Genomic DNA, 57,671 nt, shown 5'->3' with positions numbered 1-57,671 from the left:
ACGTTATGGGTTACGATGACACTGCCTTCAAAATCAACATGGCCACTTTTAACGTTAACATCAGCAATCGTAAAAATGTCATCTACACGCATGCCATTGGCAATATCAACAGGCACCCCTGCGATCACTGAAATCAGCTCCAGCGGATTGTTTTTTGAAATCTCAGTGCCTTCACCTGCAACTAAGGCATGGCTCTCACCAGCTTTAGCTGGTAGCACATCACCGGTGACAGTAAACCCTTCTTTACCGGGAGTGGCAGGCACTTGTTTTATAAGCAGTACACCCGGCTCTACGCTGGCTAACTTACCAAAGTCACGCATGTCGGCGGTGCCATCTTCACGTAGTTTGGGCTGTTTTAAACGGTCTTTTAATGTTTCTACTTGCGGCACTAGTTTTGAGGGCTGGCCATCAATGGGCAAGCGGCCTTTTGCTAATACGCCTTTGGTTTTAGTGCCTGCGGGTAGCTCAAACTGTTTTTGCAATAACTGTTCTAAAAATGCTTGTTTATAACCCCGTGCTACGCCGGCTTTAATGAGTTCTTTTTTCGCGTTTTCAAGGGTTAGGGCTTTGCCGCCTTCAGCGATAGTCAACTCACCAGTGGCCAGCATTTTGTCATCACTTAACGATACCTCAAGGCTTGCATCATGCTTTGAAGCTACAACGAGCATACGTTCAGTAGATTTATTTTTAAAAAAGTTATTGATCGCATCATGATCCACTCTGCATTCACAGAAGGATGACTTTTCTAATGCTTCGATAATAAACGCAGCACTGGGTGGTGAGTGTTCGTGAACATCTAATAAGACGTTTCCATTGTGAGCCAGCTTAAACACGTGGGGGATCCTTTTGTACTACAATAGTTAAAGGTTTCTAATTATTATTACTACACAGATTGCTAGAGAATGGTTTGTGAGTCAAGAACTTCGGCTGAGGAAAATAGTAACTTTGTCTAAAAAAGTGCCAACAAGGGGGTTGCTGGCACTGTGTGTATTAGTTCGTTGAAGGTAATTCCATAATACCGTCAATTTCAACTTGCACGCCTTTAGGTAGTGCACGCACGCCAATTGCAGCGCGAGCTGGATAAGGTTGTTTAAAGTACTGGCTCATCACTTCATTAACAATTGCAAAGTTTGATAGGTCAGTCAGGAAAATATTGACTTTAACCATGTCTTGAATTTGACCACCCGCGGCTTGGCAAACAGCCGTTAGGTTTTTAAATACTTGATGTGTTTGCTCTGTAAAGTCTTCAGAAATAACGTCCATTGTTTCTGGTACAAGAGGAATTTGACCTGATAAGTAAACAGCGGTACCTACTTTAACAGCCTGGCTGTATGTGCCGATTGCTGCGGGTGCATTGTCAGTAGAAATAAAAGATTTGTTCATGATTATCCTTGTTACTTTTTACGGTAGACTTTTTGTACATCTGGCATCACACGAATGCGACGCATAATATTGGCAACGTGAACACGGTTCTTCACGGTAATGCCTAAGTCTATCATGTATAGATTACTTTCTTTTTCGTCGGTGGCTATCTCGACAATGTTTGCTTGGGTTGAGGCGATGACATTGGTGAGCTTAGCAAGTGCCCCTTGATGATTGATAATTTCAATACGAAGGGCGGCAATGTATTCTTTCTCGGGATTATCGTCCCATTTTACAACCAAGTATTTCGAACGTTCATTCTCCCAGCCGCGAATATTCTTACATTCTTGGCGGTGAACCGTTAAGCCTTTACCTTGGCTGATATGAGCGGTGATGGCATCTCCAGGAACGGGACGGCAGCACTTAGAGTAATTAACGAGCATACCTTCGGTGCCGATAATGGTCGCTTTGGCTTTTCTGGCAAGCGCATTAAGGTCGTCGGCTTCTACTTGCATTAGGCGCTTGGCAATTAAGACGCTCATTAAGTTACCAGAGCCTATTTCGACCAACAGCTCTAATACGGTATTCAGTTCATGTTCTTGAAGCACGCGGCGAATATTTTCATCTGGAATGTCATCCAGTTTTTGCTCACCAAGGGCTGAGTCGAGTAAGCGACGCCCTAGTAACAAGGCTTCTTCGTGCTGTTGGCTTTTAAGGTAGTTACGAATCCCTAAGCGGGCTTTACCTGTTACCACAAAGTTGAGCCACGTGGCATTAGGGTGTGCGCCAGAACTGGTAATAACTTCGACGGTTTGACCCGTATCAAGCGCTTTACTCAGTGGATGCGGTTTGCGGTTTACACGCGCCCCCACGCAGGTATTACCTACATCGGTATGCACTGCATAGGCAAAGTCAACGGCGGTTGCCCCCATGGGCAGTTCAACAATACGACCATCTGGCGTGAAAACATAAATCTCTTCAGGGAATAGCTCGGTTTTAACGTTTTCAACGAACTCAAACGATGACCCAGCACTTTGTTGTAGCTCAAGTAAGCTTTGCATCCATTGGCGTGCACGCTGTTGTGCGGTGTGACCTGCGCTATCACCGGCTTTTTTATACATCCAATGAGCGGCAACCCCTTTGTCGGCCATATGATCCATATCGTGGGTACGAATTTGAATTTCGACCGGAATGCCATGTGGGCCCACCAATGATGTATGCAATGATTGATAACCATTGGTTTTTGGCACCGCAATGTAATCTTTAAAGCGCGTTTCAATTGGCTTATACAAGTTGTGCGCAACACCTAAAACGCGATAACAGGTATCCATGTTATCTACATTGATGCGAAACGCGTAAATATCCATGACTTCGTTAAAAGAGAGCTCTTTGTTCAGCATTTTTTTATAGATGCTGTAGAGGTGTTTCTCACGCCCAGAAATCGTGGCGTCGATACCAGCCTCTTCAAGGCGTGCTTCGATTTCACTTTTAATGTTACTGATGACTTCTTTTCGATTACCGCGGGCTTTGATCACTTCAGATTTCAAAGCACGATGACGCATAGGATAGAGTGCCTGAAAGCCTAAATCTTCCAGCTCATTTTTAATGTCGTGAATACCTAAACGATTTGCAATTGGCGCATAAATTTCGAGTGTTTCGCGGGCAATACGACGACGCTTGTCGGGACGAAGTGCGCCGAGTGTGCGCATATTGTGCGTTCTGTCTGCCAGCTTAATTAAGATCACGCGAATGTCTTGTGTCATTGCCATGATCATTTTACGGTAGTTTTCCGCTTGGAATTCTTTTTTGTCTTTAAAGCTCAGCTTATCGAGTTTACTAACGCCTTCAACTAATTCGGCAACTGTGTCGCCAAAAATCTCAGCTAAATCTTGTTGGCTAAAGTCGGTGTCTTCAATCACGTCATGCATTAATGCTGCCATTAAAGTTTCGTGATCGAGATGCATGCCAGCAAGAATTTGTGTCACTTCGACAGGGTGAGTAATGTAGGGCTCGCCACTTGAACGTGTTTGACCCTCGTGGGCTTCACGAGCAACCACGTAAGCTTTTTGCACCAGCTCGATATCGGCGGGAGACAAATATTCGGATATTTTCTTTTTTAGACCTTCAAAAAGATACAAAGTCACACTCCAATGCGCAAATGAAGTAAATCGGTAACGGTATGAATAGAATATACGATGAAAAGAAGGGCTTGCCAACGGCTAGTGCTGAAATACTAGCCGTTTAGCGAAATCAAAGCGGGGAGCTTGATTATTGGTTGCCACCTACGATAGCAGCCACTGCAGCCATTTCTGCTGCTTCTTGGTGTTGTTGTTCTTCACGATCAATTAAGTCCATTGATGAGCTATTTACTAACCCTTTCTCAATTTCACGTAAAGCAATGACTGTCGGCTTGTCATTTTCTGCGTCAACAAGTGGATCTTTTCCACCTACCGCGATTTGGCGGGCACGACGAGCCGCAACTAAAATTAAGTCAAAACGATTACCAATTGCATCTACTGCATCTTCAACAGTTACGCGAGCCATCTTAGCACTCCAAATAAATTCTTAAGCAAAGGCGTAGTTTACTGCACCAAGTCAGATTCGCCAATAGCTAGTGGTTAATTTTTATCTCTATTCGTTAATTAACGCGTGTCTTACTTTAATAAATTATCTAAAAGCGTTTGATGGCGCTGTGCCTGGCTCTTGAGTGATAAACGTTTTGCCATAACAATTGTTTCGATTTCAGCCAAGGCGGTATCAAAGTCGTCATTTACTACAACGTAATCATATTCATTGTAATGAGAGGTTTCAGACTGGGCTTTGGCCATTCTTCCTGCAATAACCTCACTCGAATCTTGGCCGCGGTTCGTTAAGCGTGACTCAAGCTCTTCTTTTGAGGGGGGCAAAATAAAAATGGTTTCAACATCTTCGACTAATTTACGAATTTGCTGTGCACCTTGCCAGTCAATATCTAAAAATACATCAATGCCTGCTGCAAGCTGAGTCTCAATTGCTTGCTTTGAAGTGCCGTAGTAATTATCGAACACTTGCGCCCATTCAAAGAAATCATTCTTTTCAATCAGTGCTTTAAATTCCTCAACCGACACAAAATGATAATGCACACCGTTTTCTTCGCCTGGGCGAGGTGAACGAGTTGTGTGTGAAACCGATACTTTCATATCGCTGTGTTTGTTTAGTAATGCACTAATTAAGCTTGATTTACCTGCGCCTGAAGGGGCCGATAAGATAAATAAATTTCCGCGAGTTTGCGCCATGATCTGTCTCTATTGAAAATAAATAGGCTTGTAGGAGCGAATACTCCAACAAGCCTTTACTGTATTCTACAGTGTACTTTATTTGACGCGTTGTGCTCAAGTTTCAGTGAGATTACTCGTCTTCATTGTCGGGGACTGCTTGCCCCTCATCTTTGTGCTTTGCGGTATCCGCCAAAGCTTGCTCACTCGGCGTATTGTCTTGATCGGTTGGTTTTGTATTCTCTTGCCCACCACAGGCTCCACAACAACTCATGTGTTTTCCTTTATTTTATTGTACAAGCGGACTGCTGCTGACATTAAAGTCGAAGCCTTCAATATCGGCGTCAGCAATTAATAGTTGGATATATTGCGCGATGGCTTTGCGCTCTACTTTTTTATTCAGGTAGTCCTCAATACGTGACTCCACGGCTTCAAAAGGCAGTTGCAGCCCAGGCTCTTTATGATCAACATAAACAAGGTGATAACCAAAACGGGTTTCAATAGGGTGAGCAATTAAGCCAACATCAGCACTGAATACTTGACGTTCAAACTCGCTGACAGTTTGCCCTTTTGTTATTTGACCAAGTTGGCCTCCTAACTGAGCCGAATCACATTTTGAATATTGCTGTGCAAGCTCACTAAAAGAAGCGCCTTGCGAGAGTGCGTTAAGCAGGTTTTCGGCTTGGTTCAGCGCATGACTACGCGCTTTTTCATCACTACTCGGTGCTGCAAGTAAAATATGTTTTGCTGCAATAAGCGGAGGTGTGGTGAACTTGGGTTTGTTTTGTTGATAATAATGTTCGCACTCAGTCGCGCTGGCACGGGGCAGTTGCACTTCTGCAGCGATAAGTTTTTCGAGCAATTTATTTTGGCGTTGCTCGTCGGTGTCTGAAGCGTGCGTATCTAGATTGATATTTAGCGCTTGTGCGCGTTGTTGTAACAATTCGCCAATGATCAAACTCTGTGCCGCCTCTACCATCGCAGCGCGATGATCGTCGGCTGGGTGATACTGCATTTCATTAAGAATTTGTGTTTCGCTAATAGTGTGTTGATTAACGTTAATCATATCGACCTCGAGGGGGAATGCCCTGTCGAAACAGGGCATGATAGGTTAAGATTTGCTACGAACCACTTGGTAGTTTCGGCCTAAATATTGTACCGGTACGCTGGCAATATGAACTAAGCGACTAAATGGGAATACCACAAATAACGTCATACCTAGTGCAACATGTAGCTTATAAATCCAATGTACTTGTGCAATTGCTGCGGTTGCTTCGGTTAAATCAAAGGTCACAATGTTTTGTGCCCAGCTCATTAGGAGTAGCATTTCTGCACCATCTAAATGACCTGCTGAGACAAAAATTGACAATAAACCTAAAATTAACTGCACGTATAACAGCAGTAAAATTGCAATATCCATATTACTGCTGGTGGCTCTAATGCGCGGTTCATATAAGCGGCGTTTGATTAAAATGGTTAGACCGTAAAAACAAATCAAACCAAACACACCGCCTAACGTCATGGCAATCAGTTGCTTGTGACCCGCTTCAATACCAAACACATGCCATACTTCTGCTGGTGTGAGTAAGCCTACAAAGTGGCCGAGCAATACCATAATGATACCAATATGAAATGCGCGGCTGCCTTGCTTGAGTTTTTTGCTTTCAAGTAGTTGGCTTGAGCCTGTTTTCCATGTGTACTGCTCTCGGTCGTAACGTATTACCGAGCCAATAACAAACACGGCTAAGGCGATATAGGGGTAAATCCCAAAGAAAAAGGTGTTTAAATAACTCATGATGAACTCCTTAACTGGCTTCTTGATTAAAGTCAGTCCAGCTAACTGGAACATATTGATCTTTGCGCTGAGTTTCGTCAGGGCGATTGACTGAACTTGGGCAGTTAGTTGCATCTTGTGCACCAAAAGTAATGGCTTCTTCTTCCCATTCTTTGTCAATTGCTTGTTTCGTATCGTCGCGCTTTTCACCGTTGATTTGCTTGCGTAATACCTCGAGGTCTAGGTCACTCTGTGCAAGCTCTAGCAAGCTTAAAAACAGTAATGAGTAGTTACTCTCTCGTTTTTCGAGTCGGCACAATAGCAGACCAAAAATATGATCAACTTCAACTAACCAAGACTGAGCATTCTCCTCCCCTTGGGTTGCTAAGAACTCTAAAAACAGGGGAATGTAGTCAGGTAGTTCATTTTGACTTAACTCTAAACCTGCCTGTTTATATTGCTCTACTAAGTCGACCATAGCTTGACCACGGTCACGGCTTTCGCCGTGAACATGTTCAAAAAGCCACAGACCAAGCGCGCGTCCACGTTCAAACAATCCGTCATACTCGGCTTGCCAGTCGAGTATGTCTTTTTCGCATTGTGTGGTGATAAAATCACAGACAGCACGTTGATTTTGCTCTGTTAGTGAACTTTGCTTAAGCGTGCTAATTAGCTCATCTTTCGCTTCTACAAGCTCAGCAGTCGGGTAATCAAGTAAATGAGAAAATACACTTAAAACTTGCATAACTTACTCCTTGATTTCAACGGGGATAATTTGTTTCACGGTGGCTTTTTTGGCACCAAATAAATTTACGCCGTTGTTACCATCACTACAGCCATTACCAAAACTGAAACCACAGCCATTTTTCATATCGTAGGCATCTTCAGCATACGATTTATGACTGGTGGGTATCACAAAGCGGTCTTCGTAATTGGCAATCGCCATATAACGATACATTTGCTCAACTTGGTCAGCGCTTAGTCCAACTTGCTGAAGTACTTCGAGATCTTCAACGCCATCGACTTGTTGCGAACGTTTGAAAGCGCGCATAGCAATCATGCGTTCAAGTGCTCGTACAACGGGCTTCTCATCACCTGCGGTAAGTAAGTTAGCAAGGTAGCGCATGGGGATACGTAATGACTTCAAGTCAGGAATAACGCCATTCATGCCAACATGACCAGCCTCTGTCGCTGATTGAATCGGCGACAATGGTGGAATATACCAAACCATTGGCAAGGTTCTGTATTCAGGGTGCAGAGGCAGTGCTACTTTCCAGTCCATTGCCATTTTATAGACAGGAGATTGGCGTGCTGACTCTAACCAATTTTCAGGGATCCCTTCTTTGCGTGCTGCTTCAATGACCTCAGGATCGTTCGGATCTAAGAACATACTAAGCTGTGCAGGGTATAAGTCTTGCTCATTCGGTACACTTGCAACTTCTTCTATGCGGTCTGCATCATAAAGTAAGACGCCTAAGTAACGAATTCGACCTACACAGGTTTCAGCACACACGGTGGGTTGACCTGCTTCGATTCGAGGGAAACAGAAAATACATTTCTCTGATTTACCCGATTTCCAGTTGTAGTAAATTTTCTTATACGGACAACCTGATACACACATCCGCCAGCCACGGCATTTGTCTTGGTCAATTAAGACAATGCCATCTTCTTCACGTTTATAAATCGCACCAGAAGGGCAGCTAGCAACACAGGCTGGGTTGATGCAGTGCTCACACAGGCGTGGCAAATACATCATGAAGGTTTTTTCAAATTGCCCGTAAATGTCTTTTTGTACTACGTCGTCAAAGTTTTTATCTTTTTTACGCTCTGAGAATTCAGTCCCGAGAATCTCTTCCCAGTTAGGTCCCCAGTTGATTTTCTCCATACGCTGACCCGTAATTAACGAGCGAGGGCGAGCAACCGGTTGGTGCTTGCTATCAGGTGCGTTATGCAGATGTTGATAATCAAAATCAAACGGCTCGTAGTAATCATCAATTTCGGGCAAATCTGGATTAGCAAAAATATTAGCTAATAAACGGCGTTTATTACCTTGTTTGGGCTCTAATACGCCTTTACTGTTGCGTTTCCAGCCACCATTCCATTTGCTCTGGTTTTCCCATTCTTTCGGATAACCAATACCCGGTTTGGTCTCTACGTTGTTAAACCAAGCGTATTCAACACCTTCTCGGCTAGTCCATACATTCTTACAAGTGATTGAACAGGTATGGCAACCGATGCATTTATCTAAATTTAGGACCATGCCAATTTGTGCACGTACTTTCATAATTTTATCCTCGGTTACTCGTTATCTAGCCAATCAACCTTGTCCATCTTACGGACAATTACAAACTCATCACGATTACAGCCCACAGTACCGTAGTAGTTAAAGCCGTATGATTGCTGTGCATAACCCCCAATCATATGGGTTGGTTTCATGATGGCGCGGGTAACTGAGTTATGAATACCGCCTCGAGTTCCTGATATCTCAGAGCCTGGTGTGTTTACAATGCGCTCTTGTGCGTGGTACATCATGCTCATACCTTGTGGTACACGCTGTGATACGACGGCACGTGCTGCAATGGCACCATTTACATTGAAGATTTCGATCCAATCGTTATCTTTAATACCCCCTTCTGTGGCATCCGTTTCACTGATCCAAACAATCGGACCACCACGGCTTAATGTCAGCATAAGTAGGTTGTCTGAGTAGGTTGAGTGAATGCCCCATTTTTGGTGTGGTGTAATCCAGTTTAAAACTAACTCTTTATTACCATTAGGTTTTTTATCTAATAATGGTTGAGTTGTTTTTAAGTTTACAGGTGGTTTGTACGACACCATGGTTTCACCGAAATCACGCATCCATTGGTGATCTTGGTAAAATTGTTGACGGCCGGTAACGGTACGCCAAGGGATCAGTTCATGCACATTGGTATAGCCTGCGTTGTAAGACACATGCTCATCTTCAAGCCCTGACCATGTTGGCGAGCTGATGATTTTACGTGGTTGTGCTTGAATATCTCTGAAGCGAATTTTTTCATCTTCTTTAGGGGTTGCTAAGTGTGTATGGTCGCGACCCGTGAACTCACCCAATGCTTGCCACGCTTTAACAGCAACATGACCATTGGTTTCAGGAGCAAGACTTAAAATGACTTCAGCTGCATCAATAGCGGTGTCTATTTTTGGACGACCTTTTTGTGGGCCTTCGCTGGTGTGCGTGTAATTCAACTCACCTAAAAACTTCACTTCTTGGTCTGTATTCCAATTAATACCTTTACCCCCATTACCGAGTTTCTCGAGCAGTGGCCCAAGAGAGGTAAAGCGGTTGTAGGTATTAGGGTAGTCACGCTCAACTTCAATCATATTGGGTGCTGTGACACCAGGGATCAGATCGCATTCGCCTTTCCACCACATACTAATGCCGTCTGGCTGGGCTAACTCGCTTGGCGTGTCGTGCATGAGTGGCGATGTTACTAAGTCTTTCTCAACGCCTAAGTGACCTTCACATAAATCAGAGAATTTTTTCGCAATGCCTTTGAAAATATCCCAATCCGAACGTGATTCCCACACTGGATCAACCGCTTTTGAAAGTGGGTGAATGAATGGGTGCATGTCGGATGTGTTCATATCATCTTTTTCGTACCAAGTTGCGGTTGGTAACACGATATCGGAATACAAACAGGTCGTTGACATACGGAAATCAAGTGTGACCCATAAATCAACTTTGCCCTCAGGTGCATCATCATGCCATACAACGTCTTCAGGTTTTTTATCTCCGCTTTCGCCAAGATCTTTACCTTGCAAGCCATGCTTAGTACCGAGGAAATGACGCAGCATGTATTCGTGACCTTTACCCGATGAACCCAGTAAATTAGAGCGCCAAATAAACATGTTACGCGGGAAGTTTTTAGGGTTATCAGGGTCTTCACATGCAAAGTCTAAATCACCAGATTTAAGTTGCTGCACTGCATAATCTTTAGCTGATAATCCTGCTTTTTCTGCATCTTTACACAGTTGCAGTGGGTTCATGCCTAGTTGAGGGGCAGAAGGTAACCAGCCCATGCGTTCTGCACGTGTATTGTAGTCAATGATTGAGCCAGTCCAGTTCTCTTTATTTGCTAAAGGAGACAGCACTTCGGTCATTTCAAGTTTTTCATAACGCCATTGATCAGAATGGTTATAGAAGAAAGACGTCCCGTTCATTTGACGCGGTGGACGTTGCCAATCCAAACCAAACGCAAGCGGTAACCAGCCACATTGTGGACGTAACTTTTCTTGGCCTACATAGTGAGCCCAGCCACCACCTGATTGACCCACACAGCCACACATCATCAGCATGTTGATTAAGCCACGGTAGTTCATATCCATGTTGTACCAGTGGTTAAGTCCAGCACCCACGATGACCATGCTGCGGCCACGAGTTTTGTCTGCGTTATCGGCAAACTCACGCGCTACTTGGATTACGTGAGCTGCGTTAACACCGGTGATTTTTTCTTGCCATGCCGGTGTATACGGCACATTGTCTTCATATGATTTTGCAACCGCAGGGTCGTCCAAGCCGTTGTCAACGCCGTAATGCGCAATCATTAAGTCAAATACGGTGGCAACGAGTGCTTCGCTACCATCTTTGAGGGTAATTGTTTTAACAGGGACTTTACGAACTTGAATATCGTCATGTTCAGTATGTTGGAAGTAACCAAGTTCATGTGCTTGGCCACCAAAGTAAGGGAATAATACTGATTCAACTTTATCTGAGTGATCTTTTAAGCTGAGCGCTAACTTGATATCGCTGCCGTTTGTTCCTTCACGTTGCTCAATATTCCACTTGCCTTTTTCACCCCAACGATAGCCAATAGCCCCCGTTGGTGAGACAAGTTCATTGCTTGTTTCATCAAGACCAATGGTTTTCCATTTCGGGTTGTTGTCTTGGCCTAAGTTATCAGCCAAGTCTGCTGTACGTAAGAAGGCACCTTGTGTGTAGCCTTGGTCGGTTTTATCCAACACGACAAGCATAGGCATATCGGTGTAGCGGCGAACGTAGTCGGTAAAATAACTACTTGGTTTTTCAATGTGGAATTCTTTTAGAATTACATGTCCAAAGGCCATTGCCAGAGCGGCATCGGTACCTTGTTTTGGCGATAACCAAATATCTGATAATTTAGAGCACTCAGAGTAGTCAGAAGTAATAACAACCGTTTTGGTGCCTTTGTAGCGTACTTCAGTGAAGAAGTGAGCATCAGGAGTACGTGTTTGTGGAACATTTGAGCCCCAAGCAATGATATAATTTGAGTTATACCAATCAGCTGATTCTGGAACGTCTGTTTGTTCCCCCCAAATTTGTGGCGATGCAGGTGGTAAATCACAATACCAGTCATAGAAGCTTAAGCAGTTACCACCAATCAGTGATAAATAACGCGAACCAGCCGCGTAGCTAACCATGCTCATTGCAGGAATAGGTGAGAATCCCATGATACGGTCGGGGCCGTACGTTTTTGCGGTGTAAACATTAGAAGCCGCGATGATCTCGTTCACTTCATCCCATTTAGCACGGATCAAGCCACCTAAACCACGTTTTGACTTGTAGCTTTTCGTTTTAGCAGGGTCAGTAACAATTGATTCCCATGCTTTAACTGGATCACTATGTACTTGCTTAGCTTCGCGCCACAGTTTTAATAATGCTTGACGAACTTTAGGGTATTTTAAGCGGTTGGCACTGTAAATATACCACGAGTAGCTTGCTCCACGAGGACAACCACGAGGTTCATGATTTGGTAAGTCAGGACGTGTACGAGGGTAGTCTGTTTGCTGAGTTTCCCAGGTAACTAGCCCATCTTTTACATAAATTTTCCAACTGCATGAACCTGTACAGTTTACACCATGTGTAGAGCGTACAATTTTGTCATGCTGCCAGCGACGACGATAGCCGTCTTCCCAATCGCGATTTTCATCAGTTGTTACACCGTGACTACCCGCAAAGCTTTGCTTGTTAGTCTTGAAAAAGCGCATTTTATTCAACAAATGGCTCATTTACTTATTCTCCTATCCTGCTCAACTTTAGCGCTCAATCACTAGGCACCTTGAAGCGGCAGAAAGCTACATTGCAAATCAAATATAGTGTTTCACCGCTACAGTAACTTGATGAGGATCAATATCTCAATGGGGGGTAAGGCCATGAATATTATGAGAATACCTACAAAGAGGTAGTGTAAATGTGGGGCTGTTAGGGTGAAAATACTGGTGTTGATAACATACAAGCGTTATGGTTTCGTAACATAGAAAAGGTGGGTAATTATTGTGGGTATTCGGTTAAATGAACTAAAAAATCGATTTAATGGCTCGGTCATGGTGTATATCAAAGGGTCATTGGTCGGGATTATTAGTCTGGCCATTACGACCTTGTTTGCATCGTATTGGATCACAGAATTAGCCGACTTAGATGCTCGCGCAATTAATTTGAGTGGCTCGCTGAGAATGGAGTCGTATCAGCTGGGAATGTACGGCCTTGAAGGAAACAAACAGGAAATAGATAAACGCATTGCAATATTTGAAGAAAAACTAAGAAACCCCATTTTTCAGAAGCTACAAAATGATGAACAGTTAAATGTGTTGTGGCAGCAAACCATTGTTCATTGGCAATCATTCCTAAAGCCCGCACTGCTTAACCTACCGATAGAAGATAAGGCTCAATTTAATCTCTATGTAAAAACACTCGCTCAAAATGCTGATGCATTTGTTTATGCGGTGCAAATAGATGCTGAAAGCAAAATTAGATTACTGCGCACTATTCAAGTTGGCGCGTTGTTTATTACCTTATTGGTGGGCATGTTTACCTTGCATTTAATCAGTTTAAGGGTTGAAAAGCCTTTGGCTGAACTGACTCACGCTGCCTACGCTATCGGGAAAGGAAATTTTACGCATCATGTTGATTTACAGGGCGATGACGAACTGGCGTTAATGGGAGCCACCTTGAACCATACCTGCGAGGCGATAGCATCAATGTATGGCCAACTTGAATTACGCGTAAAGCAGCAAACTGAAAAGCTTGAGTTAAATAATCAGACCCTTGCGTTTTTGTTTAAAACAGCCCGTTTGCTACTGGAAACCAGAGAAAAAAAGCATGACTTACAGCAAACGTTTGATGAGTTGTCGCAACTCATTGGCGTCAATGACATTGAGTTATGCTTAATGACATCGGGTGGCGACCAGCCGTATGTACAAATAAAACCGACACACGATGACAAGGGAGCATGCCGCGCTCAAAGTTGTGATAACTGTATTGGGAGCGCTGCATTTGTATCAATTGATGACAGCACCGTAACACGCTTTCCATTAGTGTATGGGGATAACCATTACGGTGTGATTGTTGTGCGTGGAGGCAAATGCTTTGCCGAAGATTCTTGGCAGTTACAGCTTGTTCAGTCGGTGACCGACCAAGTTGCCTTGTCGCTTAACCTTGACGAGCAGCATAATCAAGACCGTCGTATTGCGTTACTCCATGAGCGTACGGTGATTGCGCGTGAGTTACATGACTCTTTAGCACAAGCATTATCGTATTTGAAGATTCAAGTGACGCGCTTGTCGAAAACGCAGAATAAGCAGCAATATGATATGCAGCAGCCGATTATTGATGAACTTAAAATGGGGTTAGATTCTGCATATCGGCAATTACGTGAACTATTAACCACTTTTCGTTTAAAAATGGTGGAAGAGGGGTTAGAGGCATCGCTGAATAAAACCATTGATCAGTTAGCCTCGCAAAGCAGCATTTCGTTTCATTTAGAGTTTGCTGTTAAGCAAGTGCCTTTATCTCCAATGGAAGAAATTCATATTTTACAAATTGCACGAGAAGCAAGCCAAAACACCGTGCACCATTCACAGGCGAACAATGTGTGGATCACCTTAAAGCAACTTGATGATGGTCAATTAGAGCTTGCTATTAGTGATGATGGCGTAGGGATTAGCCACAATGCAGAGAAATTAAACCATTACGGCATGGCTATTATGCAAGAGCGAGCCAAACACCTTAATGGTGAGTTAGTGGTATTACCTCGAGAAGAGCAGGGAACACAAGTAAAACTGACGTTTTTGCCTGTCGGCGGTAAAGATCTGTATCAGTGATTTAAAGATTTTATAATGTATAAGCGCATGATTGATAATGGGCTTGTTGCTGCAAATTACTTATTTGTGGGTAGTTTGTCTGCCCATTCTTTTGTATGGTGATGCAAATGCAAACTCTCTAAGCTGTATCCAAGATGCTGAAGTACATCGACCTAAACTAGTTTTTAGCATGGTTAATGTACCGTGGGTGACCACCGGGTAAATAAAGAAATTTGTTTGCCTCCCGACTTGGAAAGGCTGTGATGTTGCAAGATAATTTTGATAGAAAATATAATTACTTACGCTTGTCAGTAACGGAAGTCTGTAATTTTAAATGTAATTACTGCTTACCGGATGGCTACGTGTGTGATGCTCGTCCGAAAACCCTCAGTGTTGATAAAATTAGCACCTTGGTAAACGCCTTTGCGATGGCGGGTACTAAAAAAATACGCTTAACTGGCGGCGAACCTACTTTGCGCAAAGATCTTGCAGATATCGTCGCAGCATGCAGTGAAACCCAAGGTATTGATACCGTTGCAATGACAACCAATGGCTATCGCTTACTTGAAAAACTCCCTCGTTTAGTGGCCAGTGGTTTAACAAACCTAAACCTGAGCGCCGATAGCTTGAATCCTTATACATTTTCGCAAATCACCGGCAGTGACTCATTACATGAAGTGCTTAGCTGTGTTGATAAAGCCTTAGAGCTGGGTGTTAAAAAAGTTAAATTAAACGCGGTCTTACTCAAGCAATACAATGCCAACCAATTACAGCAATTTCTTGATTATATTAAAGATAAGCCTGTCACATTTCGTTTCATTGAACTGATGCAAACCGGTGATAACCGGGCTTATTTCAATGCCCAACATGTACAAGGTCAGCAACTTAAACAACAGCTTTTACAGTCGGGTTGGCGAGCAGCCCCCAAAGCGGTGGATGCGGGCCCAGCCGAAGAATTTTTTCACCCTCACTATGCGGGTCAAATTGGCTTGATCATGCCTTACAGCAAGGCATTTTGTGCAAGCTGCAACCGCTTACGCGTCTCTGCTGAAGGCAAATTGCATTTGTGTTTATTTGGTGAAGCAAATGATGACTTAACGCCATGGTTAGATAATCAAGATGTTAGAGGCTTAGCCACTCACCTTTTAAGCAGTGTTCAACATAAATGGCAAGGCCATCAATTACAAATGGGACGAACAGGGCTGACCAAACAACTGGCTATGTTAGGGGGTTAGTATGTTAGTGGGTATTGTTCTGGCTGGAGGGCTTTCTCGCCGCATGGGGCAAGATAAGGCTTTACTTGAAATTAATGGTCAAACGCAATTAACACGCGCGATTGCTTGCCTTAAAGACGCGGGCTGCGATGAGGTCATTGTGAGTCGAAATAGTAGCGGTTTTATCGTTGATAAATTTGTACAGCAAGGACCTGTAGCGGGTATTCATGCCTGTTTGAATCACGCTGAGTATGATGATGCGCTTGTTATTCCTATTGATATGCCGCTGCTATCTAAAACAAGTTTACGCACCCTTATCAACCAAGGGCGCAGACGAGATTGTGCCTGTTACTTTGCACACAGTGTATTGCCTTGTTACCTCAATCGGCTTGAACGCGTGAGTTTAATTGCCCAGCAACGTTTAGAGCATGGGCAGCGCTCTGTCAGTGGTTTACTTGAAGAGCTTGGAGCGGCCGTCATTGAATTGTTTGAGTCAAATGGCGAGGGTCGTGAACTATATAACGTTAATACACCACAACAATGGGCACAGGCTCGTTGTTTGGTTGATAAAAAGGATTACGCATGGCGCGAGTAAAAAGCAACCGCTTTGTACCATTAAACATAGCGATTTTAACAGTGAGTAATAGTCGAGGCCCTGAGCAAGACACTGCGGGTGATTTGTTGCAGCAAAAAGTCATAGACAGTGGGCATCATGTGCTTAATCGACAATTACATAAAGCCAATATTTATAAAGTACGCGCGGAAGTCGCTACATGGATAGCCAGTGACGATATTGACGTGGTACTGATTTCTGGTGGCACTGGACTGACACCAGATGATATTACGCCTTCGGCAATCGATGTGTTATTTGATGTGTCTGTGAGCGGTTTTGGTGAGTTATTCAGGCATTTGTCTTGTTCGCAAATTGGCACCTCATCACTGCAATCCAGAGCGTTAGCAGGGCTTTCGAATAGAACCCTTGTTGTTGCTATGCCGGGTAGCCCAAATGCGTGTGCTACCGCCTGGGATGAGATTTTATGTCAGCAACTCGATTCGCGGTGTGGGCCATGTAATTTTGTAGCAGAGCTTAAATCACATCGTGTTGAACAGTGCCATTCTCGGGAGATGAATTAATGCAGTTAACCCACATAGATAAAAGTGGTCAAGCAAGCATGGTTGATGTTGCAGATAAATCAGCAACAGTGCGAGAAGCGCGTGCATGCGCAACGGTCGTGATGCAGCCAGAAACGCTCGCTCTTATTGAGCAAAATCAGTTAGACAAAGGCGATGTATTAGCTGTCGCACGTATTGCAGGAATTCAAGCAGCAAAAAAAACAGCTGATTTGATCCCCCTTTGCCATCCGTTGGCGTTAAGTAAAGTGGCGGTTGAGTTTTCTATTAACAACCAAGGCTGTGCGGTTGATATTCAAAGTTATTGCAAGTTAGTTGGGCAAACCGGGGTTGAAATGGAAGCGTTAGTTGCGGTATCGATTGCAGCACTCACTATTATCGATATGTGTAAAGCGGTTGACCAAGGCATGACAGTACAGAACATGCGAGTTACCTATAAAAGTGGTGGCAGACGCGGCACCTATATTGGCTAATTAAGGGGAGTATGTATGAATAAGGTACTTTTTTTTGCACAGTTACGTGAACGTTTAGGCTGTGACTCGGTGCAACTAGATGCACAAGGTATGTCGGTTAGGCAGTTACGCCAAACATTGGCTGAACGAGATGAGCGTTGGCACACCTGGTTACTCGATAAAGATGTGTTAGTGGCCGTAAACCAAATTTTGGTTGATGATAATGCTGCGGTCGGCACTGGCGATGAGGTTGCTATGTTTCCACCTGTCACTGGAGGTTAGTGATGATCCGTGTACAAGAACATGATTTCGATATGAACGAAGAGTATCAATCCATGTTAGCTGACGACTCGGTGTCGGGCGCCGTGGTTATGTTTGTAGGCCGTGTTCGCGACATTAATCAAGGCCACCAAGTTGATAGTTTATATCTAGAGCATTATCCGGCGATGACAGAGAAATACCTTACCCAGTTAGAGCAGCAAGCGTTGTCATTATGGCCTTTGGAAAAGGTAACCTTAATTCACCGCGTTGGTAAATTAAGCTTAACAGATCAAATTGTGCTGGTGGCAGTGTCGAGTGTCCACCGCGAAGCTGCATTTGAAGCGGCACAGTATTTAATTGATTTACTTAAAGCGCGTGCGCCATTTTGGAAAAAAGAGCACGTTGAAGGAGAGCAGACTCGTTGGGTGAGTGCCAATCATAAAGATCAAATAGCGGCTGCCCAGTGGCTGTAGGGTTGAAACAATGCAGTGGCTAACAAATAAACTAACCACATACACGATAGCGACTGTGCTGGTTTTATTGTGCTGTGTTTCGCCTGCAAGCGCTAATGATAAAGACACATCCTCTTCGCTAACGATTGCTTGCTCGGCTAACTTTGTCGCTGTAATGGATCAGTTGCTGCCAGTATTTAAAGCACAGGTTAAAACCGATATACAGGTTAAAGTGGTGACTGGCTCGTCAGGCACACTCGCAACACAGCTTCGTTATGGAGCCCCTTATGACGTATTTTTTTCAGCCGATGCAATATTACCTACACAACTAAAAACCGATGGTTTTGGCATTGAAAGCACAGTGTATGCGCTTGGCGAATTGGTGTTTTATTCGTCCGAGGGCTATGACAGTTTGGAAGGCGTTATGACACGTTTGCCCCATATTACTTTAGCTATTGCGAATCCACGTTATGCACCTTATGGACAGGCTGCGGTTGAGGTATTGGCTCACTTACAAACCAAGCCGAAAAAAACAGTAACGGGGGGATCTATTTTGCATGCTTTTCAATATGTTGAAAGCCAAAATGCAGAGTTAGGCTTAATTGCAAAAAGCCTACTGCAACAACCACATAATGGCACGGCTATCGCCATTCCCAGTGAGTGGTATCAGCCAATTGAGCAGCATGTTTTATTAGTAAAAGACTCAGTGTTTGCGCGTCAGTTTTATCATTTTGTTCAAACTGAACAGGCACAACAGTTAATAAAATCAATGGGCTATAGGTAATACTATGAGCGAGGGAGACTTGCAAGCCATCTTTATTACGTTAAAACTTGCTGCGTTAAGTACGCTGGCGTTGTTAGTAATAACGATTCCCTGCGCATATTGGCTTGCGCGAAGTAAACGGGCCATAAAACCCTTCCTCGAAACCTTAATTACCTTGCCTTTAGTTTTGCCTCCTACGGTATTAGGGTATTACTTTTTAGTGTTATTTTCGCCGCAACAAGGTATCGGTTTATGGCTGCAAAATACCTTGGGTATACAGTTAGTCTTTAGCTTTTCGGGGATTTTAGTGGCGTCGATGATCTACAGCTTACCTTTTACTTTTCGGCCCTTACAAAGTGCATTTGAACAATTGCCAGATAACTTATACAGCAGTGCTGCCTTATTGGGCTTTAAGCCATGGAAGCAGTTTTTATGGTTAGTACTCCCCATGATTAAACCGGCTATTTATACCGCTGCGACTTTAAGCTTTGCCCATACGGTGGGGGAGTTTGGTGTTATTTTAATGATTGGCGGTAATATTCCAGGAGAAACTCAAGTTGTGTCACTGGCGTTATTTGATCATGTTGAGAGTTTTAATCTTCAGGCTGCAAATATGCTTGCAGGGCTGATGCTCGTGTTCTCATTTGCCGTTGTGTTTGCATGTCAATGGTGGCAAAGGCAAACGCAGCATGTAAGTACACCAACCAGCTTGCTTTGAATAGGTTTAAACAGATGATGGCATTAAATAGCGACAGCAGCATGGGTATTTCAGACCCACAGTGTACGTCTAAGCCTGTGGTTGCGCATATTGAACTTAATTGTTCAGAGCCTGTTACTCAGCAACTTGATTGTCAGCTTAAGACCTTGCAAATAACGGTGTTATTAGCCCCAAGTGGTACAGGTAAAAGCAGTTTGTTTAATGCAATTGCGGGTGTTGCTCCTGCTTCTGGCGGGTTAAAAGTAACAGGGCAGCAGCAGTTAGGTATGCCAGCACATAAGCGCCGCATCGCTTACGTAACACAGTCTCCTTTGTTATTTGACCACCTAAGCATTGCCGCTTTATTAAAGTTGGTTGCTAAGCAACAAGCGCAGCCATTTGATATAAGTTGGGCAATAGACCCCTTAGGGCTGACCGACAAACTAGTGTATCGGGCTCACCAATTAAGTGGTGGACAGCGCCAGCGCGTTGCGCTTTTGCTTGCGATGATAAAAGGAGCGCCTTTATTATTATTAGATGAAGTGCTTACCGGTCTCGATCAACTTAATAAGCAAGCCTGTATAGGGGTTATAAAAGACTACCTTTGTAAAGTGCAAGGTGCTGCTTTGTTAGCATGCCACCAACTGGATGATGTATTAGCTTTAGCTGATAGCTGCTTATTGCAGCATACGATAAACAATAGTACACAGTGGCAAATGTTCCCTGTGGATGAAGGTGTTGAGCGTTATCAGCAGCAGTTACTAGAGAGCCAATCGAGTGAGAACATACAGGGAAGTCAATTTACCTCTATGTTTTACGGACAGGTTCATGCTCACTTTCCTGCGCTGGGCTTAACGGAGTATCACGTTGGCGGGCAGCGCTGCTTTGCTGCGTATAATTCAGAGCATCAAATAGGGCGTTTGCAGCCATTAATACTGAAAGCAAATCGTCTGGGTTTATCAAAAATAGCACTACCAGAGAGTAGTTTTGTGAACCAATTAAAAGTGCGGATCACGGCGTTTTACCCCGTTAATATGGGAAAAGAGCAAGGTATGTTGGTGAAAGTAAGGCTCGCTAACAGCGAACAAGACGGTGTGCATAAACCCGCATCATTGCATGTGTGGATCACGCGCTTATCATTTAATCAACTACAGCCTAAATTAGATGAAACGTGGTTTTTAATAGGTAAAGCGGACGCATTACACGGTTAACTATCGACTAAGTTATTTCTTACTAAACCGCGTTTTACATTTTTGCAGAGCTTCGCGAATCGAGAAATATCGTCAAAATTAGGGATTGTGCCTATTTGCAGCTGGTGTTCCCAGTAGCATAGTTCGGTATCAACCAACTCCATTAGCTTTTTAGGGCAGCCGATACACGAGTTATCGGTGCCACAAAAAAAGGTATCAGGTTCGTATAAGGGAAGCTCTACTTTTACCTGCTCGATTAATTGCTGCATGGCGGTGACGCGGTCAGGTTTACGTGTTTGCATTTGACTGCTTTGCTTCTAATTTAATGCACAATCAAAAGGAATAAAGGGCACTAAGTCGCCACTTTGCCACTGAGTTTTTTCAGCATCAAGCAATAAATAACCTTGGCTTTTTGCAAAAGTACTGAGCATGCCAGAACCTTGTCCTTTTAAAGGCTCAATATAGGTTCCTGTGTTATCGACAACTAATGAAGCACGAATAAATTCAGCGCGACCTTGTTTTTTACTAATATCACACGCTAAAGGTAACTGAAGGGGAGGCTGTGTACGCACTGTTTCACCAGCCATTTTACGAAGCGCAGGTATCGCGAGTTGATGCAATGTCACAACACTTGAAACCGGGTTGCCTGGTAATCCCATAAATCGCTTGTTGTGGCCGTCTTGTGTTAAATGCTTAAAATGACCGTATGCGAATGGTTTACCTGGCTTTATTGCTACTTTCCAAAACTGCATTTGACCAAGCTCTGTGAGCACTGTTTTTGTGTGATCAGCATCACCGACCGACACACCACCCGAGGTAATAATGACATCGGTATTTGAAAGTGCTTCTTCAAAAGCCAACTTTAGCGCGTCAGGGTCGTCAGCAATGATGCCAAAATCCTGCACCGCAAAGCCTAAATTAGTTAAAATAGCCTGAATCGTGTAACGGTTAGTATCGTAAATTCCACCTTGTGAAAGTGGCGTGCCGGGTTCAAAAAGTTCATCGCCCGTAGAAATAACCCCCACTTTAAGTGGCTTATAAACGCTAACAGAGGCAATACCAAGCGAGGCAAGCATACCGATATCTGTGGCTGTTAAGCGTTGCCCTGATGCAAATAATTGGCTGCCGATACTGATATCTTCACCTTGTTTACGTACATTTTGTGCAAAGCAAGGCTTAGTGTTTAAAGTGATTGTTTGTTCAGTGGAGACCGTGACATGTTCTTGCATTATCACCGTATCAAAACCAGCCGGAATATGTGCGCCTGTCATGATGCGTATGCAGCAACCTGATTGCCATTCGCCGTTGAATGGATGCCCGGCATAGGCAGTGCCAATAATATTTAAATGTGTGTGTTCATTTAAGTCACTAAAACGAAATGCAAAACCATCCATTCCTGAGTTATCTGCGTTAGGCACATTAATGTCGGCGATAATCGGTGCAGCAAGAATACGACGATGAGCAGCCGATAAAGGCAGTGTCTCTGTTTTAACTAATAACGGCGTGTCTGATAAAAGTGCTTCGCTAGCGTGTTGAAAAGAGAGCAGGGGCTGCTCACTCGAAAACTGATTCATTATTAAGCCCCTTTTTGCTGATTGATTATCCACACGGCAGCTTCAACACGTGAGCGCAGGTTTAGCTTTTTCAGCAGGTGTTTTACATGCACTTTAACGGTGCCATCAGAAATATCTAATTCTCGTGCGATTAACTTGTTTGATAACCCTTTCGCAATTAACTTGAGGATTTCAAATTCACGGCTAGTGAGTGAATTGAGGATGTTCGCTTTTTGCGATACATCAGGTTTGCGGATAGCTTGGGCGAGTACCCCTGTGAGCTTTTCACTCAGCACCATTTTACCCAGTGCCGCTTGTTTTATTTTTTCGAGAATTTCTTCAGGATCCATGTCTTTTAGTAAGTAACCATCTGCGCCATAGCTGATTGCAGTGAGCACGTCTTCATCGTTATCAGAAACCGTTAGCATAATAATACGCGATGTAACATCACTGGCACGCATGGCTTTAAGGGTTTCTAAGCCATCCATTCCTTGCATATTAAGGTCAAGAATAATGAGATCGGGATCATGCTCTATAGCTAACTGTAGCCCTTCTTTGCCTGTTGCTGCCTCACCGATGACGACAAGTTCGTCTTCTAAATCGATTAACTGTTGTAGGCCTTTGCGTAGCAATGGGTGGTCATCAACTAATAAAATTGAGCTGGTTAGTGCATTCATACTTTAACTCTTTGTTGGCTTTAGCCTGAAAGACTGGCGGTTTAAAAATATCTTAACGTGGATCAATAAAGTATTCACCAAAAAGCCTCCCTATTACTCCTAATAACCTTAAGCTTTCTTATATTATTTAATGATAAACAATTACTTACGCTTAAATATACCCACTAAGTGGTAGTTGTTTGCTGTTTATGCTGTGTGTGGCTTACCCATCAATGTGAATTGTTGAGTTGATTTTATGTGCGCATAGTAAGTTCAATTAGAACGAAATGGAGCAGCATATGGCTGAACTAGACAAGTGGGAACCGGAAAATGAAGCTTTCTGGAATTCCCAAGGTAAAAAAATTGCGCAAAGGAATTTATGGATTTCGATCCCAAGTTTACTTTGTGGCTTCGCTGTTTGGCTTTACTGGGGAATCTTGACCGTTCAGATGATGAATGCAGGGTTTAGTTTTAGCGCAGATGAGCTATTTACGCTGACGGCGATAGCTGGACTTTCTGGTGCTACATTACGTATTCCCAGTAGTTTCTTCATTCGCTTTTGTGGTGGCAGAAACACGCTGTTCTTCACTACATCGCTACTCATAATTCCGGCTCTATTTACCGGTTTGGCATTACAAGACCCAACGACACCATTGTGGCAATATCAGTTACTTGCTTTGTTGTCGGGTATTGGTGGGGGTAACTTTGCTTCTTCAATGTCAAATATCAGCTTTTTCTTTCCAAAAAAACAACAAGGTTTAGCGCTGGGTCTCAATGCAGGGTTAGGTAACTTTGGTGTGACAACGATGCAGATTTTGATTCCATTGTTTATGACATATGGGGTGTTTGGTGCATTGGGCGGCGACCCAATTACGTTGGTGAGCACGTCGGGAAGTTTGATTGGTAAAATTCCAGCCGGTTCTGAAACTTGGCTGCAAAACGGTGGCTTTTTATGGCTACTGTTCTTAATACCGCTGTTCTTTGCAACATGGTTTGGTATGAATAACATTCGCACGCCAGAAGTGTCACCAAACTTAGGCAGCCCTCTGAGTGCATTTGCAATGATTTCTGTGATGCTAACGATTGGTCTTGCCACTGCGGCGGCTGGTCTGTGGCTGATGCTTCCTGAATCAGCAAATGGTTCTGGCTTTGGGGTACCGAAAGAGTTGGTACTGGTGCTGGTTGTTGCTATTACCGTATTTTTACTGAAGATGATACCGGGGGCGATTGGTAAAAGCCTCACTAAGCAATATCAAATCTTTAATAATAAACATACCTGGGTAATGAGCACGATTTACACCATGACGTTTGGTTCATTTATTGGTTTTGCGGCAGCATTTCCGTTAGCAATCAAAGTTATTTTTGGTTTTCAACACATTATGGTTGATGGTGTGATGACCCATAGTACCTTAAACCCAAATGGCCCAAGTGCGCTCATGTATGCGTGGATGGCACCATTTATTGGGGCATTAATTCGTCCACTAGGTGGGTGGATTGCTGATAAATGGGGTGGTGCGTTAGTAACACAAGTGTGTTCTGTGGTAATGATTACCTCGTCATTAGGTGCGGCCTATTACATGAAAGAGGCTTATCAGTCGCCTACACCTGAAGAGTTCTTTATGCCATTTTTCATCTTATTCTTAGTGCTATTTGGAGCAACAGGGATTGGTAATGGCTCAACCTTTAGAACGATTGCGATGGTGTTTCCTAAAGAACAAGCAGGCCCTGTATTAGGTTGGACTTCGGCAGTGGCTGCATACGGTGCATTTTATATTCCAATGGTATTTGGTCAGCAAATTAAAGCGACAACACCTGAGGTAGCACTGATTGGTTTCGCGGTATTTTATGCGCTATGTTTGATTATTAATTGGTGGTTCTACTTAAGAAAAGACGGCGAATTTTATAATCCATAACGATCTCCACTTGTCCAGAGCCATCAACTTCGGTTTTTGGCTCTTTTTCTATTGTTGCAGGAAAAGAATATGAGTAAGTTTCAAGAATTATTATCCATGGCTCGCCATCAAGCTGAACCCGTTAAGCTACTGTTGTTATTTACAAAAGCAAATGTTGAAAGTTCAGTTAACGATGTCAATAAAGGGGTGATTGAGCCTGTTATGTGTGTTGATAAACTGCCTAGTGAGTTAACTGACTATACGGCGCTTTGTCACGAAGCAGATAACATAAACCAAGCATGGGATTTATTATTTGTCACCAGTATTGGTGCTAATACAGAGGTCAGCCTGATTGAAAGTAGCATGAAGGCGATGATTAAAGACGTACAAAGTGGTAAAAACACGGCGTTGTATGTTGTCCTCGACAGAGAAGATAACCTTGTAGAAATGGTCGGTAGTTAAGTCAGCATAAAAAATTGCACGGCAATAATGGCACAAAGTAAGTGGTCGATATTAAACTGATTAATGGCCGTTAGTGTGCTCTGTGCACAACTCTCCTAAATGTAAACAGAAGGCAGCTACTCGCTGCCTTCTTTTTATTGTAATGACTCTACGTACTCTGTTAACTGATTAAATAACCAGTCTGGCAAGCTTGCTTGTGGGTCTTGCGTATCGAGCCAGTTTTTAACAGTTAGGCACAGTTCTGTGTCGCCTTGGATTGCTAATTTACGTGAGAAAAAAAGTGTATCAGGGTCGTATTTTCCACTCATCAAACTTAAAAATGTATCACTACTCCCCGTTAACTTTCCGTCGTATTTGAGGTGTTCTTTAGGGAGTAACCACGGTTTTATAGAGAAAATAGTTAACCGTTTAGAGGTTGCATTGAGTGAAATAAGCAAGCTGAGTGGCAGGTTATCGACGTCAATGCATAACTGTTTATCAATTAAAAAGTCGAGCTCACCGTCGTTGATCTGTGTTTTAAAAATGAGGTTTATTCGCTGTTCTATCAGCCAACTTATGCCTGCGGTTGGCGTGAGATGAGTAATAGCAGTTAGCCATTTCGGGGTAAAAAATGGCGGAGTTTTATGCTTCATAATATCAGTGAGACTAATCATATTAGTAGATTACCTTATTAGGTTTGCTGGCTTACCATTATTGATAATTTATTTCTTAGTTTAAATAATCAGGAGTGGGTATGGAGTTACTTTGCCCAGCAGGAAACTTACCCTCGTTAAAAAGGTCAATTGCGCAAGGCGCTGATGCGGTTTACGTTGGCTTAAACAATGATACCAATGCGCGTCACTTTGCGGGCCTTAACTTGAATGAGCGGCAACTCGTTGAAGCGGCAGACTATTGTCAGCAGCATAAAAGAAAATTGCATGTTGCTATTAACACCTTTGCTCACCCCAATCATTTTACAAGATGGAAGCATGCCATTGATGAAGCGATTGCAGTGGGGGTAGATGCCCTGATTGTTGCTGATATTGCTGCGCTTGATTTTATTGCGAATAATTATCCGCACCAAGAAATGCATGTCAGTGTGCAGGCATCGGTGACAAATGCACTCGCAATTGATTTTTATAAGCAGTTTGGTGTGAAGCGAGTGGTATTGCCTAGGGTATTAAGTTTGCAACAGGTCAGGCAATTGGCAACCACCACCGACATCGAACTTGAGCTTTTTGCCTTTGGTAGTTTATGTATTATGGCCGAAGGGCGTTGTTATTTATCTTCATATTTAACAGGCGAATCACCTAATACAACAGGTGCCTGTTCACCGGCCAAGTTTGTTCGTTGGCAACAACAGGGCGCTCGAATGCAATCACGCTTGAATGATGTATTGATTGATCAGTTCACTGACGATGAGCAAGCCGGTTATCCAACGTTATGTAAAGGGCGTTTTGTTGTTAATAACGAAACCTACCATGCCTTAGAAGAGCCAACGAGCTTAAATACACTTTCTCTGTTACCTGAGTTATTAGCCATGAATATTGCGGCCGTTAAAATTGAAGGCCGACAGCGTAGCCCTGCCTATGTTGAGCAAGTTACACGCGTTTGGCGACAGGCTATTGACCATGCAAAGCAAAATGCGACTGACTTCAGTGTTGAAACGCATTGGCAAACGACGCTGGACAGTTTATCTGAGGGGCAGCAAACCACCTTAGGTGCGTATCATCGCAAGTGGAAATAGGAGTAACAATGACACAGTTGAAAGTTGCGGTAGGGCCCATGTTGTTTTTGTGGCAAAAGGAGTTGCTCGAACAATTTTATGAGCGGGTAGCGCAGTCGACAGCCGATATTGTTTATTTAGGCGAAACCGTCTGTGGAAAGCGACGTTTAAGTCGCCTAAATGATTACCTTGAGTGGGCTAAAATGCTAGAGCAAGCAGGAAAAGAAGTGGTGCTGTCTAGCTTAGCCTTGTTGGAGTCGGGGGCTCAACTTCAAGAGTTAAAACGTGTGTGTCGTCAAAGCGCGTATTTAATAGAGGCGAATGATCTTGCCGCCGTGCAGCAATTACATAGCTTGGGATTACCATTTGTGATTGGCCCCGCAATTAATGTTTATAACGGTTATACGCTAGCAAAGTTTGCTCAAATGGGAGCTGTGCGCTGGGTTATGCCTGTTGAATTGTCGAGAGATTGGCTGGTGGCTTTAAAACACGAATACGCGGGTTTGACAGATTTACCGATGCAATTTGAAGTGTTTAGTTATGGCTTGTTGCCTTTAGCTTACAGTGCGCGATGCTTCACGGCTCGCCATTATGACTTAGCTAAAGATCAATGTGAGCTCATTTGTCAAAAGCACCCTTCGGGATTAATGACCCACAGCCAAGACGGTAAAAAGGTGTTTACCTTAAATGGCATTCAAACAATGTCTGGGCAAGTGTATAACTTGTGCGAAGACCGCCATGCACTTAATAGCAGTGCGGATATCGCGCGGCTAAGTATGCACGATATGGACGACTTACAATGGATTGAGTCGTTTGCTTTGGGCACCGACTCTAAGCGACCGGATGAACATATTAATGGCTTTTGGCATCACATTGCGGGTATGCATTGCCAGTCTTAGTGCTGGCTAAATAAATACAATATGAGAGCCAGTGTGATAAACCAAAAACCACTTACCATTTTCCAAAATAATAAACTGCTGGCTTCCTTCGGTTCAGGATCCGGTTTTAAAAATTCAGGATTAGGGACGGTTAAGTCATGCATGAGTGCATCCACGGTTTGATAGCGCTCTGTTAAATCAAAACTAACCCCTTTTTGCAGTGCTTTATCAAACCAAATTGGAATAATGGGGTTATGTTTAATGGCACTGTGATAACGTAGTTTGTCGTAGTCTGCCATGCTTGTGCATTGCTCAACTTTTTCGCCATAGGGTAAGTGGTGAGTAAATAATTCATAGCAAATAGTCGCGAGGCTATACACATCACCTTGCACGGCAGCATTTTTGCCCAGCAAATAATTAGGGTCTGAATAGCTGGCCGTGCCAAGTGCCCCTTGATGTTCTATTGGCTGATAAAGCTCCGCAACTCCAGCAACAAACACGGAACCAAAATCAACCAGTTTGATTTCATCATTTTCTAATACCATCACATTGCCGGGTTTGAGATCTTGGTGAATCGCATCATTACTATGAAAAGCATTTAAGGCCGCTGCAATGTGTTTAACGATGGCGATTGCTCGTTTAGGTTTTAGAGGTTGATGCTCTGCTAACCAGTTGTCGAGGCTGGTGCCATCGAGCCATTCCATTAAATAATACAGGGCACTTCTTGGCCGTGAATGTTGATAAATTTTTACCACATAAGGGGAGTCAATTCGGCTGCCAATCCATTGCTCTTTAATAAAGCGGTCGATGTAATGTGTGTCGTCGTCAAAGTTGGCTGAAGGCGTTTTCATTGCGTAACGCTTTTTTGTAAGCTCATCTTCCACTAAATAAAGTTGACTACGTGATGAGGCAAACAGCTCTTCAATGACAAGATAACCATCTAATTTCATACCTGCTTTAAGCGGCGGTGGAAAAGGCAATTTTGTGAGCTCAGCGCTATATTCAGCTTCATTTTGATATGCCAGTTCTTTTATTTTTAAAACGACACAACTGATATTGTCATCACTGCCATGCTTTTTGGATTCTATACACAGTTGCTCTGCTATTTTAGAGGCTGGCTGATAACTCAATAAGTTATCTATTAAGATATCGGTCGGGAGAAAATCATGCACCCCGTCAGAGCTTAATAAGTAAATGTCACCTTGTTGTAATTCATTGCTGCTGTAATCAATGTGTAAGTTGTTATCCATGCCAATGGCACGCGATAAAAACGATTTTCCTTGCCCTAAATTGGTGGTGTGATCGGCTGTGAGTTGCTTTAAGTTTCCATTTCTAAAGCGATAAATTCGACTATCACCCACATGAAAAATATGACCATGATTTCCTTTTAAAATCAGGCAGCTTAAGGTTGATAAGTAGCCTTTATTTTCTTGTGAAAATGCATGGCTTTTGCGAAAAAGACGTAAATTGATTGCCGATAATACTTGTTCGCCACTGCGACTAACAGACCATGTATCGGGGGTTTTAAAGTACTCACTAAGAAAGCGTTCAACGGCTGTTTCGCTCGCTTCTTTACCTGCTTCTGCTGAGCTGACACCGTCGGCAACACAAAATGCGGCACCTTTAATATTGCTGAGGTACTCATCTTTTGGAATAAAAAGACCTGCGCAATCTTCGTTGATTTCTTTTATTCCGCGTGAGGTATGAAATCCTGCATCAACCTGAGTGCTTTGCATAATGTGTAGTTAGCTTTGAAATAATATCAAAATAGTGCAAGAAAACGGGGGGAGTATTCAACCTGTACAGATCAATAAACGGTCAGTTTTTCAGGTCTGTTTATTATCAAATAAGCTTAACTACCTCTTTTGGGGTAATTGCTGTTGTTTTTAATATTTTGATTTTTATGTACTTTTTATTTTGTTCGTCGTTTTTGTCTGTTGATATTTTTAAGTTGTGGCATTGTGGGTAGAGCCTCATAAAAAGCGCGTGCTTTAGGTAGAATGGGTCAATGATTTATAGATGACGTGTTCATCGACCGTTTTTAATTGGAGCATCGCATGTCAGAGTCTCGCGCTAAACGTGCGTTATTATTTGCTACCTTAGCTTTTGCGGCTAACTTTTCCGTATGGACATTGTATGCGGCGATAGTATTGCCTTTATCATCGCAATGGCAATTAACGGTCACTGAGTTAGGTGGCTTACTTGCAGCCCCGATGTTCACAGGTGCATTGTCTCGGATCCCCGCTGGCGAATTGGCTGACCGCTATTCGGCAAAAGTGCTCTTTGTCGTGCAAATGTTAGTGTGTGTGCCCGCCCTTGCATGCTTGTATATAACGACAAGCTATTCTCAACTACTTTTTCTCGGTTTATGGATTGGTCTCAGTGGTAGCTCATTTACCCTTGGTATCCGTTATGTGTGTGATTTTTATCAACGCAGTCAACAAGGAACCGCGATGGGGATTTTTGGTGTGGGTAATGCCGGTGCCGCTATTACACTCGTGTTAGCGCCTTGGTTAATGGAGCGCTATGGTTGGCAGTGGGTTGGGCCTGTGTATGCGTTTGGCTTGTTATTTGTTGCTGTACTGTATGGTGTGTTTGCCCCCAGCCAGCCAGATAACGCTCATGTTATTAATAGTAAACCGCAAACTTGGACACTGTTACTGAAAAATACGCAAGTTTGGCGATTAGGACTCTATTATTATTTTGTGTTTGGTTCTTTTTTGGCCTTACTGCTTTGGCTGCCATATTACTATATGCAGGCCTATCAATTATCAATTAAACAAGCGATGGCCTTTACATTGTTTTTTGTTGCAACGTCGTCGGTGATACGGGCTCTTGGTGGGTGGTTTGCCGATAAGTATGGCGGTCGTAGTGTTAACTGGAGCGTATTTTGGGTGTGTTTAGTGTGTTTGTTTTTCTTAAGCTACCCGCCCACAACAATGACCATTCATGGTATTAAGCAAGATGTGAATTTATCTGTGTCGGTGAATGTGTGGGTGTTTACCGGCTTATTATTTGTGATTGGCTTAGCGCAAGGTTTTGGGCGTGCCAGTGTGTTTAAAGTTATCCATGAAAACTACCCGTTAGAAATGGGCAAGGTAGGCGGTTTTATTGCTGCCATTGGGGCCTTGGGAGGATTCACATTACCGATAATGTTTGGTGCGGTGGTTGATTTATTTGGCTTTTACAGTGCCTCTTTTATGTTGCTTTACGCGGTGTTAGCTGTCTGTATGATGCTGATGTATTTCGCGGTGCGTGCTGAGCGCTATCAACGAAGATTGAATGAAGCTGCGAGTTATAATTTTTTAGAAGATGATAGTTTATGATGCAAATATCCGATGAACAACAAACCAAAAGTGACGTTGCCTTATTTCAGCTCGCATTTCGTCCGCTGTTTTTGTGTGGGGGCTTATTTAGCTGTATTGCTTTGGTTGTGTGGGGATTAGTACTCAATGGTCACTGGTCTTTTTCTCCTTATGGAGGGGCTTTGTTTTGGCATAGCCATGAAATGCTGTTTGGTTTTGTGTGCGCTATTGTTATCGGCTTTTTATTAACCGCGGTACAAAACTGGACAGGTTTACGCTCTATTCATGGTCGAAAGCTGCTGCTGTTAACTCTTGCATGGTTAATCGCGCGAGTTGCCATGGTGGTGCCCGCTTTGCCGCACTGGTTAGTATTTGGTATTGATATGGTGTTTTTGCCCTTAGCGGGTTATTGGTTAGCAAAACCAATCATTGTCAAAGGGCAAATGCGAAACCTCTTTTTTGTGCCGATTATTTTATTGCTCAGTGCTGCCAATTTATTAATGCACTTAGGCGTGACACTGGGGATGCCTGAGTTGTATCAGCATGGTTATATGTCTGCTATTTGGCTAATTACGTTATTAATGAGTGTATTAGGCGGGCGTGTAATTCCCTTTTTCACTGCAAATGCAACTGCGACAAAGAAGGTCGACGGTAAACCTTGGTTAGAGATTGCAGCGCTTGGCAGTACCTGGTTTATTTTTGTGTTGTTTTTTACTGGTGCAGTTTATTACCTGAGCAATGAGCTCATTGGCGGCATGCTAATTATATGTGCTGTATTTCATTGTCTTCGTGCGGCGCGATGGCCGTTCTTTAAAACCTTAGCGGTTCCACTGCTGTGGAGTTTGCATTTGGCTTATTGGTTTATTCCTGTGGGAATTATATTAATGGGGATGTCTTATTTCACTGATTTATTGTCAATTTCGACCGCTTTCCATGCACTGACTGTGGGGGCTATGGGCAATATGATTTTAAGCATGATGGCGCGTGTTAGCTTAGGCCACACTGGAAGAAAATTAGTGGTTAAGCACGCCATTATTTTTGCATTTGGTGCGGTATTAATTGCGGCCTTATTACGCGTATTTGGTGTGTTGATAAATTCACAATTGAGCCTGTATTTTATTTCTTTATCTGTGATTACATGGTGTATGGCTTATGGTTTATTCTGCTTGGTGTATTTTCCGGTGTTAACACAACCAAGAGCAGATGGCCGCGCAGGCTAACGTTTCTATACGTCAATATGGTTGTTTAGGTAAAGTAGCTACCTCTTTTGAATTAGTGTGGACTTCATTCCTCTTGATGTAGATCAAGCTGAATTTTTGTACGCTTACTAAGCTGATATTTACGTATCAGTAAAAAGAGTGGAAAGCATGAAGGAGCAATCTTTACCAATATTGTTAACGTGCTCTGGCTGTAGTTATGGTGCAGAGCTGGCTGAAGACTTATCACAAAGTTTAATTATGCAGGGGAAAGTTGAAAAAGTCTCCATTGCGGCATTAACAGCAGGTTCTGCTATGCATTGGCAAAAGTTAGCATCTTCTCCTGCGATTATTGTTTTTGATGGCTGTGGGCTTAACTGTGCGAAGTTAAGCCTCGAAAAGTTATCTATTCATACATTTTATCATTTTGATATGACCAAGCAGCTTCAGAAAATAAACAATGGCGTGGGCAAACCTTCGCTAGCGGCCTGTTTGCAAGTGACAAAAACGGTGCAGTATCAACTCGCGTCTGTCCTACCAAAGCAACATAGAGTGAATCAAAAGGAAGCCGCAGGAAGCAAAGTGATCGCGATGTTTCCGTGTGCAGAGCGTTAAGGTTAGCAATGTAACTTTAACGCTCTGCACACACCTCGCAGTGGGGTTGTTTTGGAATAATAAACTCTTTAAATGTCAGGTGCTCTGCATCATATAACAGCATTGACACTGTTTTAGGGGGCATAGATAGCAGGCTTTTAAGCGCCTCTGTGGCTTGCAATGAACCTAAAGTGCCAACTACTGGGGCAAGGACCCCAGCTTCCATACAGCTTAATGAGGGTTCTTTAAATAGCCGAGCAACGCAGGCATAACAGGGATCGCCGTCACGCATTGGAAAGTGAATGAGTTGCCCTTCCATACGAATTGCAGAACCTGAAATTAGGGGCGTTTTATGTGTCCAACACAGGCGATTAAGCAGTAAGCGTGTTGCGAGATTATCACTGCAGTCAACGACAGCATCAGCGCTGATTAACTCTGGCTCATGGTGTGTCGTAAACTCAGAAGCATAGGTTGTCATCTCTACTTGGCTATTGAGTGCTGTTAATTGCTGTTTAGCTGATTCAACTTTTAACTGACCCACACTGTTTTCGGTGTGTAATATTTGTCGTTGTAGGTTAGTTATATCCACTGTGTCATGATCAAATAAAGTAATTTTTCCGACACCTGCCGCAACAAGGTAAGGGAGTACTGCACTACCCAGTCCTCCAGCTCCGACAACGAGTACGTGGCTTGCCATAATGGCTTCTTGCCCTTCTTCTTGAACCTGAGGAAGCAGAATATGACGGCAATAACGCAGGGTGTTGGCACTCTCTAATAACATGCAATTTTCCTTCTTTAGAACGCGTCTATAAGCCTACATTAAATAGGGCAGTGTTGTTATACCTCTTTGGAGGTGCAGTGAGTCATATTAGGTAACGCTATGAAAAAATTGATTTAAATCAATTTTCATAGTTATGCATAGCCGTAATCTGTGCATAACTTAAAAACATAGCAAGGTAGTGATATGAAAACACAGCTCTCAGTTCTAACAGCGTTAGTTACATTTGCTTTGAGTACGCAAGTGAGTGCAACTGAAGATAATGGCATTCATAACATGTTGGCGAATGGTGAAGTGCATGGCATGTTGCGTTATCGATATGAAAATGTCGATCAATCGGGGATCGCTGAACAAGCACATGCATCAACATTACTCACGCGTATTAATTATACAACGGCGACACTCAAAGGCGTTTCAGCACTTCTCGAGTTTGATAATGTTACCGAGATTGGTAATGACAATTATAACAGTACCGTTAATGGTCATACGGATCACCCCGTTGTTGCTGACCCTAAAGGTACTGAGGTTAATCAAGCAAGCTTACAATTCAAGAATAAAGAGTTGCACGTTGTTGCGGGTAGACAACGTATCAACCTTGATGACCAACGATTTGTAGGGGGTGTCGCATGGCGCCAGAATGAACAAACTTTTGATGGTTACAGAGTCGTTTATAAACCATCAGAGTCATTAAAGTTCGACTACAGCTATGTGTTTAATGTGAATCGTATTTTTGGTGAAGACAGCAATAAAAGCGATTTGCACGGTAAATTACACTTTGCCAATGCTGCATACCAAGTTAATAAGCAATTTAATGTCAGTGTGTTTGCCTATCTTTATGACTTTGATGCTGCTTTAGCCAGCTCAACACAAACAATGGGTGTACGCGCAACAGGCCAATTATCCGATTCATTGAGTTATACGGTTAGTTATGCAACTCAGCAAGATTATGCCGATAACCCCAATTCGTTTGATGCTGACTATATATTAGCGGAGCTAAAGGGCAAAGTGAGTAAGCTTGGCTGGAAAGTTGGCTATGAGCTGTTAGGCTCAGATAACAACATAGGTTTTAGTACACCACTGGCAACAGGGCATAAGTTCCAAGGTTTTGCAGATAAGTTTTTAGCGACCCCAGGTAATGGACTTGCTGATTTATACTTTGGCGTTAATGGGCAGTTGGCAGATATAAAGCTGAGCGCGACTTATCACTTTTTTGATAGTGATGCACACAGCATCGATTATGGCCAAGAGCTTGATTTAACGGCTGCATATGCACTTTCAAGCAACTGTAATGTGCTGTTTAAATATGCCATGTACAACGCTGATGATTATGCCACGGATACCGATAAGGTATGGTTGATGCTCACTCATAAGTTTTAACCGCTTAGCATGCTTTTTAGCAGCTAGATTAGTTTCAGTTCCCTGCAATTATGAGCCTCTTCGGAGGCTTTTTTCTGTGTGATATCCCAAAACCTCATTGTTATTCCTCCAATATCTCCTTTTATCTCCCTCATAGAGTGATAGGGGGTGTTAATACACCTTAGTAGGTAGTAAGCGCAGTTAACAAAGGCATTGCTTTACAGTGCGCCTATTCATAGGGGGTAGACGTGTTTTTGGCTGCACGGCGGTTACCTTTATTCCTTGATTTACATCAATTCTTTTTCAGTAAGTCGGCTCAGAATCAAATTAATAAAACCGTTTGGAGACGACAATGGCGAGTGAAAAATTTAACCTTTTTTCCTTTCAAGGAAAAATGAAAATCTTACATCTTAGTTGGCTTGCATTCTTTATCACCTTTTTTGTGTGGTTTAATTTTGCACCGTTACTACAGGCTGTAAAAACCACCTTGGGATTAAGTACAGAGCAAGTAAAAACACTACTGATCTTGAACGTGGCTTTGACCATTCCTGCCCGCGTGATTATTGGCATGCTAACCGATAAATACGGGCCAAGGTTAGTCTATTCATGTTTGCTGATTGTCAGCGCAGTACCTTGTTTAATGTTTGCTTTTGCTGATAGCTTTTTGCAAGCTGCCATTGCTCGTTTTTTACTTGGGTTTATCGGCGCAGGCTTTGTTATTGGTATCCGCATGGTGTCTGAATGGTTCCCTCATCACGAGTTAGGCACCGCAGAAGGTGTGTATGGTGGCTGGGGTAACTTTGGTTCCGCTGCTGCGGCTTTTTCACTGCCTACGTTGGCATTAATTTTTGGCGGCGATGATGGTTGGCGTTATGCAATTGGTATTACGGGTGTAATGAGCTTTGTGTATGGTTTTATTTATTATTTTAATGTAACCAATACACCTAAAGGCTCGACGTACTTTCGTCCTAAAAATTTAGGGGCGATGGAAGTCACTTCTAAAGGTGATTTTTTCTTACTCCTAATCATGAAAATCCCTATGTATGCAGCAATGGCATTACTGGCTTGGAAACTCTCACCCAATGGTGTTGGGATGATTGAAGCAAATGTGGTACACCTTATTTATGGTGGGTTAGTGCTGCTGTACTTGTTTGAAGTTAAAAAAGTGTGGAACGTAAATAAAACGGTATTTGAGCAAGAAGTACCTGAGTTACATCGCTATAGCTTTAAGCAAGTAGCTGTGCTGGATATTTTGTATTTTACAAATTTTGGTTCTGAGCTTGCTGTGGTGTCAATGCTGCCGCTGTTTTTTGCTGAGACCTTCTCGCTTGACCCTGTTATGGCAGGGATGGTGGCCGGTGCGTATGCATTTATGAACTTAATGTCACGCCCAGCAGGTGGGTTTATTTCAGATAAGTTTGGTCGCCGTACAACGTTACTTATTTTAACCGCCGGTTTAGCCGCAGGTTATCTGTTAATGGGCATGGTTAATTCGCAGTGGCCATTATGGTTAGCAGTTGCAACAGCCATGGCGTGTTCTTTCTTTGTTCAATCAGGTGAGGGTGCTGTGTTTGCCGTCGTGCCATTAATTAAACGTCGCTTAACAGGGCAAATTGCAGGGATGACAGGGGCATATGGTAACGTTGGGGCAGTTACATTTTTAACTGTGTTATCGTTCGTCGATTATGCAACTTTCTTTTATGTTATCGCCGGTACGGCAATGATTGGCTTTGTTACTTTGTTCTTTATGGATGAACCGCGAGGTCAAATTGCTGAAGTACGCGAAGACGGGACTGTTGAACTGATTGATGTATCACACAAATAAATCTTAATACGATAGAAAAGCCAGCTTAAGCTTAATGCAGATCAGTTAAGCATATTTTTATGATCACTTGACTGATCTTTTCATAGCTTCACAATCCGATATTAGAAATAGTATCGGATTTTTTTATGTCTCTAATTCAACACTTCGATGATATGTCCTCCTTTTTAGATGATGTACATACACTCGACAAACTTAAGCAGGTTCTTGACCCTGATATTCTTGAACAAGCATTTGAACATGCGGGAGTTGCCACTGTTCGTAAAAGGCGGTTACCGCTAGAAGCTATTATGTGGTCTGTAATTGGTATGAGTTTATTCCGAAACGAAACTGTGTGGGATATTGCTAACAGACTCGACATATCCTTGCCTGGAAAAAACAAATTAGTAGCGCCGAGTGCGCTCGTGCAAGGTCGCCAAAGGTTGGGTTACGAAGCAGTCCAACAAACATTTCAATTACTTTCACATAAAGTGTTTGCCACCCAGCCTTTTGAGCAGTGGTGTGGACTTAATTTACTTGCAGTGGATGGCGTTAGCTTCCGAACTCATGATAATCAAGAAAACCGAGAAAAGTTTGGCAGTGACAGTAATCAGCATGGAGAAGTCAGCTATCCACAAATTCGAATGTGTAGCTTAATGGAAGTATCTAGCCACTTATTGTTAGACAGTAGTTTTGATGCCCGTTGTGTAGGCGAAATGAGCTTAGCTCAACGTCTATTACCAGCCGTACCGGATAACTCTCTGACCTTGTTTGACCGTGGTTATTACTCATTAGGGCTACTTTATCAATGGCAAAGCCAAGGAAAAAACTCTCACTGGATGTTGCCAGCAAGGAAGGATTTACAGTATCAAGTTGAACACAGTATCAGTGACAATGATAAGATTGTTACCTTGTCTACAAGCCTTCAGGCGAGAAAGAAGTTTGAGTCATTACCAGATACCATAACGGCAAGATTAACCACTTATAAAGCTGATGGAAAAAGCTATCGTGTTCTGAGTTCTCTTATTGACCCTTTACGATTTCCGTATGACGAATTAATAGAGGTTTATACACAACGCTGGGAAATTGAGCTGGCGTTTAGAGAAATAAAGCAGGGATTGAATCACAGCAAACATACATTACGTAGTAAGAAGCCAGACATGGTACGCCAAGAGTTATGGGGATTACTACTCGCTTACAACTTAATACGCATAATCATGCTTGATGCAACTAAAGAAGAAGATATCTTGCCTACTCAATTAAGCTTTAGCCAATCTATGCGGCAGGTAATCGCTTTCTTCATGTTTACGCCAATACATAGTGCAAGTAAGTTACCTGTTCATTATGATGAGTTACTGACAACACTTAGGTTGTTTATCTTACCCGATAGGCTACCAGACAGGCATTATCCAAGGGTGATAAGAAGGAAACCAAATAAGTATCCTTACAAAAGAAAATGCCAGTCAGCTCTTAACTGACTGGCATTAAGCTTAAGCTGGCTTTTTTCGTTATTAACTAAGGGGATGTTTTAACGTTATGACGAACCTTATTTATGACTTAGGTCTAAATACTTGAACCACAGATTCATCACATTCTAAGTAAGGCCCTTCAAGTAAATCAATACAATAAGGCACCGCAGGAAATACGGCATCAAGACATTGACGAATCGCTTTGGGTTTGCCCGGTAAGTTAATAATTAATGAGCGGTCTCTTATCCCCGCTGTTTGTCGAGAGAGTATAGCCGTTGGCACGTATTTTAAGCTTTCAGTACGCATTAACTCACCAAATCCTGGCATCATTTTGTCACACACCGCTTCTGTGGCTTCGGGGGTTATGTCTCGTTTGGCGGGACCCGTTCCACCTGTGGTAATGATTAAAGCGCATTGTTCTTGATCGGCAAGCTCGCATAATGCCGCTTCAATTAAATGTTGCTCGTCTTCGACTAATCGATAGCATGCCTGCCATGGCGAACTTAAATAGTCATTTAATGTATCGGTGATAGCGGGTCCCGATAAGTCATCGTACTGGCCTCGGCTTGCGCGATCACTAACAGTCAAAATTCCAATTTTCGCAGTCATTTTCATCTCTTTACAATTCATTTATTCGCACTCTAGCAAAGTGATGGGTAAAGGTAACTCCTCCAAAGTAGGTAGAGGTGTCTGGGTGGCGCTCCGTTTTATTTTTGACAGGAGGGGGTTTTGATTGGCTACCCATTTTGTTCTTTTGGCAGAACTAAGCTGCTTTGATCTAGATCAAGTTTTAAACTGGCTTAAAACGGCGTTGATACTATATATTGATTATATTGAAATTTAAAACACAGCATGTAGTGGTTTATGTTTAATGTATTAGAACCCCAAGTGTGCTTTCAAGAAGTCCCCGGACACATTGCGTTAGGCTTTGTGTGCACGGGGTGCCCCTTGCGCTGTCCTGGGTGTCATAGCGTTGATACATGGGATCCAAAGCATGGTGAGCGGTTAACATCGCAACGCTTTCTAGGGTTACTTGAGCGCTATAAGCACTTGATAACTTGTGTGGTGTTTTTTGGCGGAGAATGGCAGGAAGGTGATTTAGTTTATTTTTTAAAGTTAGCAACGCAGCAAGGCTTAGCAACGTGTTTGTATACCGGGCTTGAGGATGTGTCGGAGCAATTAAAAGCACAGCTGACTTATGTAAAAACGGGCCGTTATGTCGCTGAATTAGGTGGCCTGGCGAGCCATTTAACTAATCAACGATTTATTGAAATTGCTTCGGGTAAGGTACTTAACTCATTATTTTTAAAAGGATAACAAAAATGTCTATGCTGAATTGTGAACAATTAAAAGAAAAAATGCGTTTCATCGAAAACTATACACAGGCCAAGAATGCGGCCGATGGTTCTAAAGTGGATGCGAATGCAAATGTGACATTAAAAAATATAGCGACGCTAGAATCAGAAATAATGAAAGACTTTTTCATTCACGTTAATCGCACTCAGGTGAGTAATAAAATAACCGCGCTTTTCGGCGAGTCATTGGGCAAAGAGTACCTTCGACAAATTGAGAACCATGAAATTTATGTGCATGATGAAACGAGCTTAAAGCCTTACTGTACTTCTATCACCATGTATCCATTTTTATTGGATGGGCTAACCAAATTAGGGGGAGAGTCTAAGGCACCTAAGCATTTAGAATCGTTCTGCGGCAGTTTTGTGAATCTTGTTTTTGCAATTAGCGCGCAGTTTGCAGGGGCTGTCGCGACGGTCGAATTTTTAATGTATTTTGATTACTTTGCGCGTAAGGATTACGGCGATGATTATTTAGTTACTCACTATAAACAGATAGAAAATCACTTACAGCACGTCGTGTACGCTTTAAATCAACCCGCTGCTGCACGAGGTTATCAAAGCGTATTTTGGAATATCTCGTTGTACGATAGTGCATACTTTGAGGCTATGTTTGGTCATTTTGTGTTTCCTGATATGACGGCTCCCGATTGGTCGTCTTTAAAGGCACTGCAAAACATGTTTTTAAATTGGTTTAACCAAGAGCGAAACAAAGCTGTTTTAACATTCCCTGTTGTCACCGCTGCCATGCTAGTAGAAGACAATGAACCTAAAGATAAAGAATTTGCATTGATGTGTGCCGAAAACTTAAGTCAAGGCGGCTCATTTTTTGTTTATCAATCAACCGATGCTGATTCATTAGCCTCATGCTGTCGACTTCGTAATGAAATTAGCGATCATAGTTTTTCGTATAGTTTAGGCGCGGGGGGCGTTTCGACGGGCTCTATCAATGTTATTACACTCAATATGAATCGATTGGTGCAAGATGGCAGAGACCTAGCAACAGAAATAAGAAAAATACATGCTTATCAAATCGCGTATCGCACCTTAATGGAAGAGTACCAGCAAGCGGGCATGCTACCGGTGTACGACGCAGGGTTTATTTCCTTTAACAAGCAATTTTTAACCATTGGTATTAATGGCATGGTTGAAGCCGCAGAGTATTTAGGTATTCAAGTGGGGGTTAATGATGCGTATAAAGAATGGGTGAAAAGTCAGTTAGAAGTGATTTATAAAGAGAATCGCTTAGCAACAAAAGAGACCGGCTTTTTATTTAACACTGAGTTTGTTCCTGCTGAAAATTTAGGGATAAAAAATGCCAAATGGGATAGCGAAGATGGCTACTTCACGCCAAGAGAATGCTACAACAGTTATTTCTATTTAGTAGAAGACACAACACTAAATCACCTTGATAAGTTTATATTGCATGGTAAATCGATGACAGAGTTTTTAGATGGTGGCTCAGCACTTCATTTGAACTTAGAAGAGCATTTAGACACTGAGCAATATATGCAGTTATTTAATGTGGCAGCGCGAACGGGGTGCAATTATTTTTGCATTAATGTGAGGATCACGATTTGTAATCACTGTGAGTATATCGACAAACGCTCAAGGCAATCATGCTCACAGTGTGGTTCAACAGATATTGATTATGGCACACGCGTGATTGGCTACTTAAAAAGAGTGTCGTCATTTAGTCATGGCCGACGCAAAGAGCACAAATTGCGACATTACCAATGCACAAAAGTACAACAATCAGCGTTAGCCTAACAATGTAAAGGGGCGTCTACTGCCCCTTTTGCCTTAACCTTGCATAAAAAGAATATTATTTTCTAAATGAATGTGCTCGTTTAAATCGTTGTAGAGCTCATGTATTTTGGCATAAAGACGCTGCCAGTCTTCATCAGCATCGTGCGGAGGAGTAAACTTATTGGTGAGTGTGGTTAATTTGTCGAGTGCCTTCTCGTGCTCTAAGTGCTCTGCTTCCATTACACTAATAGGACCCGATGGATAATAACCTTTCATGATCATTGGGAATAAAATGGCCTCTTCTTTCATCATATGTTCTTCAAGTTCATATTTCATTTGCGATAAATGAGATTCCAGATGATGAGGGTAGTCAGCATGATCAGTATTTTTTAATTTCACTGCTTTGGTTAATTGGATCAATTGTTGAAATTGCATTCTGTGCTTTTCATGAAAATTATCGATGATATGCGCAATGAGCTTAATGGGCGATTGCGCCTCCCAGTTTATGTTACTGCCAGAAATAGCTTGTCCAATATGAGTGTGTTGCTTGGTGGTTGAGTTATCTTCATTGACAAGGTCAATAGCATTAGCGCTTTCGCTCGCTATATCATTTGATGTTTCTGTACGAGCAGACATTCTCAATCCTTACTTTTAAATGACGAATGGTTTAATCAATCTAGTTGAAACATAGGACGAAAGATATTCCTCAAAGGGGATAGAAAACGTTTAACCTTTACTGGGTAGTGCCCGTAAAAATTCATTTAATACCTTACCTAATAGGGGATTTCCCTCATGCCATGTAGGGATTGATCCTGATAGCTGCCAACTTCATTCGGCTATTTAATTAGAAATGTAAATAAAACATTAACCATTTTAGGCGTCAATTCACGCAAGGTAGGTGTCAGATGAAACTATTAATGAAAAATATGGCGGTTGGTTTAACGCTTGCAGGATTCAGTTTAAACGCAGCGGCAGCCGCAGTGATAGGCTCTCAATTAGAGCAACAGCTTAAAACTATGTCGCTCACAGACAAAGCGATGGTGGTTGTAAGTTACGAGCAAATGGAAGCACTTAAAGCCACACAAATAAGTAAGTTAATTAATCTAGGTATCACACAAAGTGTGCAATTTAAGTCATTACCAATGATTGGTGTTGTTGCATCACCTACACAAATTAAAAAGTTAGCAGCAATGGAAGGGGTTCGCTCTATTTTTGCAAATAGACCTTTAACTTATTACAACCTAGAAGCGCGAGAAATTACGGGGGTCGAAAAGCTTCAATCAGACGAATTCACGGCTAATAATGGGATGACGTTCACAGGTAAAGGCGTCACCGTTCTTGTCAATGATTCTGGTATTGATGCGTCACTCGCTGATTTAGAGTATGGCGCTAAAGTCATTGAAAACGTGCAAGGGATTACTCATGCCAGTGCTATTTCAATTACTGGTGCAAGTGGTGTGTGGATTGAAGGCCAACTTAACACCGATTTAAATGTAGGTCATGGCACACACTGTGCGGGCACTGTGGCTGGTTGGGGAAGTCATTCTGATGGTAAGTACCAAGGTGCAGCACCGGGTGCTGATTTAATTGGTTATGGTTCTGGCGCAGGTATTTCTATTTTGGATGCTCTGGGTGGTTATGACTATGCCATTACCCATATTTGGGATTTTAACTCGCCGATTCGTATCATGAGTAACTCATGGGGAAGCAGTGGTAAGTTCGAAAGCCATGATCCTATTTCATTGGCATCTTACAAAGCTTACAAGTTGGGTATGTTATCAGTGTTTGCTGCGGGTAATTCAGGTTCAGGCGAAGATACTCACAACCCATATGCACAAATTCCATGGGGAATGTCGGTGGGTGCAGGCACCAAGCAAGGTGATTTAATTGATTTTTCATCACGGGGTAAAAGTGGTGAACAAGGCACCTTTACTATGCCAGACGGCAGTGAGTGGCAGTATAAAAATGAAATAACAATAGTCGCACCGGGAGTGGATATTATTTCGACACGCGCAAAAACGAACATCGTATCGAACGGCGGTGCAGATGACATTGACGCAATTGAAGCTGAATACTTACCTTATTACACAATGATTTCAGGCACGTCAATGGCCACCCCCCATGTTGCGGGTGTGGCTGCGCTGATGCTGGAAGCAAACCCCGACTTAACACCGCTGCAAATTAAACAAATTATGCAAGAAACAGCGACAAACATGCCGGGCTATCAGGCATGGGAAGTGGGCGCTGGTTATGTCAATGCGTATGCCGCTGTAGCTGGCGCATTGGGTTATAACGCTGAAAATAGTGTCACAGTAAATAACTTAAACGACTTTAATGCGAATGCCATTATTGTGGATGACAGCTCACCCACCCCATTTGAAGTGTTCTACTCACCAGTGGGTGAACCAGAGGAATTTACCTTTACTGTTGGCAGTGATGCTGCGTTTATCAATGTGGCTGCAGATGTGCTGGCGAACACCACTAAACTCAAACTTGAAGCACCCGATGGCACGGTTTATTTTGGCAACTTAACCTTGCCAGTACTTGATACTTCAATGCGTGTTTCAGCGCCAGCACAAGCCGGAGAGTGGAAGTTATCTGCGTTTGGTTTGACCTCGTTATCAGGTGTAGAAGCCGATCCTACAGGTGTCACAAATGGCCCAGGCTTACCTGAGTTTATTAGTGGTGAAATTAGTATTTTGAAGTCAGGTGGATACCAAGGGCTTAATGATATTTTTGTTCACCCAGCTCGAAAAGCGATTGAGTTTGCGGTTAGTGAACGACTCGTTGATGGTCACGATGATGGCTACTACCGACCTGATGTAAACCTATCACGTGCAGAGCTTGCTCAGTATCTTGTGATGGGAATGGCAATCAGACAACAACGTGACATTCTGGCGACACAAAAACCGGCCTTTGTGGATGTTATGTCTGGTAGCGATGCGTTTGTCGATGCCGTTACGTCAGTAGGCTCAGCGTTAAAAGACCGTAAACAAGAGCAAAATCCAGTAATGTTAGTATCGGGTCAGTCATTTAATCCGACGGGCACAGTTAGCAAAACCGATTTAGCGTACTCATTAGTGCAAGCACTTGGCTTACAATCGCAGGCTGGCAATCACACGGGCGATATCACGGTTGCTTACAACGGCGAACAAATCCCGCTTCGTGATAGCAATGCGATACCTAGCGAATTAAAAGGGTATGTGCAATTGGCTGTTGATATGTCGCTGTTAGGTGTCCGTTTTGAGCTTGAACAGGGTCGCTATGATTTAACACCGACGCTTGTTGCTTACTTTGAACCAGACACCGTAGTAAGCCGGGGTGATTACGCGGTGATTATTGGTCGAGTGTTCAATCAATATTTAAGATAGTTAAGTCCTTGATGAATAAAAACCAACCTGAAAAATGGTTGGTTTTTATTCGTTATTTTTCATTAAAAACTTGCGAAATACCCCAGTCGAAAGTAAGTTTAATGTTGTAGTTTGTTAAATAAACGTGTTACTTCGGCTTGCCGTCGTCACGAGAGAGTTGAGAATATGAGCCAGTTCAAGACGTTTTACATCATTGCATTTGCTTTAATAATGATGCTTTCAAGCCCCGTATCACACAGCACAGAATTAGTCAGTGTCAATGTTCAAGGTAATACTGTTGAGGCCGTGATAAACCTCCCTGCAAATATTTCAGCAGATATCACCCTTGAATTTGAAAATGCAGTAGGCCTTACCGCTGATAATATAGGTATTACAGCCGAAATTATTGATATCACGTCGCTTAATCTTTTGCAGCGACTACCAAACAGTAGCAATATTTCTTTGCAAGCGCTTTTTCCAATGATGATTACTATTGAGCCTGATACCAGTGGCGGTTTTTCGTTTTCGGGAGTCGCGAGTGTTGACATTCATACGCACAATTTAGAGTACACAGCGGGTACGCCACTACGCTTTTTTAAAGCACCTTTAGGCGGTGAGTTTAAAGATATTACCACAACAATGGGGGCGGGGAGTTACCGTGCTCGCGGTTCAACAGGCCGCTTTTCACAGTTTATAATTGTCGCTGACTTACGCCCTGCAACCGTTGTGATCAATACAAAGTTTAACGACTTACAAACGGCGTTAAATGCTTTTTCTAGCCAGATTGACAGTGTTGTTTATTCAACACTATTGCAAGACGTCGCCGATATTAATCAAGCAATTATGACGCTTGATTACAGCTCAGCGAGTAGCAAAGTTAGCCAGTTTATTAATAATGTGAAAGCTAATCGAGGCCAAGCAATTCCAGATGTGTGGCGCTCAAGCCGAGATGTCGATAACGTGATGGGTGAGCTCATAGCTTATGCAAATACGTTACGCTTTAGTTTGAGACTTGCCAATTAAGAATAATAAGGTTTGTAGAGTAGTTGTGTATGCCCGCTAGAATTACGGTTTGTTATACTGATCAGCCTGCGATGGAAAGCTATTTATACGAACAGAGTGGATACCTCATAGGACGTGCGAAAGAGTGTCAGTTAATTTTGGAACACCCAACGGTGTCACGTCAGCATGCTCGTGTGTCGCACAGTAATGATGCATGGCAACTTAATGATCAACGCAGTTTAAACGGCACGAAAGTAAACGGTGCCGTTGTCACTCACTCAACCCTTGCTGATGATGCAATCATTTCGATTGGTGATTTAGATTGCTTGTTTGAAGCAAAGTCAATGTCGCAAATAGCGGCCATTAATGAGCATAACACCTGGCGATTAACACAAAGTAAGTTAGCCTCACCGTCTTCTAACACAGACTATTTAAAAGAAAGCTTAATTGCCCAATTACATAACCTAATTACGTTAACAGGCACGCAGCGTGGTGTGTTGCTATTAGGCGAACAATTAGATTCATTACAAGTATGTATCGCACAAGGTTTCAAAACGGGTGATTTTAAATTGAAACGCTTTGAAGGCAGTGTTGGTGCAATCTCTCGTTGCTTTGAAAAAGCAGAACCCGTGGTGGCTATGGATGTGTCGGTACATGACTTACTCAAACACCGCGACAGTATTCAGTTGAAAAAAATATCCTCGCTAGCGTGTATCCCGTTACTATTTGACGGTCGAGTTGTTGGGGTTGTGTATACCGACAGCCAATTAGCGGGAAAAGTACTGACTGATTTAGACATCGAAATTTTCCACAGCATGGGACTTCAAATTGAGGCCGCAGTGCAAGCCTTACTGTTGCAACAATCTATTGATAACTTACAAAAAGTGGTTACAGATAAGCACGTTAACGAAAATACTGGCTATACTTTATTTAATTTATGTCATTAACCCCTGTTAAATAGGTGATATGAGCAATAACGACGTTTCTAAAAATAGCAGTGATGAATTGCATGAAACTCAGGTAATTAGCTCACCGACTTATCTTAAGCCTGGCGAATGTTTACTTGGCCGTTTTGAGATTGAAGCCATGTGTGGTCAAGGTCAGTATGGGTGTGTTTACCGCGCCTACGACAAACAGCTTGATACACACATTGCCATTAAAGTACTTAATCAATCAATTAGTCAGCAATCAGATGCGATTGCAAAGTTCAAACAAGAATTACTGCATTTACGTCAATTAAGCCACCCGACTATTTTACGCGTTCATGAATATTATCATTGGCAAAATCTACATTTTATAACGATGGATTGGATTGATGGCCAATCGCTAGAAGAGGCTAGCCTAACTTTTCAGAGTCGTGAAGAGCTTATTACATTTGTAAGCCAGTTATTAGAGGCATTGGTTTTTGTGGAGCAAGCCAATGTTGTTCACCGAGATATTAAACCCGCCAATATTATGCTCGATAAAAAGGGACGACTGTATATTTCAGACTTTGGTTTATCGGTGTTAGAAGGCAGCGCAGATGTGGGTGATATTGTGGGGACGGTTCATTATGCCCCCCCAGAGTATTTGCAGTTTGGGGCTGTAAATTCGACTACTGATTTATACGCGGTTGGCGTGGTGTTGTATCAGCTGTGTTGTGGTGAACTTCCCTTTACTGGACAAAGCCTTGATGAGGTATTAACGGCAAAGCAGCTTAATAAAGCAAAATGTCGCGTAAAGCATAAACAACTGGCTTTTATTGCGCCATTTATCAACAAACTTATTCATTCTCAAGTTAACGCACGTTTTAAAAATGCCACTGAGGCACAAACGGCATTTTTAAAACAAATTAAAGAAAAACCGCACAACATTAAAAAACACTCTATGTTGATGGCTGTCGTGGTGGTTATAGGCTTGTTTATTATGGCTGCGGTATTTTTAAGCATGCCACACGATACTCCCCAACAGCCTGAGAAAGAATACTATGCAGTGGCTGTTTTACCTTTACAAAGTAGCGACGATAGCGTTGCACAAGGGCTTGCTGAATATATTAACTATCAACTGCATGAATTAGGTCATTTACGAGTAGTAGAGCAAGGCAGGTTAAGTCAGTTGCTCTCTCAACTTGGAATTACAATGCCGTTAGATGAGCAAAAGCTAGCGCTGGTGGCTGACTTATTAAATGTAAGCTACCTGATTGCTCCGCAACTATACCCAAGTGGTTCAGAGCAACACGATATTAAATTTAATGTTTATCAGCTTGAAGGACACACATTACAGCAAAATACACTCTTAACGAGCAATTTTAACCAAGCTAATTGGCAACAAAGCGTGTCGAGTTTTACCGAGCGTTTTTCACAGCAATTGCAATTATCAACTGAAGTGAAGGCATTACAAGTTGACCCTCAACCAGCAGGTGAGTTGTTTATTGTGAAGTCGTTCCTGCAAAAAGGTGAGTTTGAAAAAGCGCAAACATCGTTATCGCAGTTTTTAACCAAGCACCCAAATTCAGGACTAGGGTGGTTACTGCAAGGTGAATTATTGCTTGCCACCCAGCAATTTTTCGATGCTGAGAATGCTTACAATCAGGCCCTTAAGTTTGCTGAAGATAAAACCTACACAGCAAAATTTGCCAGTGCGAGGCTTAATGATCTCGCCGGTAAAGCAGAGCAAGCTCAAGCTGACTATGCAGCCCTTGTAAAGGCATTTCCTTATGATGTGGAATTAAAAATAGCCCTTGCAGAGTTTTATTTTCTGACAGAGCAACATCAAAAAATGGAAGCGCTGTTGCTTGAGGTCGTTAACCTTGACCCTTACCATCCCGATGCATGGTTTATGCTTGGCCGAGCTGCATTTTTACAAGGGCAGTATCAAAAAGCGGTTGATGAGTATTTTGTTAAAGCCTTAGTAACTGCCAAAAAATCGAAAAATGTGTATCAAGAAGGCGAAGCGCTGAATGCGTTTGGTGTTGTTTACAATCAACTCGGGGAGATTGATTTAGCCTTTGATTACTACCGTCAAGCACTCGCTATCCGCGAAAACATTGATGACATTGCTGGAATGGCAACCACCATGGGTAACCTGTCTTCATTGCACCTTGCTAAAGCACAGTACACAGAAGCAGAACGCTATTTACAACAGAGCATTTCATTGTACGAGCAACTAGGCGATCAAGAAGGACTATCGCATACCTTTAACGAGTTAGGGGTGCTTGAAGAAGAGCAGGCTTTGTATAAAAAAGCACTTGAATATTATCAGCAAGGCCTCGACATACGCATGACGCTTGGCAACCAAATGCTGCAAGCCGAGAGTATGAATAACATCGGTTTTATGTATTTTATGCTGTTAAATAAAAAGCATGCGTTGGTTTATTGGCGTCAGGCTGAGCAACTGTATCAAGGTATTCAATACCCCTTGGGTATCATCCATGTAAGGCAGAATTTAGGGCAAATTGAATTAGCACAGGGAAATTGGCGAAACGCGTACCATCTTTTCAATAATACACTGGCAGATGCTAAACAACTCAATAGCACCTTTGAGCAATGGGTATCGCGTAGTTACTTATCTAAATTGACCTTTTTACAAGGAAATTTTGCAAATAGCATCACTGAGTTAAGCGCCATTTATGAGCAAGCAAAGTCATTGCAAGATATTCGCGCGATGAGTGAATTTGGTTTGTGGCTTGTTGATTGGTCGTATCAATTAGGTGATATCACCGGCGCAGCGTCAACAATCGCGAGCTTAAAACAAGATATCGCCGATAAGGGCAACCGTGAGTATGTTAGCCGACTTGCATTTTACAATGAGCTCATAACGGGTGAGATGATCACTCAACAACAAATGAGTGAGCCCATGAGCAAAGATTATAGTCAGGGCGCTATTTATATTGCCAAGCTCATTTATGCGGCTCGTGAAGCACTGCGTCAACAGCAAGATATTAGTGCTCATTTAGCGGCGCTGGGTAATGTTGATTTTACCTTATATCAATACGCCTATCTTGAGTATTTAGAGCTGCTTGCTGTACAGCAGTTTATGCAACAGCAATGGCCTGATTTTCAGGCAACGCTAAAACAGGCTGATATTCTGCTTCGTAAGATGGGAGGGTACTGGCGGAGTTTTCAATTTGATCGATTAAGAGTGCAGTTTGCTTATCACAATGAGCAAGCACCCAGTAGCTTAAAAGCAAAGCTTAATTCAGAGTTAAACACTTTATTGGCCAATCTTCCTGAAGACAGAAAGGCTGAATTTTTGAACTATCAAAGTTATTTTCAACTTGATGATTCGTTACAGGACTTGGCTGGTTATGAATAATGATAAGGATATCACCTCGCTGGTGGCAGAGCTTAATCAAAAGCAGCAGCAAATTTCGCAGCAACTTTCAAACTCTAATGAGCAAATGCGTGGTTTAGCAAAGCGTGTTTGGCAGGTGCAAGAGAATGAGCGAAAGCAAATAGCACAAGAGCTGCATGATGGGGTTGGGCAGCTACTCACTGCTTTAATAAATCAATTACAGCAAGCAAAAAATGAAGCTCCCAGCCATGCTCTCAATGAGGGTATTGAATTAGCTCGCCAAGCATTATCAGATACTCGGGTTATATCACGGCTTATGCGACCGCGCATATTAGACGATTTAGGCCTTGTGCCTGCACTTGAGTGGTTGGTAAGAGTGATGTCTGAACAGCAGGCGTTTGCTATTAACTTACATCACCAAGTTGATAATAACCTAGCCAGTGATATACAAACCTTGGTATTTAGAGTGGTACAAGAAGCGCTGACCAACGCCATTAAACATGCGAAGGCAAGCCTAATTACCATTAATGTGATAGCAACAAAAAGCATGTTAATGGTCAAAGTAAAAGATAATGGTCAAGGTATGGAACTACAACCTGATGATCTAACAACAGGCTTTGGCTTAGGGGCAATGCGAGACCGAGTTATGGCATACGGTGGTCAGCTAACGGTCACGACTGCGCCACAGCAGGGCTGCGAAATTAAAGTGCTAGTAACAGGAAATAATTAATATGATTAGCGTACTGATTGCTGATGACCACACTATTTTGCGCCAAGGTCTGGTGAGTTTACTGAGCAATGACCCTGATATTCGAGTACTTGCAGAAGCGGCAGATGGTTTATCTGCCGTACAAAAAGCACTTGAATTAAAGCCAATGGTGATTGTTATTGATATTAGCATGCCAGAATTAAACGGCATGGAAGCGGTTAAACGACTTCATGAGCAGTTACCAGAAGCTAAAGTACTGGTGTTAACCATGCATGAAGAGCAAGAATACGTAATACATATGGTGCGGGCTGGTGCATCTGGTTACTTGTTAAAAGACAGCGCCAGTGATGAGCTTATTGATGCCGTAAAAGCACTTGCTCAAGGAAAAACCTATTTTAGCCAATACGCAGCCAGTGTATTAGCAACCATGTCATTAAAACCGGCTGAAACCTGGGATGACCCTTATCGTAATTTAACCAGTCGTGAGCGTGAAGTTTTTCATCTTATTATCGAAGGTAAAACCACCAAAGACATTGCTCGCTCATTAGATATCAGTGTAAAAACGGCTGAAAATCATCGTGGTAAAGTACTTGATAAGTTACAAGTCGCCAATGCGGCTGAATTGGTCCGTTACGCTGCAAAATATAATTTACTCATATAAAGGTGTTTTAACCTTCTTGCTCTAGGGGTTTTCCCCCATTTTTAAAAGCCTACGTGTTTGCCATGCTGAGAGAGTCAAAACAAATTAAGGTTTACTCTCATGCTTAACACTCAATTAAAATCACAAAAACTACTCGCGGGTCTTGTTGGCGCAGGACTAAGCTTAATGTCACTGAATTTATCAGCTAAATCTTTGGGGCCAGAAATTAGTCAGTTACTGACCCAAGCAACAGAACAAGATGTGTTCGAAGTTATTGTTACATTTGAAGGTAATAAAGCGGTCGACTCTGAACTGATGAGCGTTATTCAGTCGGCAGGTGTGTTAGGCGGTGTTAGTTTAAAAAGCCTGCCTATGGTCGGTATTACGGCAACTAAAGCTCAAATCGAGGCTATCTACGCATCAGACAAAGTTCGTTCAATTTGGTACAACGCGCCACTATCACTAGAAAATGATGGTTCAACTCAAATTACTGGTGTTGACCGATTACGTGCCGATAGCTCTTTACGACATAAAGGCATGCCGTATTCTGGTCGCGGCATTGGTGTTGTCGTTAATGATTCAGGGGTGGATGGAACGCATGGCGACATCAAATACCCTAACCACGTAGTACAAAACGTGCTTGCGCAAACAAACTTAAACTCGTTGTCGAGTGTATTACCCATTACTTACCAAGAAGACGTTGATAACACTGATATTGCGGGCGGTCATGGTTCACATGTAGCGGGCATTATTGGTGGTAATGGTGCAATGTCGAGTGGTAAGTATCAAGGGGTCGCGCCGGGTGCAAAAATTATCGGTTATGGGTCGGGTGCGGGCTTATTTATTCTAGATACACTGGGTGGTTTTGATTACGCTTTAACGCATCAATTCGATTATAACATTCGTGTTATTTCAAACTCGTTTGGAAATACAAGCGACACAGGCACAGACTTTAACCCAGATGATCCAACAAATATCGCAACCAAAAAGTTGGCAGACAATGGGGTAATTGTTGTTTTCTCAGCGGGTAACTCAGGAAGCGGTGAAGGCACGATTACAGGCAACTTCAAAAAAGCACCTTGGGTTATTACTGTGGCAGCCGGTGATAAAACCGGTAATTTGGCCAGCTTTAGTTCTCGCGGTGTGAAAGGTAAAGGTGGCGTTGTTAGCATTAATGGTGAACAGCTCGAATGGCAAGATAGACCAACAATTACGGCGCCAGGTGTTGATGTTATTTCAGCAAGAGCTTCACTTTCAAGCTTGAGCACCTTGAGTCTAGCTGATGACAGTGAAATTATGGATATTAATCATGTGCCGTATTACACATCAATGAGCGGCACCTCAATGGCTGCACCACATATTTCAGGTATTGTCGCGCTGATGTTAGAGGCGAATCCAAACCTGACATGGCGTGAAGTGAAAACCATTTTGCAAGAAACCGCGACAAATATGCCCGGACTTGAAGATTGGGAAGTTGGGGCAGGTTATGCAAATGCTTATGCCGCAGTACAGTCAGTCGTTGATCAACAACGTACGTTTGGTACCACGACTAAACTTAACCGTAACTTTAATGCTCAAGCGCAAACATCAGTGCAGGCTGAGTACAATGACACCGTTGATTTTAGCCCCGTGGGTGATAATTCAGGCACCCTTATTAATGTTAGCCCAGATGCGTCAATGTTGATGGTGAGTGCCAATGTTTCTGACAACACCGTAGGGTTGTCACTCACCAGTCCTTCGGGTAAACGTTATGGCTCGAGTATTGCGTTGCCAGTACTGGGCCAAAATATTGCTGTAACAGCCCCAGCAGAAGCCGGCGAATGGGTGCTAAAAGCCAGTGGTATTGGTGGTTTGTCTGGGGTAGATGTTGACCCCATTGGTGTAACCAATGGTTATGCTGTGCCAGGCTCGATTCCTGTTAAAGTAAAAATAGTTAAAACAGATGGTTACACTGGACTTGATGATGTAGCCGCTGATCACCCTGCAAAAGCGTTTATTGAAATGGCAGTGAGTGAGCAGTTAGTCGATGCAACAGAGAATGGATTTAAACCCGATGACTTTTTACTTCGCCAAGAATTAGCCGACTTTTTAACACTCGGTGCAGGAGTGAGACAATCAAACAAAGCGACACAAGTAAGCTATACCGATGTTGATGCTTCGTATAGCGCAGCAATTAATGCAGTAACACAAAAAGGGGCTGCGCTTCGTAATACAGCACAAGATCAAGCGCCTGTAATGTTGACTGATACAACGATGTTTTCACCAACAGAGCAGGTGAGTCGAAGTGAACTTGCTTACTCGCTCGTGCAATCATTAGCACTGCAAGAAACAGCAGCTACATTTAGCGGTGATATTACAGTGGTTTACAACGATGAGCGATATACACTGGAAGATCAACATACTATTCCTGACCACCTAAAAGGGTATGTACAGCTGGCGCTAGACCTTGGCATTTTGAATGCGTACTTTGATGTACACCAAGGCCGCTTCGACTTAGAGCCAAAAGTAACCGTACACTTCAATGGTGATGAATCGGTAACGCGTGCTGACTATGCTGTAGCTGCAACACGTTTTTACAATAATTAGCCTCCCTTCACCGATGCTAATACCACTTTATTCCCCTGTAGAGTGGTTTTTAAAACAAAAGACCCAGCAACAGCTTAATGCAGATCAGTTAAGCATATTTTTATGATCACTTGACTGATCTTTTCATAGCTTCACAATCCGATATTAGAAATAGTATCGGATTTTTTTATGTCTCTAATTCAACACTTCGATGATATGTCCTCCTTTTTAGATGATGTACATACACTCGACAAACTTAAGCAGGTTCTTGACCCTGATATTCTTGAACAAGCATTTGAACATGCGGGAGTTGCCACTGTTCGTAAAAGGCGGTTACCGCTAGAAGCTATTATGTGGTCTGTAATTGGTATGAGTTTATTCCGAAACGAAACTGTGTGGGATATTGCTAACAGACTCGACATATCCTTGCCTGGAAAAAACAAATTAGTAGCGCCGAGTGCGCTCGTGCAAGGTCGCCAAAGGTTGGGTTACGAAGCAGTCCAACAAACATTTCAATTACTTTCACATAAAGTGTTTGCCACCCAGCCTTTTGAGCAGTGGTGTGGACTTAATTTACTTGCAGTGGATGGCGTTAGCTTCCGAACTCATGATAATCAAGAAAACCGAGAAAAGTTTGGCAGTGACAGTAATCAGCATGGAGAAGTCAGCTATCCACAAATTCGAATGTGTAGCTTAATGGAAGTATCTAGCCACTTATTGTTAGACAGTAGTTTTGATGCCCGTTGTGTAGGCGAAATGAGCTTAGCTCAACGTCTATTACCAGCCGTACCGGATAACTCTCTGACCTTGTTTGACCGTGGTTATTACTCATTAGGGCTACTTTATCAATGGCAAAGCCAAGGAAAAAACTCTCACTGGATGTTGCCAGCAAGGAAGGATTTACAGTATCAAGTTGAACACAGTATCAGTGACAATGATAAGATTGTTACCTTGTCTACAAGCCTTCAGGCGAGAAAGAAGTTTGAGTCATTACCAGATACCATAACGGCAAGATTAACCACTTATAAAGCTGATGGAAAAAGCTATCGTGTTCTGAGTTCTCTTATTGACCCTTTACGATTTCCGTATGACGAATTAATAGAGGTTTATACACAACGCTGGGAAATTGAGCTGGCGTTTAGAGAAATAAAGCAGGGATTGAATCACAGCAAACATACATTACGTAGTAAGAAGCCAGACATGGTACGCCAAGAGTTATGGGGATTACTACTCGCTTACAACTTAATACGCATAATCATGCTTGATGCAACTAAAGAAGAAGATATCTTGCCTACTCAATTAAGCTTTAGCCAATCTATGCGGCAGGTAATCGCTTTCTTCATGTTTACGCCAATACATAGTGCAAGTAAGTTACCTGTTCATTATGATGAGTTACTGACAACACTTAGGTTGTTTATCTTACCCGATAGGCTACCAGACAGGCATTATCCAAGGGTGATAAGAAGGAAACCAAATAAGTATCCTTACAAAAGAAAATGCCAGTCAGCTCTTAACTGACTGGCATTAAGCAACAGCTGGGTCTTTCTTATTTTAAAATTACAACAGAGTTATTCAATATTCTGGATCTGTTCGCGCATTTGTTCAATTAACACTTTAAGTTCGACAGCTGCGTTTGTGATGTCGCTGTTAATTGACTTAGACGCAAGCGTATTCGCTTCGCGGTTAAACTCTTGCATCATAAAGTCTAAACGACGACCGCAAGCGCCACCTTTCGTTAATATTTTTTTAGTTTCTTTAACATGCGATTTTAAGCGGTCTAGTTCTTCGGCCACATCTTGCTTTTGAGCAAGGTAAATAAGTTCTTGCTCAAGACGTGATTCGTCGATATCCGTTTTTAACTCTTCTAGTTTTTGATTTAGTTTGTCGCGTTGCCATTTAGCTATTTCTGGTAAGTGGCTCTCAACAATGACTACTTGCTCTAAAATTGCATCTAAACGGGTTGCAATCATTTCGTGAAGGTTAGCGCCTTCATCGCCTCGTGCTTGTTTAAAGTCTTCGATTACTTCATCAAAGCCTGCGATCAGTGCAGTATTCACACTATCCATGTCTAACTCTTCAGCCTCCATCACACCTGGCCAACGTAAAATATCAACAGGGTTGATGTCGCCATTGCTTTGTTGCTGCACCCATTGCGCGCTTTTAATAAGCTGCTCAGCCAGAGATTCATTAATTGTTAGCTCACCAACATGTGCTGGGTTTGCTGCAAATTTTAGGAAAACTTCTACTTTTCCGCGCTGTAGGTGTTTGCGTAAACGTTCACGGATAACAGGTTCCATCCCACGAAATTGCTCTGGTGCGCGGATAAAAGTTTCAAGGTAACGTTGGTTAACTGAACGAATTTCCCAAGTGCCAGTGCCCCATTCGCCTTTAATTTCGCGACGCGCATAAGCTGTCATGCTGTGGATCATGGATGATTTCCTAGTGTTATTTATTTACAAATTTGGTTGATTATACCGTATCAGCCTTTAACCTCTAGCGGAAATTTTTTCAGCTGCATATTTCACATTCATTTAATTATGTAAATCAACATGGCATCTACACGTATATATACTTATAATGTGGCAAATTCAGATTTAAGGGGATCGTTAATGCGTCCAAGCGAAAGAACACCTAACCAAATTAGACCGGTTACATTTACACGTAATTACACTATGCATGCTGAAGGTTCAGTATTAGTAGAGTTCGGAAATACGAAAGTATTGTGTACTGCAACTGTTGAAGCAGGTGTACCACGCTTTATGAAAGGCCAAGGTAAAGGTTGGGTTTCGGCTGAATACGGTATGTTGCCACGTTCAACACATACCCGTAATGGTCGCGAAGCAGCTCGCGGGAAGCAAGGCGGTCGTACAATGGAAATTCAACGCTTAATCGCACGCGCATTACGTGCTGCGGTTGATTTAAAAGCGTTAGGCGAAAACACCATTACAATTGATTGTGACGTAATTCAAGCTGATGGCGGAACTCGTACTGCATCAATCAGCGGCGCATGTGTTGCGCTTGTTGATGCGCTGACGTACATGCGCAGCAAAGGCATGATCAACTCTAATCCACTTAAACACATGATTGCAGCTATTTCTGTGGGTGTATATAAAGGTCAACCAATTACAGACCTTGAATACCTAGAAGACTCTGAAGCAGAAACCGATATGAATGTTATTTTGACTGAAACCGGCAAAATCATCGAAATCCAAGGCACTGCCGAGGGGGAACCTTTCTCGTTTGATGAATTAGATGAGCTTCTATCACTGGCTAAGCATTCTATCCGTGAAATTATCGATGCTCAAAAGCAAGCTTTAGCATAATTTAGAAGTAGGTTAATTTAGTAATGAAAGATTATCAAAAAGAGTTTATTGAATTCGCACTTGAAAAGCAGGTGCTTAAATTTGGTGAGTTTACTTTAAAGTCAGGCCGTACTAGCCCTTACTTCTTTAATGCAGGTTTGTTTAATACCGGTCGTGATCTTGCTCGCTTGGGACGTTTTTATGCTGCGGCACTGGAAGATGCAGGCATCGAATACGATGTTTTATTTGGTCCAGCCTATAAAGGTATTCCAATTGCAACAACTACCGCGGTTGCATTAGCGGATCACCACGATAAAGATGTACCTTATTGCTTTAATCGTAAAGAGAAAAAAGCACACGGTGAAGGGGGCACATTAGTCGGTTCTGAGCTTAAAGGTAAAATCATGTTAGTTGATGACGTGATCACCGCTGGCACAGCGA

52 protein-coding genes and 1 riboswitch (2 of these 53 only partly in view) are annotated in these 57,671 nt (G+C 42.6%); of the genes, 32 read left to right on the top strand and 20 right to left on the bottom strand.

Annotation, left to right across the window (positions count from 1 at the left end):
- From H3302_RS13550 to H3302_RS13500, 11 genes are all read right to left on the bottom strand, one after another.
- Nucleotides 1–833: the 5' portion of a DUF342 domain-containing protein gene (locus tag H3302_RS13550; RefSeq protein ID WP_036973061.1), read on the bottom strand. It extends 772 nt beyond the left edge of the window; only the first 833 of its 1,605 coding nucleotides appear in the window; it begins with the start codon at nucleotides 831–833; the stop codon falls past the left edge of the window.
- A gap of 157 nt (nucleotides 834–990) precedes the next feature.
- Nucleotides 991–1,383, bottom strand: coding sequence for a RidA family protein (locus H3302_RS13545; RefSeq protein WP_036973059.1), 393 nt, complete (start codon nucleotides 1,381–1,383; stop codon nucleotides 991–993).
- Between the two features lie 11 nt (nucleotides 1,384–1,394).
- Nucleotides 1,395–3,500, bottom strand: coding sequence for a bifunctional GTP diphosphokinase/guanosine-3',5'-bis pyrophosphate 3'-pyrophosphohydrolase (spoT, locus tag H3302_RS13540; protein ID WP_036973057.1), 2,106 nt, complete (start codon nucleotides 3,498–3,500; stop codon nucleotides 1,395–1,397).
- Nucleotides 3,501–3,630: 130 nt separating this feature from the next.
- Nucleotides 3,631–3,906: a DNA-directed RNA polymerase subunit omega gene (rpoZ, locus tag H3302_RS13535; RefSeq protein WP_036973056.1), complete on the bottom strand. Its 276-nt coding sequence runs from the start codon at nucleotides 3,904–3,906 to the stop codon at nucleotides 3,631–3,633.
- A 110-nt stretch (nucleotides 3,907–4,016) separates the two neighbouring features.
- Complete coding sequence (gene gmk, locus H3302_RS13530; RefSeq protein ID WP_036973055.1) at nucleotides 4,017–4,637, bottom strand: guanylate kinase; 621 nt, start codon at nucleotides 4,635–4,637, stop codon at nucleotides 4,017–4,019.
- Between the two features lie 112 nt (nucleotides 4,638–4,749).
- Nucleotides 4,750–4,890: a hypothetical protein gene (locus H3302_RS13525; protein ID WP_155950865.1), complete on the bottom strand. Its 141-nt coding sequence runs from the start codon at nucleotides 4,888–4,890 to the stop codon at nucleotides 4,750–4,752.
- A 15-nt stretch (nucleotides 4,891–4,905) separates the two neighbouring features.
- Entirely contained in the window at nucleotides 4,906–5,682 is a 777-nt protein-coding gene (locus H3302_RS13520; protein WP_036973054.1) for a peptidylprolyl isomerase, read from the bottom strand.
- 45 nt (nucleotides 5,683–5,727) lie between these two features.
- Complete coding sequence (gene narI / locus H3302_RS13515) at nucleotides 5,728–6,411, bottom strand: respiratory nitrate reductase subunit gamma (RefSeq protein ID WP_036973053.1); 684 nt, start codon at nucleotides 6,409–6,411, stop codon at nucleotides 5,728–5,730.
- Nucleotides 6,412–6,421: 10 nt separating this feature from the next.
- Nucleotides 6,422–7,135, bottom strand: a complete 714-nt coding sequence (narJ, locus tag H3302_RS13510) for a nitrate reductase molybdenum cofactor assembly chaperone (protein WP_036973052.1) — start codon at nucleotides 7,133–7,135, stop codon at nucleotides 6,422–6,424.
- A 3-nt stretch (nucleotides 7,136–7,138) separates the two neighbouring features.
- Entirely contained in the window at nucleotides 7,139–8,674 is a 1,536-nt protein-coding gene (narH, locus tag H3302_RS13505) for a nitrate reductase subunit beta (protein ID WP_036973051.1), read from the bottom strand.
- Nucleotides 8,675–8,688: 14 nt separating this feature from the next.
- Nucleotides 8,689–12,414 carry a nitrate reductase subunit alpha gene (locus H3302_RS13500; RefSeq protein ID WP_182395515.1) on the bottom strand — a complete coding sequence of 1,242 codons (3,726 nt, stop codon included), beginning with the start codon at nucleotides 12,412–12,414 and terminating at the stop codon, nucleotides 8,689–8,691.
- 267 nt (nucleotides 12,415–12,681) lie between these two features.
- On the opposite strand from H3302_RS13500, the gene H3302_RS13495 reads away from it, so the two are divergent.
- From H3302_RS13495 to H3302_RS13450, 10 genes are all read left to right on the top strand, one after another.
- Nucleotides 12,682–14,505 carry a histidine kinase gene (locus H3302_RS13495; RefSeq protein WP_051501924.1) on the top strand — a complete coding sequence of 608 codons (1,824 nt, stop codon included), beginning with the start codon at nucleotides 12,682–12,684 and terminating at the stop codon, nucleotides 14,503–14,505.
- Nucleotides 14,506–14,628: 123 nt separating this feature from the next.
- Nucleotides 14,629–14,760: riboswitch (molybdenum cofactor riboswitch) on the top strand.
- A complete protein-coding gene (gene moaA / locus H3302_RS13490) occupies nucleotides 14,748–15,719 on the top strand; it encodes a GTP 3',8-cyclase MoaA (protein ID WP_036973049.1) in 972 nt (323 codons plus the stop codon). Its footprint overlaps the riboswitch before it by 13 nt.
- A 1-nt stretch (nucleotide 15,720) precedes the next feature.
- Nucleotides 15,721–16,293 (top strand): molybdenum cofactor guanylyltransferase, encoded by a 573-nt coding sequence (locus H3302_RS13485; protein ID WP_051501923.1) that lies wholly within the window; start codon nucleotides 15,721–15,723, stop codon nucleotides 16,291–16,293.
- Nucleotides 16,281–16,832, top strand: a complete 552-nt coding sequence (gene moaB, locus H3302_RS13480) for a molybdenum cofactor biosynthesis protein B (RefSeq protein ID WP_036973048.1) — start codon at nucleotides 16,281–16,283, stop codon at nucleotides 16,830–16,832. Before H3302_RS13485 ends, moaB begins: the two co-directional genes overlap by 13 nt.
- Nucleotides 16,832–17,302, top strand: coding sequence for a cyclic pyranopterin monophosphate synthase MoaC (gene moaC, locus H3302_RS13475; protein ID WP_182395513.1), 471 nt, complete (start codon nucleotides 16,832–16,834; stop codon nucleotides 17,300–17,302). The genes moaB and moaC overlap by 1 nt, the downstream gene beginning before the upstream one ends.
- Before the next feature lie 15 nt (nucleotides 17,303–17,317).
- The gene (gene moaD / locus H3302_RS13470; protein WP_065978349.1) at nucleotides 17,318–17,563 is read left to right on the top strand and encodes a molybdopterin converting factor subunit 1; all 246 of its coding nucleotides are present in this window, start codon (nucleotides 17,318–17,320) and stop codon (nucleotides 17,561–17,563) included.
- 2 nt (nucleotides 17,564–17,565) lie between these two features.
- Complete coding sequence (locus H3302_RS13465; protein ID WP_065978350.1) at nucleotides 17,566–18,015, top strand: molybdenum cofactor biosynthesis protein MoaE; 450 nt, start codon at nucleotides 17,566–17,568, stop codon at nucleotides 18,013–18,015.
- A gap of 10 nt (nucleotides 18,016–18,025) precedes the next feature.
- Complete coding sequence (gene modA / locus H3302_RS13460; RefSeq protein WP_075593990.1) at nucleotides 18,026–18,778, top strand: molybdate ABC transporter substrate-binding protein; 753 nt, start codon at nucleotides 18,026–18,028, stop codon at nucleotides 18,776–18,778.
- 4 nt (nucleotides 18,779–18,782) lie between these two features.
- The gene (modB, locus tag H3302_RS13455) at nucleotides 18,783–19,475 is read left to right on the top strand and encodes a molybdate ABC transporter permease subunit (RefSeq protein WP_118844640.1); all 693 of its coding nucleotides are present in this window, start codon (nucleotides 18,783–18,785) and stop codon (nucleotides 19,473–19,475) included.
- A 14-nt stretch (nucleotides 19,476–19,489) separates the two neighbouring features.
- The gene (locus H3302_RS13450; protein WP_180311120.1) at nucleotides 19,490–20,665 is read left to right on the top strand and encodes an ATP-binding cassette domain-containing protein; all 1,176 of its coding nucleotides are present in this window, start codon (nucleotides 19,490–19,492) and stop codon (nucleotides 20,663–20,665) included.
- Here H3302_RS13450 and H3302_RS13445 read toward each other — a convergent pair.
- The 3 genes from H3302_RS13445 to narL are packed head-to-tail and all read right to left on the bottom strand — an operon-like array spanning nucleotide 20,662 to nucleotide 22,874.
- Nucleotides 20,662–20,946 (bottom strand): hypothetical protein, encoded by a 285-nt coding sequence (locus H3302_RS13445; protein WP_036973042.1) that lies wholly within the window; start codon nucleotides 20,944–20,946, stop codon nucleotides 20,662–20,664. The genes H3302_RS13450 and H3302_RS13445 overlap by 4 nt on opposite strands.
- Before the next feature lie 15 nt (nucleotides 20,947–20,961).
- Nucleotides 20,962–22,218 (bottom strand): gephyrin-like molybdotransferase Glp, encoded by a 1,257-nt coding sequence (glp, locus tag H3302_RS13440; RefSeq protein WP_118844638.1) that lies wholly within the window; start codon nucleotides 22,216–22,218, stop codon nucleotides 20,962–20,964.
- A 2-nt stretch (nucleotides 22,219–22,220) separates the two neighbouring features.
- Nucleotides 22,221–22,874 carry a two-component system response regulator NarL gene (gene narL / locus H3302_RS13435; RefSeq protein ID WP_036973040.1) on the bottom strand — a complete coding sequence of 218 codons (654 nt, stop codon included), beginning with the start codon at nucleotides 22,872–22,874 and terminating at the stop codon, nucleotides 22,221–22,223.
- 278 nt (nucleotides 22,875–23,152) lie between these two features.
- Between narL and H3302_RS13430 the strand changes: the two genes are divergently transcribed.
- Both H3302_RS13430 and H3302_RS13425 read left to right on the top strand, forming a co-directional pair.
- On the top strand, nucleotides 23,153–24,766 hold the full coding sequence (locus tag H3302_RS13430) for an antiporter (RefSeq protein ID WP_036973039.1): 1,614 nt from the start codon (nucleotides 23,153–23,155) through the stop codon (nucleotides 24,764–24,766).
- A 69-nt stretch (nucleotides 24,767–24,835) separates the two neighbouring features.
- Nucleotides 24,836–25,207 carry a hypothetical protein gene (locus tag H3302_RS13425; RefSeq protein WP_036973038.1) on the top strand — a complete coding sequence of 124 codons (372 nt, stop codon included), beginning with the start codon at nucleotides 24,836–24,838 and terminating at the stop codon, nucleotides 25,205–25,207.
- A gap of 134 nt (nucleotides 25,208–25,341) precedes the next feature.
- On the opposite strand, the gene H3302_RS13420 is transcribed toward H3302_RS13425, so the two are convergent.
- Entirely contained in the window at nucleotides 25,342–25,839 is a 498-nt protein-coding gene (locus tag H3302_RS13420) for an SCP2 domain-containing protein (protein WP_217195067.1), read from the bottom strand.
- Between the two features lie 101 nt (nucleotides 25,840–25,940).
- Here H3302_RS13420 and H3302_RS13415 point away from each other — a divergent pair, with 101 nt between their 5' ends.
- Together H3302_RS13415 and H3302_RS13410 are read left to right on the top strand one after the other, a co-directional pair.
- Nucleotides 25,941–26,933: a peptidase U32 family protein gene (locus H3302_RS13415; RefSeq protein ID WP_182395510.1), complete on the top strand. Its 993-nt coding sequence runs from the start codon at nucleotides 25,941–25,943 to the stop codon at nucleotides 26,931–26,933.
- Nucleotides 26,934–26,941: 8 nt separating this feature from the next.
- Nucleotides 26,942–27,811, top strand: coding sequence for a U32 family peptidase (locus H3302_RS13410; RefSeq protein WP_036973032.1), 870 nt, complete (start codon nucleotides 26,942–26,944; stop codon nucleotides 27,809–27,811).
- On the opposite strand, the gene H3302_RS13405 is transcribed toward H3302_RS13410, so the two are convergent.
- The gene (locus tag H3302_RS13405) at nucleotides 27,808–29,526 is read right to left on the bottom strand and encodes a bifunctional protein-serine/threonine kinase/phosphatase (protein ID WP_182395507.1); all 1,719 of its coding nucleotides are present in this window, start codon (nucleotides 29,524–29,526) and stop codon (nucleotides 27,808–27,810) included. The genes H3302_RS13410 and H3302_RS13405 overlap by 4 nt on opposite strands.
- 321 nt (nucleotides 29,527–29,847) lie before the next feature.
- On the opposite strand from H3302_RS13405, the gene H3302_RS13400 reads away from it, so the two are divergent.
- The 3 genes from H3302_RS13400 (at nucleotide 29,848) to H3302_RS13390 (ending at nucleotide 32,906) form a co-directional block, all read left to right on the top strand.
- Nucleotides 29,848–31,116, top strand: coding sequence for a nitrate/nitrite transporter (locus H3302_RS13400; RefSeq protein WP_065978355.1), 1,269 nt, complete (start codon nucleotides 29,848–29,850; stop codon nucleotides 31,114–31,116).
- The gene (locus H3302_RS13395) at nucleotides 31,113–32,315 is read left to right on the top strand and encodes an NnrS family protein (RefSeq protein WP_196857407.1); all 1,203 of its coding nucleotides are present in this window, start codon (nucleotides 31,113–31,115) and stop codon (nucleotides 32,313–32,315) included. Before H3302_RS13400 ends, H3302_RS13395 begins: the two co-directional genes overlap by 4 nt.
- A 147-nt stretch (nucleotides 32,316–32,462) precedes the next feature.
- Complete coding sequence (locus H3302_RS13390; protein WP_182395505.1) at nucleotides 32,463–32,906, top strand: putative zinc-binding protein; 444 nt, start codon at nucleotides 32,463–32,465, stop codon at nucleotides 32,904–32,906.
- 16 nt (nucleotides 32,907–32,922) lie between these two features.
- Here H3302_RS13390 and H3302_RS13385 read toward each other — a convergent pair whose 3' ends face one another.
- A complete protein-coding gene (locus H3302_RS13385) occupies nucleotides 32,923–33,666 on the bottom strand; it encodes a molybdopterin-synthase adenylyltransferase MoeB (RefSeq protein ID WP_182395503.1) in 744 nt (247 codons plus the stop codon).
- Nucleotides 33,667–33,849: 183 nt separating this feature from the next.
- Here H3302_RS13385 and H3302_RS13380 point away from each other — a divergent pair, with 183 nt between their 5' ends.
- The 3 genes from H3302_RS13380 to H3302_RS13370 all read left to right on the top strand — a co-directional run bounded on the left by H3302_RS13380 (nucleotide 33,850) and on the right by H3302_RS13370 (nucleotide 38,298).
- Nucleotides 33,850–35,040, top strand: a complete 1,191-nt coding sequence (locus H3302_RS13380; RefSeq protein ID WP_075593995.1) for an alginate export family protein — start codon at nucleotides 33,850–33,852, stop codon at nucleotides 35,038–35,040.
- A gap of 331 nt (nucleotides 35,041–35,371) precedes the next feature.
- A complete protein-coding gene (locus H3302_RS13375) occupies nucleotides 35,372–36,844 on the top strand; it encodes a NarK family nitrate/nitrite MFS transporter (protein WP_065978357.1) in 1,473 nt (490 codons plus the stop codon).
- A gap of 125 nt (nucleotides 36,845–36,969) precedes the next feature.
- Nucleotides 36,970–38,298, top strand: coding sequence for an IS4 family transposase (locus tag H3302_RS13370; protein ID WP_036973019.1), 1,329 nt, complete (start codon nucleotides 36,970–36,972; stop codon nucleotides 38,296–38,298).
- 72 nt (nucleotides 38,299–38,370) lie between these two features.
- Here H3302_RS13370 and mog read toward each other — a convergent pair whose 3' ends face one another.
- Nucleotides 38,371–38,898: a molybdopterin adenylyltransferase gene (gene mog, locus H3302_RS13365; RefSeq protein ID WP_036973017.1), complete on the bottom strand. Its 528-nt coding sequence runs from the start codon at nucleotides 38,896–38,898 to the stop codon at nucleotides 38,371–38,373.
- A 255-nt stretch (nucleotides 38,899–39,153) separates the two neighbouring features.
- Here mog and nrdG point away from each other — a divergent pair, with 255 nt between their 5' ends.
- Together nrdG and nrdD are read left to right on the top strand one after the other, a co-directional pair.
- Nucleotides 39,154–39,606: an anaerobic ribonucleoside-triphosphate reductase activating protein gene (gene nrdG, locus H3302_RS13360; protein ID WP_065978358.1), complete on the top strand. Its 453-nt coding sequence runs from the start codon at nucleotides 39,154–39,156 to the stop codon at nucleotides 39,604–39,606.
- Nucleotides 39,607–39,611: 5 nt separating this feature from the next.
- On the top strand, nucleotides 39,612–41,411 hold the full coding sequence (gene nrdD / locus H3302_RS13355) for an anaerobic ribonucleoside-triphosphate reductase (RefSeq protein ID WP_182395501.1): 1,800 nt from the start codon (nucleotides 39,612–39,614) through the stop codon (nucleotides 41,409–41,411).
- A gap of 33 nt (nucleotides 41,412–41,444) precedes the next feature.
- Here the strand turns inward: nrdD and H3302_RS13350 are convergent, their stop codons facing one another.
- Nucleotides 41,445–42,026, bottom strand: a complete 582-nt coding sequence (locus H3302_RS13350) for a hemerythrin domain-containing protein (RefSeq protein ID WP_182395499.1) — start codon at nucleotides 42,024–42,026, stop codon at nucleotides 41,445–41,447.
- A 269-nt stretch (nucleotides 42,027–42,295) separates the two neighbouring features.
- Here H3302_RS13350 and H3302_RS13345 point away from each other — a divergent pair, with 269 nt between their 5' ends.
- The 8 genes from H3302_RS13345 (at nucleotide 42,296) to H3302_RS13310 (ending at nucleotide 55,446) form a co-directional block, all read left to right on the top strand.
- Nucleotides 42,296–44,761, top strand: a complete 2,466-nt coding sequence (locus H3302_RS13345; protein ID WP_218977102.1) for a S8 family serine peptidase — start codon at nucleotides 42,296–42,298, stop codon at nucleotides 44,759–44,761.
- A gap of 165 nt (nucleotides 44,762–44,926) precedes the next feature.
- A complete protein-coding gene (locus H3302_RS13340) occupies nucleotides 44,927–45,763 on the top strand; it encodes a DUF6689 family protein (protein ID WP_036973011.1) in 837 nt (278 codons plus the stop codon).
- A 29-nt stretch (nucleotides 45,764–45,792) separates the two neighbouring features.
- Nucleotides 45,793–46,689, top strand: coding sequence for an FHA domain-containing protein (locus tag H3302_RS13335; protein ID WP_051501919.1), 897 nt, complete (start codon nucleotides 45,793–45,795; stop codon nucleotides 46,687–46,689).
- A 19-nt stretch (nucleotides 46,690–46,708) separates the two neighbouring features.
- The gene (locus tag H3302_RS13330; protein ID WP_182395487.1) at nucleotides 46,709–50,035 is read left to right on the top strand and encodes a serine/threonine-protein kinase; all 3,327 of its coding nucleotides are present in this window, start codon (nucleotides 46,709–46,711) and stop codon (nucleotides 50,033–50,035) included.
- On the top strand, nucleotides 50,028–50,744 hold the full coding sequence (locus H3302_RS13325) for a sensor histidine kinase (RefSeq protein ID WP_182395484.1): 717 nt from the start codon (nucleotides 50,028–50,030) through the stop codon (nucleotides 50,742–50,744). Before H3302_RS13330 ends, H3302_RS13325 begins: the two co-directional genes overlap by 8 nt.
- Nucleotide 50,745: 1 nt before the next feature.
- Nucleotides 50,746–51,384 carry a response regulator transcription factor gene (locus tag H3302_RS13320; protein ID WP_036973006.1) on the top strand — a complete coding sequence of 213 codons (639 nt, stop codon included), beginning with the start codon at nucleotides 50,746–50,748 and terminating at the stop codon, nucleotides 51,382–51,384.
- Nucleotides 51,385–51,483: 99 nt separating this feature from the next.
- Nucleotides 51,484–53,949: a S8 family serine peptidase gene (locus tag H3302_RS13315; protein ID WP_182395482.1), complete on the top strand. Its 2,466-nt coding sequence runs from the start codon at nucleotides 51,484–51,486 to the stop codon at nucleotides 53,947–53,949.
- 168 nt (nucleotides 53,950–54,117) lie between these two features.
- Nucleotides 54,118–55,446, top strand: a complete 1,329-nt coding sequence (locus tag H3302_RS13310) for an IS4 family transposase (protein ID WP_036973019.1) — start codon at nucleotides 54,118–54,120, stop codon at nucleotides 55,444–55,446.
- Between the two features lie 50 nt (nucleotides 55,447–55,496).
- On the opposite strand, the gene H3302_RS13305 is transcribed toward H3302_RS13310, so the two are convergent.
- A complete protein-coding gene (locus tag H3302_RS13305; RefSeq protein ID WP_036973004.1) occupies nucleotides 55,497–56,357 on the bottom strand; it encodes a YicC/YloC family endoribonuclease in 861 nt (286 codons plus the stop codon).
- A gap of 180 nt (nucleotides 56,358–56,537) precedes the next feature.
- On the opposite strand from H3302_RS13305, the gene rph reads away from it, so the two are divergent.
- Both rph and pyrE read left to right on the top strand, forming a co-directional pair.
- Nucleotides 56,538–57,251, top strand: coding sequence for a ribonuclease PH (gene rph, locus H3302_RS13300; protein ID WP_182395480.1), 714 nt, complete (start codon nucleotides 56,538–56,540; stop codon nucleotides 57,249–57,251).
- Nucleotides 57,252–57,274: 23 nt separating this feature from the next.
- On the top strand, nucleotides 57,275–57,671 hold the 5' portion of the coding sequence (gene pyrE, locus H3302_RS13295) for an orotate phosphoribosyltransferase (protein WP_036973002.1). It continues 248 nt past the right edge of the window; the window shows 397 of its 645 coding nt (coding positions 1–397); it begins with the start codon at nucleotides 57,275–57,277; its stop codon lies off the right edge, out of view.

The organism is Pseudoalteromonas sp. MT33b (assembly GCF_014117385.1).
GTDB classification, from domain to species: Bacteria; Pseudomonadota; Gammaproteobacteria; order Enterobacterales; family Alteromonadaceae; genus Pseudoalteromonas; species Pseudoalteromonas lipolytica.
This window is presented reverse-complemented; position numbering and strand designations above follow the sequence as displayed.

Excerpts from the sequence above, each read along its gene's own strand:
- H3302_RS13545 (WP_036973059.1), bottom strand. The coding sequence starts at position 1,383 with ATGAACAAATCTTTTATTTCTACTGACAATGCACCCGCAGCAATCGGC.
- rpoZ (WP_036973056.1), bottom strand. The coding sequence starts at position 3,906 with ATGGCTCGCGTAACTGTTGAAGATGCAGTAGATGCAATTGGTAATCGT.
- gmk (WP_036973055.1), bottom strand. The coding sequence starts at position 4,637 with ATGGCGCAAACTCGCGGAAATTTATTTATCTTATCGGCCCCTTCAGGC.
- H3302_RS13525 (WP_155950865.1), bottom strand. The coding sequence starts at position 4,890 with ATGAGTTGTTGTGGAGCCTGTGGTGGGCAAGAGAATACAAAACCAACC.
- H3302_RS13520 (WP_036973054.1), bottom strand. The coding sequence starts at position 5,682 with ATGATTAACGTTAATCAACACACTATTAGCGAAACACAAATTCTTAAT.
- narI (WP_036973053.1), bottom strand. The coding sequence starts at position 6,411 with ATGAGTTATTTAAACACCTTTTTCTTTGGGATTTACCCCTATATCGCC.
- narJ (WP_036973052.1), bottom strand. The coding sequence starts at position 7,135 with ATGCAAGTTTTAAGTGTATTTTCTCATTTACTTGATTACCCGACTGCT.
- narH (WP_036973051.1), bottom strand. The coding sequence starts at position 8,674 with ATGAAAGTACGTGCACAAATTGGCATGGTCCTAAATTTAGATAAATGC.
- H3302_RS13500 (WP_182395515.1), bottom strand. The coding sequence starts at position 12,414 with ATGAGCCATTTGTTGAATAAAATGCGCTTTTTCAAGACTAACAAGCAA.
- moaA (WP_036973049.1), top strand. The coding sequence starts at position 14,748 with ATGTTGCAAGATAATTTTGATAGAAAATATAATTACTTACGCTTGTCA.
- H3302_RS13485 (WP_051501923.1), top strand. The coding sequence starts at position 15,721 with ATGTTAGTGGGTATTGTTCTGGCTGGAGGGCTTTCTCGCCGCATGGGG.
- moaB (WP_036973048.1), top strand. The coding sequence starts at position 16,281 with ATGGCGCGAGTAAAAAGCAACCGCTTTGTACCATTAAACATAGCGATT.
- moaC (WP_182395513.1), top strand. The coding sequence starts at position 16,832 with ATGCAGTTAACCCACATAGATAAAAGTGGTCAAGCAAGCATGGTTGAT.
- moaD (WP_065978349.1), top strand. The coding sequence starts at position 17,318 with ATGAATAAGGTACTTTTTTTTGCACAGTTACGTGAACGTTTAGGCTGT.
- H3302_RS13465 (WP_065978350.1), top strand. The coding sequence starts at position 17,566 with ATGATCCGTGTACAAGAACATGATTTCGATATGAACGAAGAGTATCAA.
- modA (WP_075593990.1), top strand. The coding sequence starts at position 18,026 with ATGCAGTGGCTAACAAATAAACTAACCACATACACGATAGCGACTGTG.
- modB (WP_118844640.1), top strand. The coding sequence starts at position 18,783 with ATGAGCGAGGGAGACTTGCAAGCCATCTTTATTACGTTAAAACTTGCT.
- H3302_RS13450 (WP_180311120.1), top strand. The coding sequence starts at position 19,490 with ATGATGGCATTAAATAGCGACAGCAGCATGGGTATTTCAGACCCACAG.
- H3302_RS13445 (WP_036973042.1), bottom strand. The coding sequence starts at position 20,946 with ATGCAAACACGTAAACCTGACCGCGTCACCGCCATGCAGCAATTAATC.
- glp (WP_118844638.1), bottom strand. The coding sequence starts at position 22,218 with ATGAATCAGTTTTCGAGTGAGCAGCCCCTGCTCTCTTTTCAACACGCT.
- narL (WP_036973040.1), bottom strand. The coding sequence starts at position 22,874 with ATGAATGCACTAACCAGCTCAATTTTATTAGTTGATGACCACCCATTG.
- H3302_RS13430 (WP_036973039.1), top strand. The coding sequence starts at position 23,153 with ATGGCTGAACTAGACAAGTGGGAACCGGAAAATGAAGCTTTCTGGAAT.
- H3302_RS13425 (WP_036973038.1), top strand. The coding sequence starts at position 24,836 with ATGAGTAAGTTTCAAGAATTATTATCCATGGCTCGCCATCAAGCTGAA.
- H3302_RS13420 (WP_217195067.1), bottom strand. The coding sequence starts at position 25,839 with ATGAAGCATAAAACTCCGCCATTTTTTACCCCGAAATGGCTAACTGCT.
- H3302_RS13415 (WP_182395510.1), top strand. The coding sequence starts at position 25,941 with ATGGAGTTACTTTGCCCAGCAGGAAACTTACCCTCGTTAAAAAGGTCA.
- H3302_RS13410 (WP_036973032.1), top strand. The coding sequence starts at position 26,942 with ATGACACAGTTGAAAGTTGCGGTAGGGCCCATGTTGTTTTTGTGGCAA.
- H3302_RS13405 (WP_182395507.1), bottom strand. The coding sequence starts at position 29,526 with ATGCAAAGCACTCAGGTTGATGCAGGATTTCATACCTCACGCGGAATA.
- H3302_RS13400 (WP_065978355.1), top strand. The coding sequence starts at position 29,848 with ATGTCAGAGTCTCGCGCTAAACGTGCGTTATTATTTGCTACCTTAGCT.
- H3302_RS13395 (WP_196857407.1), top strand. The coding sequence starts at position 31,113 with ATGATGCAAATATCCGATGAACAACAAACCAAAAGTGACGTTGCCTTA.
- H3302_RS13390 (WP_182395505.1), top strand. The coding sequence starts at position 32,463 with ATGAAGGAGCAATCTTTACCAATATTGTTAACGTGCTCTGGCTGTAGT.
- H3302_RS13385 (WP_182395503.1), bottom strand. The coding sequence starts at position 33,666 with ATGTTATTAGAGAGTGCCAACACCCTGCGTTATTGCCGTCATATTCTG.
- H3302_RS13380 (WP_075593995.1), top strand. The coding sequence starts at position 33,850 with ATGAAAACACAGCTCTCAGTTCTAACAGCGTTAGTTACATTTGCTTTG.
- H3302_RS13375 (WP_065978357.1), top strand. The coding sequence starts at position 35,372 with ATGGCGAGTGAAAAATTTAACCTTTTTTCCTTTCAAGGAAAAATGAAA.
- H3302_RS13370 (WP_036973019.1), top strand. The coding sequence starts at position 36,970 with ATGTCTCTAATTCAACACTTCGATGATATGTCCTCCTTTTTAGATGAT.
- mog (WP_036973017.1), bottom strand. The coding sequence starts at position 38,898 with ATGACTGCGAAAATTGGAATTTTGACTGTTAGTGATCGCGCAAGCCGA.
- nrdG (WP_065978358.1), top strand. The coding sequence starts at position 39,154 with ATGTTTAATGTATTAGAACCCCAAGTGTGCTTTCAAGAAGTCCCCGGA.
- nrdD (WP_182395501.1), top strand. The coding sequence starts at position 39,612 with ATGTCTATGCTGAATTGTGAACAATTAAAAGAAAAAATGCGTTTCATC.
- H3302_RS13350 (WP_182395499.1), bottom strand. The coding sequence starts at position 42,026 with ATGTCTGCTCGTACAGAAACATCAAATGATATAGCGAGCGAAAGCGCT.
- H3302_RS13345 (WP_218977102.1), top strand. The coding sequence starts at position 42,296 with ATGAAACTATTAATGAAAAATATGGCGGTTGGTTTAACGCTTGCAGGA.
- H3302_RS13340 (WP_036973011.1), top strand. The coding sequence starts at position 44,927 with ATGAGCCAGTTCAAGACGTTTTACATCATTGCATTTGCTTTAATAATG.
- H3302_RS13335 (WP_051501919.1), top strand. The coding sequence starts at position 45,793 with ATGCCCGCTAGAATTACGGTTTGTTATACTGATCAGCCTGCGATGGAA.
- H3302_RS13330 (WP_182395487.1), top strand. The coding sequence starts at position 46,709 with ATGAGCAATAACGACGTTTCTAAAAATAGCAGTGATGAATTGCATGAA.
- H3302_RS13325 (WP_182395484.1), top strand. The coding sequence starts at position 50,028 with ATGAATAATGATAAGGATATCACCTCGCTGGTGGCAGAGCTTAATCAA.
- H3302_RS13320 (WP_036973006.1), top strand. The coding sequence starts at position 50,746 with ATGATTAGCGTACTGATTGCTGATGACCACACTATTTTGCGCCAAGGT.
- H3302_RS13315 (WP_182395482.1), top strand. The coding sequence starts at position 51,484 with ATGCTTAACACTCAATTAAAATCACAAAAACTACTCGCGGGTCTTGTT.
- H3302_RS13310 (WP_036973019.1), top strand. The coding sequence starts at position 54,118 with ATGTCTCTAATTCAACACTTCGATGATATGTCCTCCTTTTTAGATGAT.
- H3302_RS13305 (WP_036973004.1), bottom strand. The coding sequence starts at position 56,357 with ATGATCCACAGCATGACAGCTTATGCGCGTCGCGAAATTAAAGGCGAA.
- rph (WP_182395480.1), top strand. The coding sequence starts at position 56,538 with ATGCGTCCAAGCGAAAGAACACCTAACCAAATTAGACCGGTTACATTT.